The sequence below is a fragment of the Bacteroides faecis MAJ27 genome, assembly GCF_900106755.1.
In the GTDB taxonomy this organism is placed as follows: Bacteria; Bacteroidota; Bacteroidia; order Bacteroidales; family Bacteroidaceae; genus Bacteroides; species Bacteroides faecis.
The window spans coordinates 57,672-115,342 of sequence record NZ_FNNN01000016.1 but is presented as its reverse complement, the minus strand read 5'-3'; the positions used below and the strand labels follow the sequence as shown (position 1 = coordinate 115,342).

51 protein-coding genes, 1 tRNA gene and 1 pseudogene (2 of these 53 cut by a window edge) are annotated in these 57,671 nt (G+C 43.0%); 28 read left to right on the top strand and 25 right to left on the bottom strand.

Annotated elements, in window-relative coordinates; translation table 11 throughout:
- The 10 genes from BLW31_RS14840 to BLW31_RS14795 form a co-directional block, all read left to right on the top strand.
- Positions 1-172, top strand: partial view of a cell division protein FtsQ/DivIB gene (locus BLW31_RS14840; protein ID WP_022301427.1) — the 3' portion only. The gene continues 566 nt to the left of window position 1, outside the view; only the last 172 of its 738 coding nucleotides appear in the window; the start codon falls outside the window, past its left edge; its stop codon occupies positions 170-172.
- A 92-nt stretch (positions 173-264) separates the two neighbouring features.
- On the top strand, positions 265-1,716 hold the full coding sequence (ftsA, locus tag BLW31_RS14835; protein ID WP_010536177.1) for a cell division protein FtsA: 1,452 nt from the start codon (positions 265-267) through the stop codon (positions 1,714-1,716).
- A 17-nt stretch (positions 1,717-1,733) separates the two neighbouring features.
- Positions 1,734-3,041, top strand: a complete 1,308-nt coding sequence (ftsZ, locus tag BLW31_RS14830; protein WP_008763706.1) for a cell division protein FtsZ — start codon at positions 1,734-1,736, stop codon at positions 3,039-3,041.
- 100 nt (positions 3,042-3,141) lie between these two features.
- The gene (locus tag BLW31_RS14825; protein ID WP_010536176.1) at positions 3,142-3,591 is read left to right on the top strand and encodes a GatB/YqeY domain-containing protein; all 450 of its coding nucleotides are present in this window, start codon (positions 3,142-3,144) and stop codon (positions 3,589-3,591) included.
- Positions 3,592-4,355: 764 nt separating this feature from the next.
- Positions 4,356-6,047: a BT3442 family protein gene (locus tag BLW31_RS14820; RefSeq protein WP_029425213.1), complete on the top strand. Its 1,692-nt coding sequence runs from the start codon at positions 4,356-4,358 to the stop codon at positions 6,045-6,047.
- Between the two features lie 157 nt (positions 6,048-6,204).
- Complete coding sequence (locus tag BLW31_RS14815; RefSeq protein ID WP_010536174.1) at positions 6,205-6,579, top strand: BT3441 family protein; 375 nt, start codon at positions 6,205-6,207, stop codon at positions 6,577-6,579.
- Positions 6,580-6,624: 45 nt separating this feature from the next.
- A complete protein-coding gene (locus BLW31_RS14810) occupies positions 6,625-7,908 on the top strand; it encodes a C10 family peptidase (RefSeq protein ID WP_010536173.1) in 1,284 nt (427 codons plus the stop codon).
- A gap of 1 nt (position 7,909) precedes the next feature.
- A complete protein-coding gene (locus tag BLW31_RS14805; RefSeq protein WP_022301429.1) occupies positions 7,910-8,332 on the top strand; it encodes a hypothetical protein in 423 nt (140 codons plus the stop codon).
- Between the two features lie 228 nt (positions 8,333-8,560).
- Positions 8,561-8,827 carry a DUF4377 domain-containing protein gene (locus BLW31_RS14800; RefSeq protein ID WP_224207262.1) on the top strand — a complete coding sequence of 89 codons (267 nt, stop codon included), beginning with the start codon at positions 8,561-8,563 and terminating at the stop codon, positions 8,825-8,827.
- 181 nt (positions 8,828-9,008) lie between these two features.
- The gene (locus BLW31_RS14795; RefSeq protein WP_010536170.1) at positions 9,009-9,485 is read left to right on the top strand and encodes a hypothetical protein; all 477 of its coding nucleotides are present in this window, start codon (positions 9,009-9,011) and stop codon (positions 9,483-9,485) included.
- Positions 9,486-9,531: 46 nt separating this feature from the next.
- Here the strand turns inward: BLW31_RS14795 and BLW31_RS14790 are convergent, their stop codons facing one another.
- Both BLW31_RS14790 and BLW31_RS14785 read right to left on the bottom strand, forming a co-directional pair.
- Entirely contained in the window at positions 9,532-10,755 is a 1,224-nt protein-coding gene (locus BLW31_RS14790; RefSeq protein ID WP_010536169.1) for an acyloxyacyl hydrolase, read from the bottom strand.
- Between the two features lie 4 nt (positions 10,756-10,759).
- Positions 10,760-11,701 carry a hypothetical protein gene (locus BLW31_RS14785; RefSeq protein WP_010536168.1) on the bottom strand — a complete coding sequence of 314 codons (942 nt, stop codon included), beginning with the start codon at positions 11,699-11,701 and terminating at the stop codon, positions 10,760-10,762.
- A 138-nt stretch (positions 11,702-11,839) separates the two neighbouring features.
- On the opposite strand from BLW31_RS14785, the gene BLW31_RS14780 reads away from it, so the two are divergent.
- Entirely contained in the window at positions 11,840-13,579 is a 1,740-nt protein-coding gene (locus tag BLW31_RS14780) for an ATP-binding protein (protein WP_010536167.1), read from the top strand.
- 14 nt (positions 13,580-13,593) lie between these two features.
- Here the strand turns inward: BLW31_RS14780 and recO are convergent, their stop codons facing one another.
- Positions 13,594-14,322, bottom strand: a complete 729-nt coding sequence (gene recO, locus BLW31_RS14775; RefSeq protein WP_010536166.1) for a DNA repair protein RecO — start codon at positions 14,320-14,322, stop codon at positions 13,594-13,596.
- Positions 14,323-14,463: 141 nt separating this feature from the next.
- Here recO and BLW31_RS14770 point away from each other — a divergent pair, with 141 nt between their 5' ends.
- The 12 genes from BLW31_RS14770 (at position 14,464) to BLW31_RS14715 (ending at position 25,854) form a co-directional block, all read left to right on the top strand.
- The gene (locus tag BLW31_RS14770; protein ID WP_010536165.1) at positions 14,464-15,420 is read left to right on the top strand and encodes a tyrosine-type DNA invertase cluster 3b; all 957 of its coding nucleotides are present in this window, start codon (positions 14,464-14,466) and stop codon (positions 15,418-15,420) included.
- 405 nt (positions 15,421-15,825) lie between these two features.
- Positions 15,826-16,443, top strand: a complete 618-nt coding sequence (locus tag BLW31_RS14765; protein ID WP_010536164.1) for a DUF3575 domain-containing protein — start codon at positions 15,826-15,828, stop codon at positions 16,441-16,443.
- Positions 16,444-16,465: 22 nt separating this feature from the next.
- On the top strand, positions 16,466-17,521 hold the full coding sequence (locus BLW31_RS14760; RefSeq protein WP_010536163.1) for a DUF3868 domain-containing protein: 1,056 nt from the start codon (positions 16,466-16,468) through the stop codon (positions 17,519-17,521).
- Positions 17,522-17,533: 12 nt separating this feature from the next.
- The gene (locus BLW31_RS14755; RefSeq protein ID WP_010536162.1) at positions 17,534-18,097 is read left to right on the top strand and encodes a DUF3575 domain-containing protein; all 564 of its coding nucleotides are present in this window, start codon (positions 17,534-17,536) and stop codon (positions 18,095-18,097) included.
- 13 nt (positions 18,098-18,110) lie between these two features.
- Positions 18,111-18,302 (top strand): hypothetical protein, encoded by a 192-nt coding sequence (locus BLW31_RS14750; RefSeq protein ID WP_010536161.1) that lies wholly within the window; start codon positions 18,111-18,113, stop codon positions 18,300-18,302.
- Positions 18,303-18,343: 41 nt separating this feature from the next.
- On the top strand, positions 18,344-19,759 hold the full coding sequence (locus BLW31_RS14745; protein ID WP_010536160.1) for a DUF3868 domain-containing protein: 1,416 nt from the start codon (positions 18,344-18,346) through the stop codon (positions 19,757-19,759).
- Positions 19,760-19,784: 25 nt separating this feature from the next.
- A complete protein-coding gene (locus BLW31_RS14740) occupies positions 19,785-21,281 on the top strand; it encodes an Mfa1 family fimbria major subunit (protein WP_029425209.1) in 1,497 nt (498 codons plus the stop codon).
- Positions 21,282-21,313: 32 nt separating this feature from the next.
- Positions 21,314-22,291, top strand: a complete 978-nt coding sequence (locus BLW31_RS14735) for a FimB/Mfa2 family fimbrial subunit (RefSeq protein ID WP_010536158.1) — start codon at positions 21,314-21,316, stop codon at positions 22,289-22,291.
- A 665-nt stretch (positions 22,292-22,956) separates the two neighbouring features.
- A tRNA-Glu gene (locus tag BLW31_RS14730) sits at positions 22,957-23,028 on the top strand.
- A 41-nt stretch (positions 23,029-23,069) separates the two neighbouring features.
- Positions 23,070-23,324, top strand: coding sequence for a 30S ribosomal protein S20 (gene rpsT, locus BLW31_RS14725; protein ID WP_008763686.1), 255 nt, complete (start codon positions 23,070-23,072; stop codon positions 23,322-23,324).
- A gap of 199 nt (positions 23,325-23,523) precedes the next feature.
- The gene (gene gyrB / locus BLW31_RS14720; protein WP_010536157.1) at positions 23,524-25,485 is read left to right on the top strand and encodes a DNA topoisomerase (ATP-hydrolyzing) subunit B; all 1,962 of its coding nucleotides are present in this window, start codon (positions 23,524-23,526) and stop codon (positions 25,483-25,485) included.
- 168 nt (positions 25,486-25,653) lie between these two features.
- On the top strand, positions 25,654-25,854 hold the full coding sequence (locus BLW31_RS14715; RefSeq protein ID WP_010536156.1) for a hypothetical protein: 201 nt from the start codon (positions 25,654-25,656) through the stop codon (positions 25,852-25,854).
- A gap of 8 nt (positions 25,855-25,862) precedes the next feature.
- Here the strand turns inward: BLW31_RS14715 and BLW31_RS14710 are convergent, their stop codons facing one another.
- On the bottom strand, positions 25,863-26,444 hold the full coding sequence (locus BLW31_RS14710; protein ID WP_010536155.1) for a DUF3109 family protein: 582 nt from the start codon (positions 26,442-26,444) through the stop codon (positions 25,863-25,865).
- 63 nt (positions 26,445-26,507) lie between these two features.
- Positions 26,508-28,022 (bottom strand): 2,3-bisphosphoglycerate-independent phosphoglycerate mutase, encoded by a 1,515-nt coding sequence (gene gpmI, locus BLW31_RS14705; RefSeq protein WP_010536154.1) that lies wholly within the window; start codon positions 28,020-28,022, stop codon positions 26,508-26,510.
- 174 nt (positions 28,023-28,196) lie between these two features.
- On the opposite strand from gpmI, the pseudogene BLW31_RS14700 reads away from it, so the two are divergent.
- Positions 28,197-30,681, top strand: a pseudogene (locus BLW31_RS14700) (TlpA family protein disulfide reductase).
- A gap of 395 nt (positions 30,682-31,076) precedes the next feature.
- Here BLW31_RS14700 and BLW31_RS24105 read toward each other — a convergent pair.
- Positions 31,077-31,427 (bottom strand): hypothetical protein, encoded by a 351-nt coding sequence (locus BLW31_RS24105; RefSeq protein WP_130061711.1) that lies wholly within the window; start codon positions 31,425-31,427, stop codon positions 31,077-31,079.
- A 464-nt stretch (positions 31,428-31,891) separates the two neighbouring features.
- Here BLW31_RS24105 and BLW31_RS14695 point away from each other — a divergent pair, with 464 nt between their 5' ends.
- Positions 31,892-32,821, top strand: a complete 930-nt coding sequence (locus BLW31_RS14695) for a magnesium transporter CorA family protein (RefSeq protein WP_010536153.1) — start codon at positions 31,892-31,894, stop codon at positions 32,819-32,821.
- 169 nt (positions 32,822-32,990) lie between these two features.
- Here BLW31_RS14695 and BLW31_RS14690 read toward each other — a convergent pair whose 3' ends face one another.
- From BLW31_RS14690 to rimP, 12 genes are all read right to left on the bottom strand, one after another.
- Positions 32,991-34,532, bottom strand: coding sequence for a DUF5723 family protein (locus BLW31_RS14690; protein WP_010536152.1), 1,542 nt, complete (start codon positions 34,530-34,532; stop codon positions 32,991-32,993).
- Between the two features lie 172 nt (positions 34,533-34,704).
- Complete coding sequence (rnhB, locus tag BLW31_RS14685; RefSeq protein ID WP_010536151.1) at positions 34,705-35,307, bottom strand: ribonuclease HII; 603 nt, start codon at positions 35,305-35,307, stop codon at positions 34,705-34,707.
- 460 nt (positions 35,308-35,767) lie between these two features.
- Entirely contained in the window at positions 35,768-37,972 is a 2,205-nt protein-coding gene (locus BLW31_RS14680) for a sodium-translocating pyrophosphatase (RefSeq protein ID WP_010536150.1), read from the bottom strand.
- 488 nt (positions 37,973-38,460) lie between these two features.
- Complete coding sequence (locus BLW31_RS14675; protein ID WP_010536149.1) at positions 38,461-38,784, bottom strand: heavy metal-binding domain-containing protein; 324 nt, start codon at positions 38,782-38,784, stop codon at positions 38,461-38,463.
- 306 nt (positions 38,785-39,090) lie between these two features.
- Entirely contained in the window at positions 39,091-40,302 is a 1,212-nt protein-coding gene (locus tag BLW31_RS14670; RefSeq protein ID WP_010536148.1) for an aminotransferase class V-fold PLP-dependent enzyme, read from the bottom strand.
- A 14-nt stretch (positions 40,303-40,316) separates the two neighbouring features.
- Positions 40,317-41,660, bottom strand: coding sequence for a Fe-S cluster assembly protein SufD (gene sufD, locus BLW31_RS14665; protein WP_010536147.1), 1,344 nt, complete (start codon positions 41,658-41,660; stop codon positions 40,317-40,319).
- A 2-nt stretch (positions 41,661-41,662) separates the two neighbouring features.
- A complete protein-coding gene (gene sufC, locus BLW31_RS14660) occupies positions 41,663-42,415 on the bottom strand; it encodes a Fe-S cluster assembly ATPase SufC (RefSeq protein WP_010536146.1) in 753 nt (250 codons plus the stop codon).
- 15 nt (positions 42,416-42,430) lie between these two features.
- Positions 42,431-43,885 carry a Fe-S cluster assembly protein SufB gene (gene sufB, locus BLW31_RS14655; RefSeq protein WP_010536145.1) on the bottom strand — a complete coding sequence of 485 codons (1,455 nt, stop codon included), beginning with the start codon at positions 43,883-43,885 and terminating at the stop codon, positions 42,431-42,433.
- Entirely contained in the window at positions 43,863-44,393 is a 531-nt protein-coding gene (locus tag BLW31_RS14650) for a CvpA family protein (RefSeq protein WP_010536143.1), read from the bottom strand. Before BLW31_RS14650 ends, sufB begins: the two co-directional genes overlap by 23 nt.
- Before the next feature lie 133 nt (positions 44,394-44,526).
- Positions 44,527-47,655: a translation initiation factor IF-2 gene (gene infB / locus BLW31_RS14645; RefSeq protein WP_010536142.1), complete on the bottom strand. Its 3,129-nt coding sequence runs from the start codon at positions 47,653-47,655 to the stop codon at positions 44,527-44,529.
- Between the two features lie 52 nt (positions 47,656-47,707).
- Positions 47,708-49,027 (bottom strand): transcription termination factor NusA, encoded by a 1,320-nt coding sequence (gene nusA / locus BLW31_RS14640; protein WP_010536141.1) that lies wholly within the window; start codon positions 49,025-49,027, stop codon positions 47,708-47,710.
- A gap of 2 nt (positions 49,028-49,029) precedes the next feature.
- On the bottom strand, positions 49,030-49,497 hold the full coding sequence (rimP, locus tag BLW31_RS14635) for a ribosome assembly cofactor RimP (protein WP_010536140.1): 468 nt from the start codon (positions 49,495-49,497) through the stop codon (positions 49,030-49,032).
- Between the two features lie 172 nt (positions 49,498-49,669).
- Between rimP and BLW31_RS14630 the strand changes: the two genes are divergently transcribed.
- Positions 49,670-50,065: a hypothetical protein gene (locus tag BLW31_RS14630; RefSeq protein ID WP_010536139.1), complete on the top strand. Its 396-nt coding sequence runs from the start codon at positions 49,670-49,672 to the stop codon at positions 50,063-50,065.
- Positions 50,066-50,114: 49 nt separating this feature from the next.
- Here BLW31_RS14630 and BLW31_RS14625 read toward each other — a convergent pair whose 3' ends face one another.
- Positions 50,115-50,813, bottom strand: a complete 699-nt coding sequence (locus BLW31_RS14625; protein WP_010536138.1) for a YgjP family zinc-dependent metalloprotease — start codon at positions 50,811-50,813, stop codon at positions 50,115-50,117.
- Positions 50,814-50,948: 135 nt separating this feature from the next.
- Here BLW31_RS14625 and BLW31_RS14620 point away from each other — a divergent pair, with 135 nt between their 5' ends.
- Entirely contained in the window at positions 50,949-51,734 is a 786-nt protein-coding gene (locus BLW31_RS14620; protein ID WP_010536137.1) for a head GIN domain-containing protein, read from the top strand.
- A 378-nt stretch (positions 51,735-52,112) separates the two neighbouring features.
- Here BLW31_RS14620 and BLW31_RS14615 read toward each other — a convergent pair whose 3' ends face one another.
- From BLW31_RS14615 to BLW31_RS14590, 6 genes are all read right to left on the bottom strand, one after another.
- Positions 52,113-52,589, bottom strand: a complete 477-nt coding sequence (locus tag BLW31_RS14615) for a PG0215 family putative anti-sigma factor (RefSeq protein ID WP_010536136.1) — start codon at positions 52,587-52,589, stop codon at positions 52,113-52,115.
- The gene (locus BLW31_RS14610; protein ID WP_010536135.1) at positions 52,579-53,088 is read right to left on the bottom strand and encodes a GFO_1088 family ECF-type sigma factor; all 510 of its coding nucleotides are present in this window, start codon (positions 53,086-53,088) and stop codon (positions 52,579-52,581) included. Before BLW31_RS14610 ends, BLW31_RS14615 begins: the two co-directional genes overlap by 11 nt.
- Positions 53,089-53,149: 61 nt before the next feature.
- Positions 53,150-53,923, bottom strand: coding sequence for an acetylglutamate kinase (gene argB, locus BLW31_RS14605; protein ID WP_010536134.1), 774 nt, complete (start codon positions 53,921-53,923; stop codon positions 53,150-53,152).
- Between the two features lie 122 nt (positions 53,924-54,045).
- Complete coding sequence (speA, locus tag BLW31_RS14600; protein WP_010536133.1) at positions 54,046-55,938, bottom strand: biosynthetic arginine decarboxylase; 1,893 nt, start codon at positions 55,936-55,938, stop codon at positions 54,046-54,048.
- Positions 55,939-56,054: 116 nt separating this feature from the next.
- Complete coding sequence (locus BLW31_RS14595) at positions 56,055-56,582, bottom strand: shikimate kinase (protein ID WP_010536132.1); 528 nt, start codon at positions 56,580-56,582, stop codon at positions 56,055-56,057.
- 114 nt (positions 56,583-56,696) lie between these two features.
- On the bottom strand, positions 56,697-57,299 hold the full coding sequence (locus BLW31_RS14590; protein WP_010536131.1) for a nitroreductase family protein: 603 nt from the start codon (positions 57,297-57,299) through the stop codon (positions 56,697-56,699).
- A 138-nt stretch (positions 57,300-57,437) separates the two neighbouring features.
- On the opposite strand from BLW31_RS14590, the gene BLW31_RS14585 reads away from it, so the two are divergent.
- Positions 57,438-57,671, top strand: partial view of a ribonuclease H1 domain-containing protein gene (locus BLW31_RS14585; protein WP_010536130.1) — the 5' portion only. It continues 402 nt past the right edge of the window; the window shows 234 of its 636 coding nt (coding positions 1-234); it begins with the start codon at positions 57,438-57,440; the stop codon falls past the right edge of the window.

The window sequence follows — 57,671 nt, the reverse complement described above, 5'->3', positions numbered from 1 at the left end:
ACCTCGTGTAGGCGACCACCTCGTCTATCTCGGCAAACTTGAAAACTTTGAAGACAAACTGGCACGCCTGAAAGAATTCTATCAGAAAGGACTCAATCAGGTAGGCTGGAACAAATATTCACGTATCAACCTTGAATTCAGCAACCAAATAATCTGCACGAAGAGAGAGTGATGAGATGTGAGTTCCGGGGGATGAGTGATGAGTTATGAGTGACAAGTCTCTCTAAATAGTAAATTGTAAATAATTAAATTGTAAATAAAGAGATGGCAACAACAGAATTTATCGCCGCTATTGAACTTGGTTCATCGAAGATAACCGGTGTGGCCGGAAGAAAGAACAGTGACGGAAGCATGCAAATACTGGCATATGCCCAGGAAGACTCCTCTACGTTTATCCGTAAAGGGGTAATCTTCAATCTGGACAAGACAGCGCAAAGCCTGACTTCTATCATCAACAGACTGGAAGGTGAGTTGAAAAACTCAATCGCCAAGGTATACGTAGGCATTGGCGGACAATCACTCCGCACAGTCCGCAACGTGGTAAGTCGCGACCTGGAAGAAGAAGCGATCATCTCAGAAGAGCTGGTAAGCGCTATCGGTGATGAGAACGTAGCTATTCCGGTAGTCGATATGGATATACTGGACGTAGCGCCGCAAGAATACAAAGTCGGCAATAATCTGCAAGCCAATCCGGTGGGACTGGTAGGAAGCCACATCGAAGGACGCTTCCTCAATATCGTCGCCCGCTCTTCCGTACGGAAGAATCTGGAACACTGCTTCCAGCAGGCAAAGATCGATATTGCCGACCAACTGATCGCGCCACTGGTAACAGCCAATGCCGTGCTGACAGAGAGCGAACGCCGTTCGGGCTGCGCACTCATCGACTTCGGTGCTGATACCACCACTATTTCGGTTTATAAGAACAACATTCTCCGCTTCCTGACCGTATTGCCGTTGGGAGGAAACAGCATCACCCGCGACATCACCACCCTGCAAATGGAAGAGGAAGAGGCGGAACGACTGAAGAGAACTTACGGAGACGCCCTATACGAAGAAGACGAAAGCGAAGAGCCCGCTACCTGCAAGCTCGAAGACGAAAGCCGCACGATTGAACTGAGCAAGCTCAACAACATCATCGAAGCGCGTACCGAAGAAATCATCGCTAACGTATGGAACCAGATTCAAATCTCCGGCTACGAAGATAAACTGCTGGCCGGCATCATCCTCACAGGAGGAGCCGCCAACCTGAAAAACCTGGAAGAAATGCTTCGCAGACGTTCGAAGATAGAAAAGATGAGAATGGCGAAACTGCCCCGCAACACAGTTCATGCTCCGAGCAACATACTGAAGAAGGACGGTTCGCAGAACACATTGTTCGGACTTCTGTTTGAAGGCAACCAGAACTGCTGCCTGATTGAAACCGCTCCGCAGATACCGGCTACTCCCGTAACTCCCAAACCGGAGCCGGAAGTTCACAAGACCGCAGACATGTTTGAGGACGATCAGGAACTGAAAGAGCAAGCCCGGCTGGCACGCCTCAAAAAAGACGAGGAGGAAAAAGAAGCCCGGGCAGCTGCCAAGGAAGCCGAAAGACTCCGCAAGCAGAAGGAAAAAGAAGAGAAAGAAAGACGGAAGAGAGAAGCCGGTCCCAGCTGGATTCAACGCAAGATCGACTCCCTGACAAAGGAAATCTTCTCTGACGACGATATGAAATAAATTCAAAATTCAATAATATGGACGAGATAGTACAATTCGATTTCCCGACCGACTCACCTAAGATCATCAAAGTGATTGGTGTAGGTGGCGGTGGCGGTAACGCTGTGAACCACATGTACCGGGAAGGCATACATGACGTAACGTTCGTTCTCTGCAACACGGACAACCAGGCATTAGCCGAGTCACCCGTTCCGGTGAAACTGCAACTGGGCCGTAGCATCACACAAGGACTTGGAGCCGGCAACCGTCCCGAACGGGCACGCGACGCCGCCGAAGAAAGTATTGACGATATCAAAGAACAGTTGAACGACGGCACCAAGATGGTATTCATCACTGCCGGAATGGGAGGAGGAACCGGAACCGGAGCCGCCCCTGTCATCGCCCGCATTGCGAAGGAGATGGATATTCTGACAGTAGGTATTGTCACCATTCCATTTATTTTCGAAGGAGAAAAGAAAATCATTCAGGCACTGGACGGCGTCGAACGTATCGCCCAGCACGTAGATGCCTTGCTGGTCATCAACAACGAACGCCTGCGCGAAATATATGCCGACCTTACCTTCATGAATGCTTTCGGCAAAGCTGATGACACGCTTTCCATCGCAGCAAAAAGTATCGCCGAGATTATCACCATGCGTGGTACGGTGAATCTGGACTTTGCCGATGTGAAGACCATCCTGAAAGATGGTGGTGTAGCCATTATGAGTACCGGATTCGGAGAAGGAGAAAACCGTGTCACTAAAGCAATCGACGATGCCCTGCACTCTCCGTTGCTGAACAACAACGACATCTTCAACGCCAAAAAGGTAATGTTGAATGTGTCCTTCTGCCCCACATCCGAACTGATGATGGAAGAGATGAACGAGATACACGAGTTCATGAGCAAGTTCCGCGAAGGAGTAGAAGTTATCTGGGGTGTCGCAGTAGACAATTCTCTGGATACCAAAGTGAAGATCACCGTACTGGCAACCGGTTTTGGTGTAGAAGACGTGCCGGGTATGGACACACTCCACGAAGCACGCAGCCAGGAGGAAGAAGAACGCCAGCTGCAGCTTGAAGAAGAGAAGGAGAAGAACAAAGAACGTATCCGCAAAGCATACGGTGAAAGCGCCGGTATCGGAAAGAAGAGCTTGCGCAGCCGCCGTCATATCTACATCTTCAATACCGAAGATTTGGACAACGACGACATCATCGCCATGATAGAGGAATCTCCTACTTACACGCGCGATAAAACGAAGCTGTTGAAGATTAAAACAAAAGCGGCTCTCGAAGAGGAAGTTGCCATGGAAGAGGCAACGGACAATGACGGTGTAATCACTTTTTAAATGAAGAATGAAGAACTAAGAATGAAGAATGTAAGATTCATACTGTTTGGTTCTTCCTCTGCTTTTGTAGATTGTAAATAATTAAATTGTAAATATCATTATGGATTTATTTGACAAAGTCAGCGAAGACATTAAAAACGCAATGAAGGCAAAAGATAAAGTTGCCTTGGAGACTTTAAGAAACGTAAAGAAATTCTTCATCGAAGCTAAAACAGCTCCGGGAGCTAACGATACACTGACAGACGAAGCAGCCTTGAAAATCATTCAGAAACTGGTGAAACAAGGTAAGGACTCTGCCGAAATCTATATCGGACAGGGACGTCAGGATTTGGCTGACGGAGAACTTGCACAGGTTGCCGTAATGGAAGCTTATTTGCCCAAACAAATGACTGCTGAAGAACTGGAAGCTGCATTGAAAGAAATCATTGCAGAGACAGGCGCAACCAGCGGAAAAGATATGGGTAAAGTGATGGGAGTAGCTTCCAAGAAGTTGGCAGGACTTGCAGAAGGCCGTGCTATTTCTGCGAAAGTAAAAGAGCTGTTGGGATAACCCTTCACCACTCCTCTGGAAACTAAAAATACTTTTTAGTCTCACGGTCTCATTCCTTTTGAGATAAGCCGTAGATAATCAGCAACATAAAGAGTGAGAGATCCTTTTCAAACAGGTATCTCTCACTCTTTTCTTCGTTAAAATAGTTATTTTTCACGTATCTCTCATTGTTTTTAGGGGTATCTCTCATTCAGTTTCAATTCATTTCTCACGGGTTTACGATTTATTCATTACCAACACTCCGGTTATGTACCGCTATTCTGAGTTTAATTGACTGGTTCTTTATATATTATACTGCCTATAGCCTTCTCTTTTGATACCTATATCTGCATGTTTTCTAACCGACATCTTCATCGTTCCACCCGGGTGGAATGAACTGTCTACTATTGTGACACGATCAGTTCACCCAAGTGCGATGATTACATCACCCGGGTTGGACGATGAAGATATCGGTTAGATAATATGATAATACCAGTTGAAAGACAAGAGAACATAGGATCATTTGCATCTAAAAGAATGGCAAACAATAACTTCTTTACCATAAAACAAGATAAGGACAACCAATCGTTGCCCTTATCTGAAGTTACTTAATTTATAAAACCACCAATTTTACATCAAATTACAGGAATAAAGACGTAATAAATAGCATTATATAAATTAAATACCTACTTTTGCAACAATATGAAGGTAATATACCTGCTTTGACAACAGGCAAAACATACTTTTTGAGGAGCATCTACAACGAACTAAATTACGACAAACAGATGAAAAGCAGTACATTGATAACTATCCTATCTACATTCTTATTAGTAGGATGCAGCAAACAGCAATCCGCTTTGGACAAACGACTCGATGAAGTAGAGAGAATTATAGAAGTAAACCCAGACAGTGCTTCAATCTTACTGGAAAATATACCATCTCCGGAAAAACTAGATGACAAGACTTTTGCACGCTGGTGCATGCTATCGGGTAAAGTCACTGACGAAATCTTTAATACCCTATTGCCATCTTATCAATTCGAGCGGGCTAATGCTTGGTATTCATCCTACGGCAAACCTGAAGAACAGGTACAAACCTTAATTTATTTGGGACGTTCCCATGCAAATGATGGGGATTATGACAAGGCGATGTCTATATATACTAATGCGTTAGAGATTGGTAATAAGAATAAGCTATATAATTTAGTTGGATATACATACAGCTATATGGGCGATTTATATAGAGAGAAAGCCATGCGGACAGAAGCTATCGAAAAATACGAAATGGCTGCCGACTATTTCAAAAAAGAAAATAACACTGATAGCTACGCTTGTGCCCTAAGAGATATAGGGCGCGAATACGCATGTATTGATTCGATACCCCGTGCCCTCGAAATTCTGTTTATGGCAAATTCTATAGCCGAGACTTCAGAGGATAAAGATGTAAAAGCTTCAATCGAAAACACCCTGGGCAACATCTATGTAATGCAAGACAAATACGACAAAGCCAAAAAGTTCTTTTATAAAGCACTGGAAGGAAGAGAAAAAATGCCAAATTACATAGCACTAATTGGCTTATATATCGCATCTGACTCTTTAAAGCAAGCCAAAGAACTTCTGCAAAGAATTCCACAAGATAATCTTGACTATACATATAGCATCAAAAATTTATATTATCAAATCTATAAGTCAGAAGGAAATTATAAAGAAGCACTTACAAATTTAGAAGAATACACAGAAATAGTAGATTCCTTAATGTATGCGGACAGTCAGTCCAAAATACTGGATATAGAAACCAAGTATAACAACCTAAAAATAAAGAAAGAAGTCATTGACCTAAAAAACAAAGAACAAAGTTATATCATCGTTTTAATCATCTGCACTTCAGCTCTGCTATTCACGATAATGGGATATCTGCTATTTCGAAAAAGAGCGAAAGAAAAAATACAAAATCAACAGGCTGAATTGAGTAACATAAAAACAGATTTATATAATCATAAGCTTAAACTGGAAAAGAAAAGAATTATATTAAACAACCTCAAAGAAAAAGATGAAAATTATGATCAGCTGCAAGAAGACATCATTCGTTTATCAGCCAATTATAGAAAACTACAGAATAAACTACTAGTAGATTCACCTCTATACAAAGAACTAACAAAATTGGGCAATCAAAACATACCGGGAAATGATAAATCGCTCATAACTGAAGAACGATGGAAAGCCATTACAAATGAAATAACGACCATATATCCTGAACTTTATAATTATATATATAGCTTAGGTCCGAACTTACCGGAAGAAGATTTTCAATATTGCTGTTTGTATCTTTTGGGATTCGATACCAATACAGAAGCAAAACTATTAAATATTGCCACCAATTCCGTAAGTAGAAAGCGTTCCAGACTTAAACAGAAACTAAATATCACACTACCAACTAATTTTTCATTATACGAATATTTGATTAAGAATATGCATTAATATCCATATTTTATAGAGATATTACCAATGTCATGTTCACAGTACAGATCAAAGCCGTAAGTCATTGATTATCAACATCCGCTTGTCCATATCAAAACTAGTATTTCTCAGATTTTGTCTCTCATTTTTCATAACTTTGCAGAAAACATTTAAAGATATGAGAAAGCTAAGTATCACATTATTATTAATTGCCCTTTCATTCATGACAATGGAGGCCAATTGTTTATCAAGCCACAGAGGCAAGTATATACAACTAAAAATATGGGAGCACCTTAAGAAAGATATTGCTTTCATACCCATAGAAGCCACTCTCGAAGGTAATAACATCGAAGTGCAGTTCTTTGAAAAATCGAACGAGCCAGTCACCTTCCAAGTTAAAGACAAGAATGGAAACATCGTATTTCAAGATATGGTGATTCCTGATAAGCAGGAAATCTATAAAATAGATTTAGATGGTTTCAAAGCCGATCAATATGAGCTATTTTATATAGAAAAAGATGTGACTTTCATTGGAGAGTTTGAAATCGAATAGATTACAATATCAACTCATAAAATAATATTAACTAAAAATTATGCCATGAGAAAACTATTAATTATCGTATCATTGTTTACAATGATGTCATGTCAAGAGAATTTTGATATGATTGACAGTGAAAGCCTACCTGAAACAAGTAGTACGAACCCTGAATTCAAAGTTAATGAAGAAGACATTCAATCAACTATTGATGAGTTTTATGGAGTCTCTTCTCTCTCTCCTACAAGGGTAGAGAATTTTGTTAGTATAAAAAAGATAACTTCATTGACTAAAAGCAAGACGCGGAGCATTGGTAATGACTCTGATATAGATGTAAATGACATTCTTTATATAGTAGAGTTATCTAATGGCAATACCGCTTTTGTTGCGGCTGACAAGCGTGCCAAATCGTTATATGGCATTGCAGATGGAACTGTAGAGCTTAACAATGCTGATCTAATAAACAGTAACATACCCGGTGGATTAGTAGCTATTCTAAGTAATGCAATAGCGGATATTAAGTATTCTATAAAATATAATACGTCAATAAATGAAGATTGGAAAACACTAAACGCATTAACTAGAGCAGATTCAGATATAGTCGGAGGAAAAGAAATGTTTACTATGGAACCTAGGTGTCCAGTTTGTTGGCATCAATTCGCTCCATTCAATAATGTTTGTCCTTTATACACCAACAGCAATGGAGACAAAGTACGCTCTGCAGCAGGATGCGTTGCAGTTGCAGCAGCACAAGCCCTATTATGCTTATGGGACCGTTCAAAAACTACCTTTTATTACTACACATTAATAACATCATGGGACCGGCTAAGCGAAATCAAACATGACAATCAGTTTATTGCCGGAAGCGATGAAGAAACCGATGTAGCAAACTTAATACATGAGATTGGACTAGCAGTAGGAATGAAATATGGTCCTAGTAGTAGCGCAAATACAGAAGATGCAGTAAAAGCCGTATGCCTTTTATCCCAAGGTTATCTTAAATATGAAAGATCCCCTTTTAATGAAACTATTGAAAATACTTTAGTACAGAAAAATGGTATAGTATGGTTATCTGCTAGAAATAGTAATGATGAAGGGCATTCAATGCTAATAGATGCATTACGCTTTATATTTACTACTGGGGCTTGTGGCACATGTATAGATGCAACTAAATATGTAAAGAGATATTTCCATATCAATTATGGATGGGGGGAAAGTTATAATGGCTATTATCTTTATATACCACAATCGGATAATTATGATCAGGATTTGAGATGGGAAGGCACATCTAGAACCTTTCCATATCAAATGAAAGCATTTAGTGTATGGCAAACAAAAAATGAATAAAATGAAATATAAATTAATCATAGCTGTCCTTTATATGATCATGAGCGCTTGTAATAATACCGATTCCAATGAATTCGCTTTCTCTAACTATAGTTGGGAATGCCCCAAAGAAGGAGGCAGGAAAATATTCACATCCAATAAAGATGAATGGAAGATTGATCAGTTAATACTTGATGGAATTATTATTAAAGAATATAGTCCAGAATATATTAAAGATAAAAATCAGAGCTTCCCACCTGATAAATTTGATTTTGATTTTTTTTCTTTTAAAATCGATGGAAAGAAAGTAACAATTTGCCTACTAGAGAATACAACAGGAAAAAAAAGAAACATAAAATTTATATGCAGATATGTAAATACATATCATGCTATAACTGTTATACAGCTACCTGATATCAATATCATGAAACATTCTAGATACTAAAAGTTTTGATGAATGAGTATTATACAGTTGTATACGAAGAGTATTCACTTAGAGGATAAAAGGAGTAAATAAACATATTCCCAATGAATTTGGAAATGATGATAGAATCTTTACCTTCATCTCAATATGACAAACAAGATATATAATGCTTTTGTACTTTTAATCATTATAGGTTTATGCTTTTATTCTTGTAATGACGATGAGAAGCAAAAAGAAGAATATAAAACCATGATCCTAAAAGTCGCAGCTTATAGAGATTATTATGTTGCACCGGGACATGGTATTACCACCGATATATTAGGCTATGTTGTTACGGATGAAAGCAACAAGACATACGTCATCGAAACAATCAAAGGTTTTGAAGATGAGTATGAAGAAGGATATGAGTTCGTGATTAAAGTCAAAGCTGTGAACAAGAATCAAGGCGAACCTGTACAAGATCTATTGGGATATTATTATTATCTATTGGAAGTCTTAAGTAAGGAGAAAGTTTAAGACGCTGATTAGAAAACTGGTTATATCAAAATAATTCCTCTATGAATGAACAGTAGGGAGTGATAGCTGTTTATCACTCCTTTATTAGATTATTCTTTTTTTATTGTAATATTGCATAATCATAAATAACAGAATGTCGACAGATATTCATCTACATAAAGAAACCATTAATTAGAAAGATATGAGACTGCATAAAACTAAACTATTATATGTTCTATTCACACTTTTCATTTTAATTGGCTGCAAAGAGAACACTGATACACCGCCATTTATTTTTAATTGTAAAGTGAAACTTATCAATGAAGACGGAAGTTCACCTTTGCAGGAAAACAAAGATAAAATAAATCAGATTACAGTGAACCTGCTAAGCCCCATTAACAAGGACACTCAAATTACTGACATATCCTATCTTACATATTACAACTGTCTCAATATACAAGTTAGAGAATGGGAAGCCTGTATCAAAAACAAGGGTAATTATGAACAAGAGTATATTTTAGAAATCCAATATCCTGAAGAAATCCGCAAAGAAAAAGATACAATCAAAATAAAGTATCAATTCAAGAATGCCCGTCCATCTATTGTTGAAGCTCATTATAATGATATAAGAGCAACAGATACAAGTGTGAACGATGTCACTTTTGAAATTGAGAATTAGAATTGGCATGAGAAACTATCCCATAATATATGAAATAGTTATCCATTCATCGTCTATCATGAAATCTATATCCAATTCCTAACATCAGATTATTGGGGTCTTTAAACTTGCTCAACTGATATCCCACATGTAGAAATAAATGACGGGTAACATAAGTTTTGAGAGCCAAAATCTGATAAAAACCTTCCGTATCATCGCCACTGTAGATCAGGTTTCGTCCGATACCGACATTGATTGAGAAAATGGGCATTACCAATTCTGCCCGAAGAGACACCCCCACTGCAAATTGTTCGCGGAAAGGGGGACGATGAAACTTTATATCATCCCCATAAGTTCCTACTAGTTTATAATCCTTAATATTGGCACTCTCGTCAAATTGCGCATCTGCGGAAAGCCCCGCCCGGAAGTAGTTATTGAAATTGTACATCGGAGCGAAGTTAAGCCCTACAATACCAAACGAACCGGGAACCAAAGTCGGTATACCTTCTTTCACGAACCCTCTTTTGCGAGTAGCTCCATATACCAACAAGTCATAGCTGACATGCGGCTTGATATAAAGGCGCTTGGGAGCAATTGCCCCGGATGCCTCATCTTCGGCACCAAAGGTACGTACAACACCGATTCTTCCTCCGATAGTATTAAGGCCTCCATTAGGATAATGTGTATTGCCATTGGAGAAATGCGTAAAGTCCACACCCGCCGCCAGCCTCCACTGCGGATGAAACTGCCAGTTCAGCATAAAACCCAGATTGATATATGCATTGATTTTAGAACCGATGGCATCATTGTACCAATTGCTGTGTTCGTCATATTGTTTCCAACCGAAAGAAGCACCGAAATTCCACTCATAATCCAACGATAAACGGGATGAAAGCCGTACAATAGGTGCCCCTTGAAAAGCATATACCGCCACCGGATTTCCCAGTTCTGCGGAATTATAAAATGTATTATGCGAAACACCGATCCCCTGATAAGCATGAGGATACAACCTCCCCAAATAGGAATCTTTGCTGAACTGGAAAGCATACTTCAAATGCAGGGAAAGTGACCGGTCAATTTTCTGCCGTTGTGCATTATCGCCTTCGAGGAAACTGTTTGTCGGAGCTACATAGCCCGGACGAACGTCAAAACCGATCTGATGGATGAGGGCATGTCTGGTACTTTCATTCTGCTGTCCGACAGGCTTCACTACTGTCTGAGCGTCTAATTCGTTGCCAACTGCCGAGAGCAGCAGCAAGCAGATTATATATAGAGACCATCTGGCATTCATATTTCTATTTTTTGATATTTTCGCGTTCTATAATCCAGTTGTCTGTAGGTATATTGCTTTGCAACGTACCGGTTATAATTCGTTGTTTCTTAGTCTTAGGGTGAAAAGTATAGAGAATGTATTCCGTTTCAAACCATTCATGCATCAGCATATAGGTAATACGCTGAGTAGTATAAGGTGGAATAAAAATCTCCTTCTCTATATTGGGAAAAGGCAATGCTTGTTCCCGAGAGGTATATTGTGCTTGTACACCGTTCATCACCAAAGTCCCATTCTCTATAGTTGGTATCTCTACTGTCAAATTGTCATCTCCCAATAGTCGAAAAGCCCCGGGCGTATCACTTTGGAACGTCACTTCATGACGGATCCCTTGTATTGATAGAAGGCATGGATAGGGAATATCCGAAAGGTTGGGTTGTACAAAACTCCCCCTTTCACCTTTTCTCTTCTCATACCTATACGCATTTAAAGAATAAGTGATATGATCTAACACATACCTGTCCGACGGGGAAATTTCAACGTATATCTCTTGCGATTCATAATCATTGCCCACTACAAGCATGAATCTAAAATGAGTGTTGCGGACGTTTTCGCCCACTGTGATCTTCAGCTCTTTGGGATCACTGCGCTCAATGACGAAATCGGTCAGTTTCTCATTGCATACGATCTTGCCTAATCCTTTTAAGTAGGCGTTCTGTTCTCGCATTATCAGGCGATTGTCAGCGTCATAGATTTCATATTGACAGGAAAACTCGCTGTCGTATGTATACATCCACATCAAATCCCAATTGGAGGATGCAAAACGAATGGTTACATCATCACCATTCCCGTCCAGAGTAAATTCGGAATCGGAAGACCGGAAATCGTCGACAAATACATCATCGTTGCACCCATACTGAACTAAAAAGATGAGAATATATGCTGCTAAGTTTACGAATGTTTTCATGTTGGTCGTTATCTAGTCATTTCGTTGGTGACAAAAGTAATATATATTTTTAGAAGAGTGTTATTATCACCCCTCTTTAGTTGCCATATAAAGGAAAATAAACTATTTTTGTTCTCAACATAAAAAAAAGAAGTGGTTATGGATGCTACAATAAAGAAGATACCTTATGGGATGACGAATTTTGAGTCTATCATCTGTGATAATTATTACTATGTGGACAAGACTCACTATATTACTAAAGTAGAAAACACAAGTCGTTTCTTCTTTTTTGTCCGTCCGCGCCGTTTCGGTAAGAGCCTTTTTTTAAGCATGCTTAGTCATTACTATGACATCAACCAGAAAGATAAGTTCGACAAAATATTTGGCGAACTTTACATAGGAAAGCATCCTACTCCTGATCGCAACAAATACTTAGTGTTGGCACTTAATTTCAGTAGTGTAGCCTCCAGTATGGAACGTTTAGAAGAATCATTCAACACCTATTGCAAGATAGTAATGACCGGATTCGCGGAACGAAATGCCCATCTGCTAGGAGAAGAAGCCGTCGAAAAACTACGCGAATTAAAAACGGGAGACGCTTTATTGGGATCACTGTGCCAAAGTGCTAATAGCAAAGGACAAAAGATATATCTCATCCTTGATGAATATGATAACTTTGCCAACAATATACTGGTTGATTATGGCAACGAACGTTATCGCAGCATCACTCACGGTAGCGGATTCTTCCGTGGCTTCCTGAAAGTGGTGAAAGACTATTCAAATTCAGTGATTGAACGGATCTTCCTTACAGGCGTAAGTCCCGTAACAATGGATGATCTCACCAGTGGGTTTAACATTGCGGCAAATTACAGCAATTCGCCCACCTTTAACAATATGATGGGATTTAATGAGCAAGAAGTACGTACGCTAATCGATTATTACAAAAGTTACCGGAAGCTACCGCACACCACAAATGAACTAATAGACATCATGAAACCATGGTATGACAATTATTGTTTTGCCCTAAAAGCACTAAAAGAGCCGTCGATGTATAACTCGGATATGGTACTTTATTTCATGAACCACTATATGCTGAATGAAGACATTCCCGAAAATATGCTCGATGCCAACATCCGCACCGACTACAACAAGCTGCGCCACCTCATCCACGTAGACAGAACTTTCGGCGAGAATGCAAGTATGGTACAGGAAATCGTAGAGAAAGGCTCTACTACCGGAATCATTGCTGACAGCTTCCCTGCTGAAGATATTATCAAACCGGAATACTTTAAGAGCCTGCTCTATTATTATGGTATGCTCACCATCAGCGGCATGGAAATGGGAGAGCCCAGACTGAGCGTCCCCAACTGGGCAGTACGCGAACAACTCTACGGCTACATGACAGATATCTACAAAGATTCTGCCGACCTCTATTTGGAAACAGATAAACTAGTGGATCGGATGAAACGAATGGCGTACAAAGGAGAATGGGAAAATTACTTCAAATACATTGCCGACCGTCTAAACGCTCAAAGCAGTATCCGCGACTTTATCGAAGGCGAGGCTTTCGTAAAGACCTTTATTCTGGCTTATCTGGGATTGACGCATTACTACATTGCCCGTCCCGAATATGAGAGCAACAAAGGATATGCGGATATCTTTCTGCAACCCCGCCTGTTGCAACTTCCCGACATGGTATACAGTTACTGTATCGAGGTAAAGTATGCTAAACGAGATGCTTCCGACACCGAGATAGAGAAACTGCTGACTGATGCAAAAACACAGTTGAAACAGTATGCCACAAGCGAATGGATTCAGCAAGACAAAGGAACTACAGAACTAAAAAGTATCGCACTAGTATTTCAAGGTTGGAAACTGACAAGAGTAGAAGAAGTCTAGACTGTTAAAAAAAACTAGTCAAACAATTCTTTCAGTACATCCAGAGACTTCAACGCTGGAAAATCCGGCAAATGCAGACGATAATAATCATTCATAATCGTCAGACAGCGAGTGCGTTCTGCGCGGCTCATGCCAAATAAGTGCATTGTCTCATAATTCATACGCATCAGCTGGCGAAGACGTCCTGCCTCTTCGGGATTAATATAAGAGGAATGCAACTGCGGACGACTGGAAGTGAAACAAGCATTCAACAAATCGAAGTAATCACCATTATGATAATCTTCCAGATTGGGATACAACCCCAGAAAACGGGAAAGACGCATCAGAAAAACCAGATGGAAATTGGCAAACCCTTCGCGACATTCGTCCAGCCAAATGACAGAATGCTGCAAATAAGCGAACAGCGGACGGTTTTCAGCCTCTTCACGAATAGCACGATAGAGAAATTCTGCCAAAAAAAGTGCCATCGAAGATTTGTACGGATCATAAGGAATAGAAGTGAAAGGATAAAAGGACTTCGCCTCTTTCACCCGATAGAGAGTAGCATTCGGACGGTAGTCTGCCTCAAACTCGATAAAAGACAAGGGCTGGAAAAGCACCGACTTGACTGCCGCCTTCCGCGAACGGGGCACGGGAACCAGAAAAGAAGTCCTGCCGGATAACTCCGTGTACATATCTACAATGATAGAAGTATCATTATATTTAAGCGTATGTAGAACTATTCCTTTCGTCTTTTGCAGCATAGTGCGCTCCTCTTTTTATCATTCCGGAACAAAACTACAAAAAAATGTCTGGCAATTGGGAGCTTTTTAGAGGCGTTAACAACAAAAAAGATTGCTATTTTTGTTATACTCCCTGAATAACAAGTAAATATAGACAAGAGTATGAAAAGAAAAAGTAATAAAAACAGCTTTACCGGATGCGCAAAAGCATACATCCGAAGTCTTCAAGAAGAAGGCCGTTACTCGACGGCACATGTATACAAAAACGCAATTCTTTCATTTACAAAGTTTTGTGATACTCCCGATGTGGCATTCGGGCAAGTCAACCGCGATAACCTGAGAAGGTATGGACAGTATCTTTATGACTGCGGATTGAAACCAAATACCGTATCGACTTATATGCGTATGCTGCGCAGTATCTACAACCGGGGCGTCGAAGCAGGCACTGCCCGTTTCATTCCCCGACTGTTTCGTGATGTATTCACCGGAGTAGATGTCCGCCAGAAGAAGGCGCTGCCCATCAACGAGCTGCACATGCTACTCTACAAAGCGCCCAAGTCCAGACATCTGTGTCGTACACAAGCAATAGCACGACTGATGTTTCAGCTCTGCGGCATGCCGTTTGCCGACTTTGCACATCTGGAGAAATCTGCATTGACACACGGAGTACTGAGATATAACCGTATAAAGACGGGCACTCCCATGAGCGTTGAAATACTGGAAGCAGCCCAAAAGACAATCAACGGACTGCGCAACAATGAATCTTCCGCCGGCGATTATCCGGATTATCTGTTCGACATAATGAAAGGAGATAAAAAAAGGAAAGAAGAGGCAGGATATAAGGAATATCAGTCGGCTCTCAGACGTTTCAACAATCAGTTGAAGAGCCTCTCCAGAGAATTGCGCATCAAATCGCCCGTCACTTCATACACCATCCGGCATTCCTGGGCAACAAGCGCCAAATATCAGGGAATCCCTATCGAAATGATCAGCGAATCATTGGGACATAAATCGATAAAAACCACGCAAACTTATCTGAAAGGCTTTGGACTGGAAAAACGGACAGAAGCGAATAAATTGAATTGTTTTTACGTAGAGAACTACCTTACAGGCAAATAGAGAGAGACAAGCTATTGAATATAAACAAATTACCTTATCTATTACTTCTTAGGTAACGGAAATAAATACAGCGCAAAGATATAGAAAAAGAACATCATACTCCAAATTAATTATACATTATTTTACTCCCTTTCTTTCAAAAAAAATAAAAAAGAATACAGGAGCATGAATTATATCTGTTTCATGTTCCAGACCGCTATTGTATCTGCCGGACTGTTTTTCAGCCGAAAACTCATATATACACTTTATAACTCAAAGACCGCTGCCTTTTTTACTTCTTTCCCCTCCACATACCGGTCACAAAACCGGATTTCCGTTACCTAAGAAGTAACAGAAACACATAAACAAAAGATTATGACACACAAACCCAATAGTAATAAAAAAAGGATATTGCCGATCAGCAGCATGAAGGGACTCACACCAGTCTTAAAATGCATGTTGGCAAGCATCCTCCTTTCCTGTCTTCTGCCCGCTTCCAGTCTATACGGGCAAAAGATAGCTGTCAAGAGCAATCTTCTCTACGACCTCACAACCACATTCAACATAGGGGGAGAGATAAGATGCGATGATACGCATACGCTCAGTCTCTCCGTCAACTACAATCCCTGGAACTTCGGAGGAAATAAAAAGATGAAGCATTTCATGCTCCAGCCGGAATACCGCAAATGGTTTAGCGGAACGTTTATGGGAAGTTATATCGGCTTTCAGGTTCATTATGCCCTGTTCAACTTTGGCGGTATGCTCCCCTGGGGATTCGGGAACGGTAAAATGCTGGGAATCGAAAACAAGCAGATTGCCAACAATCGGTATCAAGGCAATCTGGCAGGCTTCGGCATCTCCTACGGTTATCAATGGATGATCAGTCCGCAATGGAATCTGGAAGCAGGACTCTCACTGGGATATGCCCACCTCAACTACAAACGTTACGGACAACCCGAAGGCGCCGCCTTCATAGAAAAGTCCCACTGCAACTATTGGGGCCCCACGCAGATAGGAATATCACTCGTATATTTCATTCAGTAAATCAATTAAATCACAACATAACATGAAAACGAAAGCATTCATCTTTTTCAGTCTATTGATATGCAACTTGCTCCCGGCACAGAACGTTAAGCTGGATATCGTCCCTCACTTCTTCGGTGTCCGTACAGATTCATTGCTTCTGGCCATGGATATTTCAATCCATATAGACGACATGGATTCCAAAAGTGCCTTTATGCTGATACCCGTACTGACCAGCCAGGAGAAAAAAGTGCTGCTGCCACACATACAACTGAACGGCAAGCAGAAACAGAAGCTATATCTGCGCAATCAGATATTGCGCAAAAAGAATGACCGGAAAGAAGAGGATGCAAAAGCTTATCTCATTGCCGGCATTGACGAAAATCATTCACGTACCATTTCCTACCGGACTTCATTGCCGGCGGAGGACTGGATGAGCAACGCGACACTGACACTCAAAAGAACTATTGTACGTCCGGAAGGTGAACAATCTCTGAAAGATACGATCGTCATAACTCCTCAAAACATAGTGGCATCTTCCGGCACAATAGTTCCCTCCAGTACGGCTACCCAAGAAATAGTCTCCCTTCCTGCTGTCAATGAACGTTCGGTGACTCCGGCAGCCGGCAACAAGATGAAATACAAGGGTGCCTATGTTTCTCCCGAAACGGATGATGTGGATGCACGGAATCAGAAAGAACTGAATTTCAGCCTTGAAGAGGCAAAAATGATAGCGGAGATCAATCCGCAGATGTTATCGCTCCGCGAACTCTACACTGTCGCCCTGTCTTATACGGAAGATAAAGCCCGGTTTTACAAGATTATCAATATTAGTGTCAAACTGTATCCTGTACACCCGGTTGCCAACCTGAATGCAGCAGCTGCCGCCATCGAACAGGGAGACGTCAAATCGGCAGGTAAGTTCCTTTCAATGGCTCTCCATGACAGCCTTGCCTACAAAAACTGTCGCGGAGTATACGAACTTATGTCCGGAAATACCTATGAAGGTATCCGAATGCTGAAAGCCGCCAAAGCAGAAGGCTCCGAAGAGGCTGCATACAATCTGAATGCATTTTTTGAGAACAATAAACGCCCTTAATCAACGGATACAATGAAACGTTTCATATTCCTGCTCTTATTTCTTGGATGTCTGGACGCTTACTCGCAGAAAGTGGCCATCAGAGTGAATGCGCTTTCTGCCATAGACGGAGCCTTCGGAGGAGGAATCTCGTATGCCATAGGAAACAAGAACACCGTCGAACTCACCGGAAGCCTGCGACCCTGGAAGCGGAGCGAAGAATATGTCAACCGCTACTGGCTGCTGCAACCTGAATACAAATACTGGACTTGCCAGAAGTATAACGGCTTTTTCTTGGGGGCTTATCTGAACGGCGCACAATTCAACATCGGAGGCAAGAAACTGCCTTTCGGCGTATTCTCCCAACTGAAACGTCATCGGTACGAAGGCTGGCTGGCAGGCGGAGGTATCAGCTGTGGATATCACTGGATGCTGAACGACCACTGGAACATAGAAACAAGTGTGGGAGCAGGATACGAATATATCCATTACCGGCAATACAACTGCGTAGATAAATGCGCAAAGCTAAAGGAGGAAGGAAAGTATCATTACGCAGGACCTAATAAGGCCTCTATTAGTTTAATCTACCTATTTTAAGAAAAGAAGAAAAATGAAAAAATTATGGAAAGTCTGGTTCTCCAAAAGGAGGCATATTTACATGGAGATAGCACGCAAATACCGGTCTACACCGTGGAAAGTATATCACTTAGGACATGGCGGTAGAGGAAAAACACCGAAGGACATGAAGATTCTGGAAGAACTGCAACAACGCGGAATCATATCTTATATCTATCCTTGGTGAACAGGCTATTTCTACATATAGATTCATTGATTAGTATAATTATGAAACTGAGAGGATTTTTTATTATTGCGGTCATGGCATCGCTTTCCCTACAGGCACAGACGCCTGTAGAGAAAGATAACGGAACGATCCGCACCACCGCTTCCAGCCTCCACAAGGCAGGGGAAGAACTGGTGGTTTCTATTTCGGTAGAGATCACCCGGGACCTCTCGTCCAACGAATCGCTGGTTCTTGTTCCAGTTGTCACCGACAGTCTGGAGCACCGGATGGAACTGCCACCCATCTATATCAATAGCCGGAAACAACAAATCATATTTATGCGTGAGACGGGCAGAAAAGAGAAAGAAGCCCGGTCACTGCAAAGGAAAAACGGAAGTCAGCAAAGTATGCATTATCTGCAATCCGTTCCTTTTGAGAAATGGATGAACCATGCTACACTCTCACTGATAGAGAAAAGTTGCGGCTGCGGCATCCCCGGTGAAGAAGCTTTCACCTGTATCGCCCATCTGCACCCGCAGCCGGTACCTATTCCGCAACTCGTATTTCTCACTCCGCAAGTGGAAGCGCTGAAAACCAGAACCGAGAAAGGGTGTGCATTCATCGACTTCCCTGTAAACGATGTGATCATACACGAAACATACAGCAACAATGCAACAGAACTGAATAAGATCGTTCAAACAATAGATGCTATCAAAAATGATACGAATGTGACAATCACACATATCAGCATTCATGGTTATGCATCACCCGACGGACCTTATAAACTCAACGAGAGATTATCCCGCGAACGTACTCAGGCATTGAAGGAATATGTATGCCGGTTATATACATTCGACCAAACGGATATCCAGACCTCACATACTCCCGAAGATTGGGAAGGATTCGAAGCTCTTCTCACCGATACAGCCTTTCAGCAAAAAGAGACGGTCATGAGAATCGTGACAGGCAGTCTGCACCCCGACCGCAAGGAAGAGAAGTTGAAAAAACAATTTCCGGCATTCTATCGCTTTGTACTCGAACATTGGTTCACGCTGCTCAGGCATTCCGATTATACCATCGAATATCATGTACGTCCTTTCAGCGTAGAAGAATCACGAAATATTTTCGTGACCAACCCCAAGAATCTGAGCCTTGAAGAGATGTTCCGCCTCGCACTTACCCACACACCGGGGAGTGAAACATACAACAAGATATTTATGACTGCCGTGCAATTGTTTCCGGATAATCCCGTAGCCAATCTGAACGCAGCCTGCATCTCACTGATGCAAAGAGACGTGAAATCCGCCGGGCATTATCTGGAGAAAGCACCGGAAGTACCGGAAACGGCACTGGCAAAAGGCGTCCTGTACCTTCTGAAGAACCAGTATGAAGAAGCGGAATCATTCTTCAGACAGGCCAAAGCTGCCGGACTTTCACAAGCCGATGACAACCTGAAACGAATATTAGAACTTAAATAAATGTTTAATTAAAATCAATGGTAAGATGAAACAATTTACAAAACTAATGGCAATGCTCCTGTTTACAGCAGCCACACAGTACAGTTGCATCAACGATGCAGATGTAGCAATCCCCGACAAGACTCACTCGGATTCGAACGGCAACGTAGCCCTGTTTCTTGAAATTCCGAATGTTCCCGTCAGCCGAAGTGCCGAATCATCAGGCGTAACTGAAGAAGGTTCGAAAGAAGAATACGCAGTAAAAAGCCTTACTGTCTACTTCTTTGACTCGGTTACCAAAACTTTTGTTGAGTCGCAGCCTCTTGAAAACATCACACTGGCAGGAACAAGCGGACAAAAAATACAATACACCGCCAACAAAATCACAATGAAACCGGGAACCTACAATGTATTCGCCATCGCCAATGGTGAAGCAATCACAGGGGACATCGCAACACAGGACAAATTCCTCGGAGCCATCGACAAGGTGACTTACAGCACAGGAAAGATTCCAAGTGTACCCGAAGAAGGATTTGTAATGACCAACCGTGGTGCTGCCAACCTGAACGTTGAAGTCAGCAAGCCCACAGACTCTGACAAAGTAACCAACATCTCCATCAGCCTGGAACGTGTAGTTGCCAAAATTGAAGTGACACAGACACAGGAAACCTTCCCCCTGAAAGACCCGGCAGGAAAGACTTACTGTACTATCAAACTCAATAACTTCAGAATGCTGAACCTGGCAACTCAGTTCTACACCTTCCGCCATACAGCCGTACTGACCAGCCTTCAGGAACCGGACTCATACACTGATGAGAACTTCGGCAACATAAACGATAACGACGGTTATGTAATAGACCCTTACTTCTTCAAGAAAACCGTAGAAGGTGCCGAAGACTTTAAGAATGAGGACGGTTTCTTTGCACAGGCACTGGTGCAACTTAATATAAACGACAGCAACTGGGCAGGCATGGCTCCGGCAAATAGCTGGTCACGCATCTACTGTCTGGAGAACTGTATGTTCCGTCCGGCCCAGATGAATGCCTATACCACAGGAGTGATGTTCAAAGCAAGCCTCGACATTGCTACCGACCGTGTATTCGACGAAAGCGGAGAAACAGTCAGCAACCCGTCCAACTGGCCGACCAACCTGTTTTACTTCAACTACAATTTCTACACCAGTGTAAATGCAATCAGAAAACTGGTACTTAACAACCTGCCCGGAGACATTACCGACAACTCTGCAACGGAAGAGCTTGCCAAATACAGTATCAAGCGTTTCAAGAAAACCGAGAACTACGCATGCTACTACAACTACTGGATCAAGCATGAAGACAACAACAATGACACTGAAATGGGAGTAATGGAATTCGGTATCGTACGCAACAACATATACAGACTGTCAGTCAATAAGGTTGCAGGTCTGGGCAGCGGCGAGCCGTTTATCGAACCGGAACAACCGGATGAATACAAGGCAGAACTGAACATCAACATCGATGTTTTTCCGTGGGCCGTACGTAACCAAGATGTAGAACTTGAATAAGTATCGGCCACTTTGAACTAAATTTATTACCAATGCGTCCATTTTTACTACATATTATCTGCGTTATCACGCTGTTCTCATCCTGCAACTGGGTGAACGATGATCTGTCAGACTGCCCTACCGGGACCTGGTTGAAAATCTCGTATACCTATAATATACTGGATGTGGATGCCGCTTCCTCACAAGTAGGAGACATCACCATTTTTGCTTTCGACAAGAACAACAAGTATGTGGACAGACTGGACGTAGACAGTATCACATTACATCAAGGCTACTGCATGGTAAGAGTGCCGTTTCCCGAAGGGAGCTATCATCTGCTTTTGTGGGGAGGAGCTTCCGACCGTCAATACCGGTTCCCTTATCTCAAAACCGGTCAGACGGAACGGGAATCATTGCTCCTGTCATTGATATGTGACAATGACAAACAGATGAACGGGAAATTGAACGGCCTCTTTTACGGTAGCCTTGAAAATATGACGGTCAGCAGTGATTATCAGGTATGGGACGCCCCTTTAGTCAAGAACACCAATTATTTCTCATGTATCCTTCAGGATGAAAACAATAACCTTCTGAACCGGGAAGATTTTACTTTCACGCTGGAAGCTGCTAATGGGGTAATGGATTATACAAATACTCCATCGGATACAGAGCCCGTTTACTATCGCCCATACCGGCAGGAGGTCAGTGTACTCTCTGATGATATTCCTGTCATTCATGCGCGATTGAACACATTGCGCATCATGAAAGGAGATCAGACCACATTGTCCATAAAGCATATACCCAGCGGACAGGAAATTCTGCGTCTTCCGCTCACCCAGTATTTATTGTTATCTAAAATCTACAGTTATACCGGTGATGAGATGGACGACCAGGAATATCTTGACAGGCAGGATTCATATACACTTTTATTTTTCATCCAATCATCGGATATGGGGATTCCGAAGATATGCCCGAAAATAATGGTAAACGGATGGACTGTGCGGCTGAATGATTCAGAACTGGAGTCTTAAGAATACATGGCTGATTGTATGTATACGGAATTTAGGTGAGATGTTCTACAGAAAAGGCTACTGTGAAGTATCCGAGTGGTATGATATACCCTTTTTTTCGCATGTTTTGTTTCCCACAACATGCCAAATTTCCTTATAAAACGGCACTTCATTGAAGGACTGTTTTATTAATTGTTTGTTTTGTTTGTGTTGGTGCACTTGTCCGAGCGAGGACAAGTGCACTTTCGTTATCTATTAAAACAATCAGAATCACGCACTCTATCCGTCACAATGAAAAAGTTGCCATTTTCTATACTGCAATTTATATAGGGAGCAGTAAGAAGGATACCATTGAACAGAAACCCGACCTGCGTTCTTATCGTTTTTTCGAAAACGATGTAACAACCAAGAGCTAAGTACGTAAAGTCTATTATATATAATAAGGTGTAAACATAGGCTATTATCCATAGCACTATGGAAAGAGATTTTTTTTTCGACAAATCGCAACTTCATATTTAGCTGAAAATCAAGTAGCATAAGCCTACCACAAGAAAAAAAAGAAGGAAAAACAGATATTTTTTTCAAGAATTGTTTGTCAGTTTCAAAAAAGTTCCTACCTTTGCATCCGCAATCGAGAAACAAACACTGATTCGAGAGAGCAAAAAGCAGAAATGCAACAATAGGATGGCCCGTTCGTCTATCGGTTAGGACGCAAGATTTTCATTCTTGAAAGGGGGGTTCGATTCCCCCACGGGCTACAAGTAAAAAGAATAAAGAACTAAAAAATAGATTAGTCGAAATGGCAAATCACAAATCATCACTGAAGAGAATCAGACAAGAAGAGACAAGAAGACTTCATAACAGATATTATGGTAAGACCATGAGAAACGCTGTTAGAAAACTTCGTGCAACTACTGACAAGACAGAAGCTGTTGCAATGTATCCTGGCATCACCAAGATGTTGGATAAGTTAGCTAAAACAAATGTTATTCACAAGAATAAGGCTAACAATCTGAAATCTAAGCTGGCTCTTTACATCAACAAGCTCGCTTAATAATAGAAAAATAACAATTCTATATAGCATTCAGGCTGAACTTTTAAGTTCGGCCTTTTGTGTTTATAATCCACTGAATATCAGACCGCTTTCCCAACCGCTAATTCCACTTTTATTCTGTATTTTTCACCTCTTAAACTTCGCCAAGTCGACAATTTTCACTATATTTGCTCTGTTATTATAACTTAGAAAGGCAATTATGAGCGAAGAACAAATCACTCCCAATAACGGGTCTTATTCTGCGGATAGTATCCAGGTATTGGAAGGTCTTGAAGCAGTGAGAAAACGCCCTGCGATGTACATCGGTGACATCAGCGTAAAGGGACTTCACCACTTGGTATACGAAATCGTTGATAACTCCATTGACGAGGCACTGGCCGGGTATTGCGACCACATCGAAGTGACAATCAACGAAGATAATTCAATCACCGTACAGGATAATGGACGTGGTATTCCGGTCGACTATCATGAAAAAGAAAAGAAGTCGGCGCTGGAAGTAGCAATGACCGTACTGCACGCCGGAGGTAAGTTCGACAAAGGTTCGTACAAGGTTTCCGGAGGTTTGCACGGTGTAGGTATGTCTTGCGTAAATGCACTGTCAACACACATGACTACACAGGTATTCCGTGATGGTAAAATCTATCAGCAGGAATATGAAATTGGTAAGCCGCTTTATTCTGTAAAAGAAGTAGGGGTATCGGATATTACAGGAACCCGCCAACAATTCTGGCCGGATGATACCATCTTTACCGAAACAGTATATGATTATAAAATCCTGGCTGCCCGTTTGCGCGAATTGGCATACCTGAACGCGGGTCTGCGTATCTCTCTGACCGACCGCCGGGTAGTGAATGAAGAAGACGGCAGTTTCAAGAGCGAAGTGTTCTATTCAGAAGAAGGTCTGAGAGAATTCGTACGCTTTATCGAGTCCTCACGTGAGCACTTGATTAACGATGTCATCTATCTGAACTCCGAAAAGCAGGGAATTCCTATTGAAATCGCAATCATGTACAATACAGGATTCTCTGAAAATGTACATTCTTACGTCAATAATATCAATACAATCGAAGGAGGTACGCACCTTGCAGGTTTCCGTCGTGCACTGACTCGTACACTGAAGAAATATGCCGAAGACAGCAAGATGCTGGAAAAGGTAAAAGTTGAAATCTCGGGAGACGACTTCCGTGAAGGTTTGACTGCCGTTATTTCCGTAAAAGTTGCCGAACCACAGTTCGAAGGACAGACCAAAACGAAGTTGGGTAACAACGAAGTGATGGGTGCTGTAGACCAGGCTGTCGGCGAAGTACTAGCTTATTATCTGGAAGAACATCCGAAAGAAGCAAAAACGATTGTAGACAAGGTAATTTTGGCTGCTACCGCACGCCACGCAGCAAGAAAAGCCCGCGAAATGGTACAGCGCAAATCTCCGATGTCCGGAGGTGGACTGCCTGGTAAGTTGGCCGATTGTTCGGATAAGGACCCTTCAAAATGTGAATTATTCCTCGTCGAGGGAGATTCGGCAGGTGGTACTGCCAAGCAGGGACGTAACCGTATGTTCCAGGCAATCCTCCCGCTACGCGGTAAGATTCTGAACGTAGAAAAAGCAATGTACCACAAAGCGCTGGAAAGCGATGAAATCCGCAATATATATACAGCGCTAGGCGTCACTATCGGAACAGAAGACGACAGCAAAGAGGCTAACATTGAAAAGTTGCGTTATCACAAGATTATCATCATGACCGATGCCGACGTCGATGGTTCTCACATCGACACACTGATCATGACGTTCTTCTTCCGTTATATGCCGCAGATTATTCAGAACGGCTATCTGTATATTGCTACTCCCCCACTCTACCTCTGCAAAAAGGGTAAGGTAGAAGAGTATTGCTGGACAGATGCACAACGCCAGAAATTCATTGATACGTACGGCGGCGGTCTGGAGAATGCAGTCCATACACAACGCTACAAAGGTTTGGGTGAAATGAACGCCCAGCAGTTGTGGGAAACGACCATGGACCCCGAAAACCGTATGTTGAAACAAGTTAACATCGATAATGCCGCAGAGGCCGATTATATATTCTCCATGTTAATGGGTGAAGACGTAGGTCCGCGCCGCGAATTTATCGAAGAGAATGCAACTTATGCAAATATCGATACATAATTTTAATATTACGTTTTTATAAACCAACCTCACATCTTACAACGAAGAAGCGTCGGCAAGCGAAGGAAAATCCTCCGTGCCGGCGCTTTTCTATGTCTTAATAAAACCTAACAGTTAAATTACTTCTCGACCAAAATCACTATCTTGCCAAAAAGAAGGAGGACACTTATGAAAACTACTACCCAAAATCCTGTATTTGCCAAGATCAGGCTGTATCTCAAAATTCTGGCATCCTGTGTGATTGTCACTTGCCTGTTCCTGATCATTATCCATCCGGAGGCATGGATCACTCCGTCCTGCATTATTGTAGCTATGATCTGCCTGCTATTTCTTCTGATACGAGCCAAACGCAAAGAATCAAAAAAATGAGAGAAATATCAGATCATATCATGCGCCTTTAATTCCTCCACTGCGATTTCCAGTTCTTGATACCACTTTTCACCGAATTTACGGATCAGCGGTTCTTTCAAGAATTGGTAGACAGCTACATTTTCTTTTTTTCCCAGCAGCACAGCCGCCTTGCATACATCCCATCGATGATAATTTACTGCTTTATATGGCCCGTAATCCCCAATCCGGATGGGATAAAGGTGACATGATACCGGTTTATAAAAGTCAGTCTTGCCATCCCGATAAGCCTTTTCAATGGCACAATAACAGCATCCTTTCTCGTCATAGCAAGTAAAGACGCAGTCCTTATTATTAACAATAGAAGTCACCAGATCACCTTCCTGATCCGTATATACCACTCCTTGCTTTTCAATGACAGCACGCGCTTCCGGAGACAGTTCCTCCCAAATAACCGGCAGCACTTCTTCCAACTTTTCTACTTCCTCCAACTCCACAGGTGCCCCCGCATCCCCTTCAATACAACATTCGCCCTTGCAGGCATCCAGGTTACAGAGGAATTTTTCCCGAAGGACATCGAAGCTCACTACTACATCTTCTATCTGAATCATAAAACTTATGTGAGACAAAAAGGGCGGAGTTTACCCCCGCCCTTCTGGTTATAGAATTCTAAATTACTTAATCAAAATCTGACCATTCATATCTGCCGGAGCTTCCAGACCCATGATTTTCAAAATAGTCGGAGCAACATCAGCCAAACGACCGTCCTCCACTTTCGCAGCCTTGTTTTCTGTTACGTAAACACAAGGAACCGGATTCAGAGAGTGAGCCGTATTCGGAGTGCCGTCTTCGTTCAAGGCGTGGTCAGCATTACCGTGGTCGGCAATGATGATTGCTTCGTAGCCCTGTGCTTTGGCAGCTTCGATGACATCTTTCACGCAAGCGTCTACAGCCACAACAGCCTTCTCGATTGCTTCGTAGATACCGGTATGGCCTACCATATCACCGTTAGCGAAGTTCACCACAATAAAGTCATATTTATTTTCGTTGATAGCGTCTACCAGTTTATCCTTCACTTCGTAAGCGCTCATTTCCGGTTTCAGGTCATAAGTAGCTACTTTCGGAGATGGAACGAGGATACGGTCTTCGTTGTCGAACGGAGTTTCACGGCCACCGTTGAAGAAGAAAGTAACATGGGCATATTTCTCTGTTTCGGCAATATGAAGCTGGTTCAAGCCTTTTGAAGCAATGTATTCGCCCAGTGTATTGGCAACATTTTCTTTATCGAACAGGATGTGAACACCTTTGAAAGATGCATCATACGGAGTCATACAGTAATACTGCAATCCCGGAATGGTATGCATACCTGCTTCCGGCATATCCTGCTGAGTCAGTACGACTGTCAGTTCTTTAGCACGGTCGTTACGGTAGTTGAAGAAAATAACCACATCACCTTCTTTGATTGTTCCGTCGCAGTTAGCGTTTACAATCGGTTTGATGAATTCATCCGTTACACCTTCATCGTAAGATTCCTGCATTGCCTGAACCATGTCAGTAGCTTTCTTTCCTTCGCCGTTTACCAGGAGGTCATAAGCTTCTTTCACACGTTCCCAACGTTTATCACGGTCCATAGCATAATAACGACCGATGATAGAAGCAATCTTGCCGGCAGATTTCTCGCAGTGTGCAGAAAGTTCTTCGATAAATCCTTTACCGCTCTTCGGGTCAGTATCACGACCGTCCATAAAGCAGTGGATAAATGTATTGTTGATGTTATATTCTTTGGCGATGTCGCAAAGTTTGAAAAGATGAACCATTGAGCTGTGCACACCACCGTTAGAAGTCAATCCCATGAAATGAACGTTCTTTCCATTTTCTTTTGCGTAAGAGAAAGCAGAAACGATTTCGGGGTTCTGAAGGATGCTGTTGTCGGCACATGCACGATTGATTTTCACCAAATCCTGATAAACCACACGTCCGGCACCAATGTTAAGGTGACCTACTTCGGAGTTACCCATCTGTCCGTCGGGCAAACCTACGTTCTCACCACTTGCCTGAAGTTGGGAATGAGGATAATTGTTCATCAGATAATCCCAGTAAGGAGTGGGAGTGTTGAAGATTACGTCGTCTTTCTTTTGGTCGCCTAATCCCCAACCATCGAGGATCATTAAAAGGGCTTTCTTGCTCATACTATTTCAATATTTAAATTATCACTCTGATTTTCGGGTGCAAAGGTACAAAAAAGATGATTACGTAAACGCTTAATCTATGTTAAGTTAAAAGGGGAAAAGAGGGGAAGCCATGAATATTTTTCTTTCTTTGTACAGAGAACTATTAAACACATTTATTCAAAATTTAATATTATGAAAACGATTCTACTCTGCATGATGCTCATGCTATCGGGTATGCTCACTGCGCAAACCATCGACAATCCGCCATTTAAAGCCCGTTCGGGGAGCATTGGCAACATCACACGTATAGAACGCACGCCCGAAGGTACGCGTGTTTATATTCACGCCATCTTCCGCCCGCACTGGTGGATAAAAGAGGAAGGAGACAGCTACCTGGAAGATGCGGCTACCGGAAAAAAATATCAGTTCAAGAGTGCAGAAGGCATTGAGCTCAACAAGGAAGTGTACATGCCCGACTCGGGCGAGATGGACTATGTACTCACTTTCGAAGCTCTGCCGGAAGAAACACAGGTCATCCATCTTCTCAGCCCCAGTGATACCGAAGGGAACACGTATGATATCTCTTTAGTGCCGCAAACCGATAAGACTGTTTCACCATTGGTTGCAATCAAAGGAAACTGGTTCAAGACTGATGATTTGAACGCATGGGAATATGGTATCTACGATTCTGTAACAATCATGAACAACCGGATATTCACCAATGAAAATGTCCGTAAGAAAGGGAAACGGATCGAGATAACTGTCAAGGACAAGCAGAATGGGGAGACACGCACTTTACTGGTAACTCCACAAAAAGACGGAAACTGTAAAATACAAGCGAACGGAGAGAAGGAACAACTGTACACCCGGCAAAAGGGAACGACCAAGACCATCGCCGCCGATACAGGTTTTCAGCAGTTCTTCCACACAGACACTACCTGTCTGCAAGGGTATATCGACGGCTACGACCGACGCCTGGGATTTGATACCGGACTTATCTATCTATCGAATATCATCACCCGCGAAGACTATCCGACTGTGATTCAGATAGACGAAGACGGCAGTTTCCTGTGCAAATTTGTCATCAAGCATCCTGTGGAACAATCGGTTACACTTGGCAACAACTGGATTCCATTCTATATCGAACCCGGGCAAACACTGACCATGTATATCGACTGGGAAGCATTACTGGCACGTAGCCGGGCACGCGATTATTATTTTCCTATCAAGAATATAGCTTACATGGGACCGTCGGCTCCTCTCTCCTATCTGCTGAAAGAATTCAGTTCACTTATCCCCTACCGTTACGAGGATTTATCCAATTCCCGTAATAGGCTGACTCCCAGCCAATACAAGGAACATATGAAGCCGTTTATCGCCCAATGGGAACATACAGCCGATTCAGTGATTCAGATTTGCCAACCATCGGCAAAGGCTGTCCGCCTGATAAAGAACAAGACAAACCTGCAGGCAGGTGGCTTATTCTTCGATTTCCTGATGAGCAGAGATTATTTACGCGAAACAGGATACAGCCAACCAAGCCTTGAAAGTGCAAGAAGATGATTCCTATTACGATTTCCTGAATAAGATGCCGCTAAATGATGAAGCGGTGCTTGCCGATGCCAATGCAAGTACTTTCATCAACCGGTTTGAATATATGAATGCTTTCAGAAAAGCTTATGGGCAACAGTATGCAACAGCGCCGACAGATACCATCACTTATACGTATCCGGAAAAGCCGCTTCTGACTTTCTTTAAAGAGAAAGGGGTAAAGATGAATGCAGAGCAGGAAGCAATCAGACTGAAACACGAAAAACTGGCCGGAACAACAGTAAAGATCACTTTGAAAGAACTTCAGGAGGAGAATGAGAAGGTAAAAGACTTATTCGAAAAAGAAGAAAAGCTAATTTCGGAATATGTAGAGAAACATGTCAAAAACGAGCAATCAGAGGAATCAAAGGAAGAAATAGACAGGAATTTTATCTCAATGAAAGTAAAAAGTGAACATATAAAAGACAGCATTCTTGCCGGACTATATAATGTACCCAATCCTTTGCTTTGGCAAATAGCTAAAGTACGCGACATGAAATTCTATCTGGAGAATATCAAGACACGTTCAATCGCCCGTGAGTATGCAGACAACACCAAAGAAAAACTTACTTTTCCAATATTGGCAGAAGAAGCCGAATATCTGTTTACCAAAATACATCCGAAAGAAGAAGCTAAGTCCTACCAGCTTCCGGAAGGTAAAGCCACTGAGGTTTTCCGCAATATCATCAAGAATCACCCGGATAAAGTATTGTTCGTTGACTTCTGGGCGACGACTTGCGGACCTTGCCGGGGAGGGATAGAGGCGACGGCAGACCTGCGCAAAAAATATAAGGATCATCCGGAGTTCCAGTTCATCTATATCACCGGACAGAAGGATTCTCCTGCCGGTGCATACAAGCAATATGTAGAAAACAACCTGAAAGGAGAAGCCAGTTATTATGTGACCGAATCGGAATTTAACTATCTGCGCCAACTCTTCCACTTCAACGGTATTCCGCACTATGAACTTGTACTAAAGGATGGTAGTATCTCCAAAGAGGGACTGGGAACTCATAAAATCAGAAAGTACTTGGAAGAGAATTTCCCCGTTTCCGAACCTGCCCAACTTAATTTGAATGAAGAATGATGAATGAAGAATGATGAATGAAGAATGAAGAATTACTCTGCAGCGTGATAGCGTAGCTAATTCTTCATTTAAAACTTCTTCATAATGATTAAAACAGATGTTTTATTGTCATCTGTCAGCTTTTCATATATAATATTCTAATAATAAACAGATTACCACATGACAATAAGCCCTGACAATAAGCTGACAATAGCAAAAGTTCCATTTTACTGTCAGCTTATGGAGTGAGGGAAGTTTCCGATATATCTCACATTAGAGTGTATTAATACATTTTTTGCCATCATTTGATTCCGTCATTCAGACGAATACCAATGAGAAACGATCGGCTATGTCATTCAAACGACTGCAAGGAGGAAGACTCTCCTCTTTTGCGTGCACAGGAAAAGAGCCTTCATTCACACTGTCACCAACACTTTTCCTTTCGTTGTTTCCCGTTCAAGTATCCATACGGTTTGTGACAAGCTATGAGAACGGTTGTGCCACCTACGGAAACGATTATGCCAAACCTCTGAAACGATTGTGCAGAGTGCTTGGCACAGTTGTGCCACTGCGATGGCACAGTCGTGCCAAAGGCGTGGCACAAGCATGCCAAAGGGGTGGCACGAGCAAAGCATACCTTCTACTCCTCGTCCGCTATGCTTTCTCTGCCCTCCAAGCATACTTACAAAGGGACTCTTTATCAAATAGTCAAGCTGGAATAACAGTATGATACGGCTGACAATAGAATGGACGATTGCTATTGTCATCCGTATTATCAGGGGGTATTGTCAGGAGCTAATTATCTTATTATAAACAGTTTGCCTACTAAAAGCTGACAGATGACAATAAAACATCGGTTTTAATCATTATGAATGAGTTTTAAATGAAGAATTACTGGATCAGTCCGAAAACCCGGTTTGAGCTCTATACTGTACGGATTTGAATGAAGAATTGGCTGCGCTATCACGCTGCAGCTGCAAAGTAATTCTTCATTCTCCATTCATCATTCTTCATTTCTGTACGGTTTGAGACCATTATTCCATCAAAAAAAACAAAGCAAAAGGCGGAAGCCCGGCTAATTTTCCGTATCTTTGCACCGCTTTAAAATTAAATCATAGAAATATGGACGATTCAAACCCGCGAACGTGCACTAATAGTATTAATTAAAGCGAACAGAGCCATTGAAAACTGATGCCTCTGCTCGTGTAAACAAACGAAAGGAGGCAATAAGATGAGAACATATCTTTATTGTGAAGCTGGCTTTGTGGAAAAACCGCAATGGCTTCCTAACTGCTGGGTAAACGTGGTATGCCCAAACAACGATGATTTTGAATTTCTGACTAAAACCCTGAACGTACCCGAATCATTCTTGAACGATATAGCCGATACGGACGAACGTCCGCGTACCGACACAGAAGGCAACTGGCTGTTGACGATTCTACGTATCCCGATGCAAAACAAACAGAATGAAAGTCTTCCCTTCGGCACTGTACCCATCGGTATCATCACCAACAATGAAATCATTGTATCAGTCTGCTATCACAACACAGATCTGCTGCCTGACTTCATCGAACACACCCGCAGAAAGGGAATCGAAGTCCGCAACAAGCTCGATCTGATCCTACGGCTGATTTATTCGTCTGCCGTATGGTTCCTGAAATATCTGAAGCAGATAAATCTGGATATCAGCGCCGCCGAAAAAGAATTGGAACGTAGTATCCGCAACGAGGACCTGCTCCGTCTGATGAGATTACAGAAAACACTGGTTTACTTCAACACCTCCATCCGGGGAAATGAAGTGATGATCGGTAAGCTGCAAAGTATCTTTCAGGACACCGACTTTCTGGATAAGGAACTGGTAGAAGACGTTATCATTGAGTTGAAACAGGCGTTTAATACGGTGAATATCTATAGTGATATCCTCACCGGAACGATGGATGCCTTCGCCTCCATCATCTCCAACAACGTGAATGCCATCATGAAACGTATGACCAGCCTTTCCATAACTCTGATGATTCCGACGTTGATAGCCAGCTTCTACGGAATGAATGTGGACATCCATCTGGAAGAGGTACCGTATGCCTTTGCATTGATTATTCTCTGTTCTGTGGTACTGTCGACATTGGCGTTTATCATATTCAGGAAGATCAAGTGGTTCTGATTCTGACAGCCCCACTCCACTCCCTCTTTATTTCAGACACATAAAAAAGCAGCCTGTCACTCTTAAAACCTAAATGAAAGGTCAGAGATGACAGGCTGCACACAATACGTTTTTTATTCGATAGAGAATATTAAAAAGAGAATGTTTAAGAGAGAGAAATTATTTTATCTTATCCTTCTTTATTGGATTTCTTTCCGCCCAATGGCACAGAAATACCAACAAATCCACTTACAGAATTAGTGTTCTTGCCTAAGAACATATAGTCAGTTCCGAGGAACACCGGTCCTAGCTTCAGACCCAGACCAAATGACTTTCCGGCAGACTGAATAGCCGAATAGCTAAGTGCTACATTCAGCCAGCTCTTCGGACGGTAGTTTGCAGAGAATGTGATCTCCGTAAGAGTTTTCGGTTGTACGAAACGGGTCGTAGACAATACACCTACTCCGAGCTTGTTCTCAAAGAAGCCGTATTCAGCTCCTACCACAACTGTAGATGCCAGACTAGACTTACGTGATTTATGTGCTTCCTCTGTCTGAAGTTGCAACATTTCGTAGTCGAGTACATCACCACCGTTTACACGGTTCATGTATCCGTCAGCATCAGCCTGCAACTGAGTAATATTGTTTTGAATCGCAATAACAGAATTAGGTATATTATTCGGATCGATACCGTTGACATAGCTAGTTCCTTTCATATTGATTGATTCCGGATTAGCAGAAGCTATCTTAGTAGCGCCTTTCGTCCACGAAATAAATCCCAGGTCGAGAACAGAAGCAGATACTGTCAAGTTATCCATAATTTTATAAGAAGCACCCAAATCAATGCCAAAACCGTAACCTGCGATACCCAGTTTTCCACTATCAAAGTCAAAGTCACTGATATAGTCCTGTCCATCTTCTTGTACCAGTTCCAATCCTTTGAAAGAACTTTCCAGATGAGCGTCAACATTCAGATTCGCATGGTAGCTTTCAATTTCAGCTTTCAACTTTGTTATACCAGCAGCATCCAATCCGGACAGATAATTGGGGTCCTGCAACTGGTTAATACGAGCATCACTTGGAAGTTTGGCATTCATCATCACGTTATTGATCTTCAAATTCATATTGCCAATACCCAGCAACACTTTCACTTTACCACCAACCGTCAAACGGTTATTGATCTGACGCGCATATCCCAAACCAACTTCACCATAAGCATTAATATCCAGTTTCTGACCACTGATATCGTAGTTGCTGTTTCTCCAGTTATCTTCAAGCGCATCCATCTCATTCAGGAAGGTAAACATAGAACGGGTAAGGCTTGCACCTATATCCGCACGAACACCAACGTTGAACGACCAGAAGTTCTTTCCTTTATACCATCCGGCAGAAAGAATCTCCGTGCTTACGTTCACATTCAAATCATTCTTATCTTTCAGACGTTTCAGAAAATCCGGATTAGAGTAGAAATTGTCGCTATCATCAATAATGTCGATAATGTCCTGATATCCCAATGAAGTAGAACCCACAGTAGCATTAACCGATCCCAGTACAGGAATATTAAAATATCCTTGTGTCGGAATCAAAGCCGGATTCAATTGTTGACGATAATGCGTACCTTCCATAAAATAAGAGGTACGTAAAAACTGCGCATTGGCAGGTAAAACACAAACCATCATAAGAAGAAATGCCCCAATAAACTTCTTTGATGAATACAGTCTGCTTGTTGTCATGATTTTATCTTTTTTTAATTCTTGTTATCGTTTGCAAATATATAGCATTTGGGTAACAAATAAAAGCACATGGCAACACTTTTTTAGCATAAACAGAACATTTTCATGGCTATTTAGAGAAAAATCGTGCTTATTCTGCAAAAATATGTAGAAAGTGAAACGATACGTAAAATCAGAAGTTTAGGTTCAACTGCCCGTCACCAAGCAGATTGAAGGTCATCCGGTGGTATGGAGTCGTTCCGTGTTCGGCAATGGCGGCACGATGTTTTTTAGTCGGATAGCCTTTATTATTATTCCAGTCATAAAAAGGATATTCTTCGTGAAGACGATTCATATAATCATCTCTATAGGTTTTAGCCAGTATGGAAGCGGCAGCTATCGAAAGATACTTCCCGTCTCCTTTGATCACTGTCGTATGGGAGATATCGGGATATTTATTGAAACGGTTGCCGTCAATGAGCAGATGTTGAGGCCGGACAGAGAGCTGGCCAACAGCCCGATGCATGGCCAGAAAAGAGGCACGGAGAATATTTATCTCATCAATCTCTTGGGGCGACACCACTCCTACCGCCCATGCTATCGCCTCTTTCTCTATCACTTCCCGGAGTGCATAGCGCTGCTTTTCTGTCAGTTGCTTCGAGTCATTCAGCAACTCATTCTTAAAATCTTTAGGAAGAATGACGGCAGCAGCATACACAGAACCTGCCAGACAGCCGCGCCCAGCCTCATCACAGCCGGCTTCTATCAAATCTTTATTTAAATAAGGTAATAGCATACTTATTCTTTTTTCTTACAGGATACAAAGATAAAGGAAATAAAAAAGGAGACCTCATTCAAGACCTCCTTTTTCTGTCATTCATTCACACAAACAAGCAATTGTTCCCCAAATATACTCCAGGTTCACAGTCCTGCTGACCGGAACCATCACCCTACCATTCGTTTTACAGATTTTGTTCTTTTCTAACATCAGCCTTTCCCCTTAGCCATTATGACATATTTCTTCTATTTACCCCTTTCCGATTATATTATATCGTCTTGCAAAAGTATCCAAATAATAAGAAACAAGAAAATGACTTTTCCGGAGTATTTGCATGAAATGCCCTTAAACAGGATCATTTACCGAAAAAGAGTGATTAAGCATGCAAAAAAAGTGTTTACGCAGTTCTATACCATAAAAAAGCGATAGCCGAACCTATTCCGGCCATCGCCCTCTTCAATAAACAAACCTTTTTTAGTTAAAACAAACTCCAGGCAACAGTAAGCCCTGCCATCACAATGGCTACCATGCTCATGAGCTTTATCAAAATATTCAGGCTCGGACCGGAAGTGTCTTTAAACGGATCACCCACAGTATCACCTACTACGGTTGCCTTATGCACTTCACCGCCTTTACCTCCAAAATTCCCTTCTTCTACGTACTTCTTCGCATTATCCCAGGCACCGCCTGCATTCGCCATAAAGATAGCCAACACAAAGCCTGAACTCAAACCACCAATCAACAGTCCTAATACTCCGGTCACTCCGAAGATTAATCCGGTCGCAATAGGGGCAATAATAGCAATCAGAGACGGAATGACCATTTCACGCTGTGCACCTTTGGTTGAGATAGCCACACAACGCTCATAATCCGGCTCAGCCTCTCCGGTCAGGATGCCTTTAATTTCACGGAACTGACGACGTACCTCGTCCACCATGTGTCCGGCTGCGCGACCGACGGCATTCATCGTCAATCCGCAGAACAGAAAGGCCATCATCGAGCCGAGGAACATACCGGAAAGAACTTTCGGATTCATCAGCGTCACATCATAATAGTTCATGAAATCGACAAAGGTAGCATTGGCGGTAGAAACAACATCTCCGTTGGGCATACTCAGGTCCATCGTTCCCAAACGAGTCAGACCGATACGGATCTCTTCTATATAAGATGCCAGCAAAGCCAGTCCGGTCAATGCAGCGGAACCGATAGCAAAACCTTTCCCGGTTGCTGCTGTTGTATTTCCCAAAGAATCGAGCGCATCAGTACGTTTGCGTACTTCAGGACCCAGGCCTGCCATTTCCGCATTACCCCCTGCATTATCAGCAATCGGACCATAAGCATCCGTAGCCAACGTTATTCCTAAGGTAGACAGCATACCGACAGCAGCGATGCCAATGCCGTAAAGCCCCATACCCACATTAGAGAAATCGAACCCGGAAGCAAGCAGGAAGGAAGCAATGATACCCACTACTACCGCAATCACAGGAATAGCTGTAGAAAGCATTCCCAAACCAATACCGGAAATAATAACCGTAGCGGGACCGGTCTTTCCACTTTCACTCAACTTCTGAGTAGGGCGGTAAGACTGGGAAGTATAATATTCCGTAGAACGTCCGATCACAATACCGACCAGCAGGCCGACTACTACCGCACAGGAAATCCAAATCCAGTTGTCCAGCTGCAAAAGCCACAGGATTAAGAAGGTGGCGGCAACAATCAATACGGAACTCAGATTGGTTCCGAATGCCAGTGAGCCGAGCAAATCTTTCATCGTTGCATTTTCTTTAGTGCGTACGGAGAAGATACCGATAATAGAAAGCAAAATACCTACCGCTGCAATCAACATCGGAGCAATAACTGCCTTGAACTGCATGACCGTATCTGCCGAATGGATAAAGGCAGCAGCACCTAATGCGGCAGTCGCCAGGATAGAACCGCAATAAGATTCGTACAAGTCGGCACCCATTCCTGCCACGTCACCAACATTATCACCTACATTATCGGCAATGGTAGCAGGGTTGCGCGGATCGTCCTCGGGAATACCTGCTTCTACTTTACCTACAAGGTCGGCACCTACATCGGCAGCTTTTGTATATATACCACCACCCACGCGGGCAAACAATGCCTGTGTAGAAGCTCCCATACCGAAAGTAAGCATCGTGGTCGTGATAACGCAAAGTTTATGAGTCGGTGTCAGTGCGTCAGCAGGAATCACCGCATTCAACAGCAGATACCAGAAAGATATATCAAGCAACCCCAGTCCGACTACCACGAGTCCCATTACTGCACCACTGCGGAAAGCAATTCTCAGACCGGAATTCAGTGAGTTACGTGCCGCATTAGCAGTACGTGCCGAAGCATAGGTTGCTGTCTTCATACCCAGAAAACCGGAAAGACCGGAGAAGAAACCACCCGTCAGGAAAGCAATAGGAACCCACGCATTCTGAACATGAAAGCCATAAGCCATAATCGAAAACAAAATAACCAGCCCCAAAAACACACAACCTACAATTTTGTACTGTTGTTTCAGATAAGACATAGCCCCCTTGCGTACCGCAGCGGCTATTTTTATCATTTGAGGAGTACCTTCACTCTCTTTCATCATCTGCTTATGGAAGTAATAAGCAAAACAGAGGGCTAACACTGAAGCGACTGGAACCAGCCAGAAAAGAATGCTATCCATAGAATTAATTATTAAAGGGTTTTATGGTGGCTAAAAGTATGGAAATCAAACGAAAAAAGCAAGCAAAAGAGGAAAAAAATCCGGCTTGTCCATTTATATAGTATCTTACAATGAAGCGAATGAAAAGCTATTAGAAAAGGCCTTCGGGAATATCCCGGAGAAGACATCTCCCCATTAACGATTTAGTTAATTTTCAATCCAATTACGTTAATCGTTAACAAATCGGTTATTTCTATTAAACCATGTTATAAAAAGCCACGCTTTACCCCGAAAATTTGGAGATAGCCGAAAAGTCCCTATCTTTGTAGTGTGTTTTTCATAGTATTAGATTTAAGGTTAACAAAAGATTGGCTGTCTGGGATAGATAGCCTTTTTTTATGTCTTGTTTATACCTCCCATGATGAAGGTATGATAACGGACAAAGACATTTAAAAAGAGGAAGCACCGTTAACGGTGAATCCCCTTCTACATACAATAAAAACAATCAACTAATCTTCAATCGTTACGGCTGTTCCGTTAGCAGTCACCATCAGCATACTGCCGCTCCCGCCTACCGTTTCATAATCCAGATCCACACCGATCACGGCATTAGCTCCCATTTGAGCAGCTTGTGCCTGCATTTCCTGCAAAGCCGTATCTTTCGCCATGCGCAGTACCTCTTCGTACGCGCCGGAACGTCCGCCGACAATATCACGGATACTCGCGAATATGTCACGAAATACATTGGCACCGATAATCGTTTCTCCGGAAACTATTCCATAATACTTCACAATTCGTTTTCCTTCAATAATAGGGGTTGTGGTCACTAACATACTCTTTCTGTCTTTTAATAAGTTATTTGCTATTCTATTAGACGCTGTGTCCCCCTGAAAGGTTGCAATCGCAGCCATAAAAAATTGCAGCTATACCACAAACAAATGCGATATAGCTGCCAATTAGAGTTAAAGAGAGAGAGAATTTATAGAAAGCGTGGTCTCACGACCAACTTAATATACCTAAAATGATTTTTATTCTTTCTTATTAGACGCAGGAAACTTCAAATCACTGCACTTTAAAGAGACTTTTTTAGTTAAAGAATAAAAAAAATCGCCTTCCCACAGGAAAGGCGACCTATTTTATCAGAACATCCGGCTGACGCGCTCGATACCCGCCACCAGTGCATCCACTTCTGCTTTTGTATTGTACATGGCAAACGAAGCCCTGACTGTTCCCTCTATCCCCAGACGCTGCATCAATGGTTGCGCGCAGTGATGTCCGGTACGGACGGCAATACCCAAACGATCTAAGAGAGTTCCGAGATCAAAATGGTGAATATCACCTACGAGGAATGAAATAACGGCTCCACGATCTGCCGCTTCACCAAAGATACGCATATGAGGGATTTCCTTCAAACGTTTCAAGGCATAGGTTGTCAGTTCATGTTCATGAGCTGCAATCCGGTCAAGTCCGATTCCATTCACATAGTCAAGAGCTTTTGCCAGTCCGGTCGTACCGATATAATCGGGCGTACCTGCTTCAAATTTGAAGGGAAGCTCATTAAAAGTCGTTTTCTCAAAAGAGACATGTTGAATCATTTCTCCTCCTCCCTGATAAGGCGGCAGGCGATCCAGCCATTCTTCTTTCCCATACAATACGCCAACACCTGTCGGTCCATATATCTTATGAGCCGAGAAGACCAGAAAATCGGCATCCAGGTCCTGTACATCTACTTTCATATGAGGAATGGACTGCGCAGCATCCACTATGAAAGGTACTCCATGCGCATGGGCGGTAGCAATCATTTCCTTTACAGGATTTACTGTGCCCAGCACATTCGATACCTGAACAACGCTGACAATCTTTGTACGTTCGGAGAAAAGCTTCTCGTATTCATCCAACAGCAGTTCCCCTTTATCATTCATCGGAATCACTTTGATTGCAATTCCTTTGCGGGCGGCCAGCAACTGCCAGGGAACGATGTTGCTGTGATGTTCCATTACCGAAACAATCACTTCATCACCTTCCTGCATAAACTCATCTCCAAAGCTGGAAACAAGCAGATTAATGCTTTCCGTCGTCCCCCGCGTAAAGATAACCTCATTCGTGCCGGCGGCATTGATAAACCGGCGTACCGTCTCACGGGAGGCCTCATGCAATTCTGTTGCCTGCTGGGAGAGATAATGTACCCCGCGATGCACATTGGCATTGACGGAATAATATTCATCTACAATCGAATCAATCACCAGACGGGGCTTTTGAGTCGTTGCACCGTTATCGAAATAAACCAAAGGCTTACCGTATACCGTACGGCTCAATATCGGAAAATCCTCACGTATCTTTTCTATATTCATTGTACTAACGATTATCATTTACAGATCGCACATCCCTGGCACTTGTTCAGTTCACCACGGAAGCGTTTCTCCACCAATAAATGCAGACGATCTTTCAATGCATCCAGACGAATGGTATCAATAACCTCATTAACGAAAGCAAACATCAGCAGCAAGCGTGCCTCTTTCTCTGCTATTCCGCGCGAACGCATATAAAACAAGGCATTTTCATCCAACTGGCCGACCGTCGCCCCATGTGAACACTTCACATCGTCCGCATAAATTTCGAGTTGCGGCTGAGTGTACATACGGGCATCGCGCGTAGCGCACAGGTTACGATTGGTTTGCTGGGAACTTGTATGCTGGGCATCGGGACGTACCAGTACCAATCCGGAGAAAGCACCGACAGACTGGTCATCAAGTACATACTTGAACAATTCATTGCTGGTACAATTCGGAACGGCATGATCAATTGACGTGTTATTGTCTACATGCTGGTTCTTATCGGCAATAGCCATACCGCAAAGGTTGATTTCCGCTCCTTCACCAGCCAGCAAAACTTCCGTCGTGTTGCGTGTAGTACCGTTATGCAGAGTCATGCCATTCAGCAAAACATTACTGTTAGCCTCCTGCTTCACATATAAATTGCTGATACGGACTGTACTCGTATGTGTCTCTTCCAGCTCGTACATATCAAATACAGCATTTTCACCGGCAAAGACTTCAATAACCTGTGTAGCAAGGAAGTTCACACTGTCCATCGCATGATCACAAATCAACAGGCGGGCTTGTGCACCATCTTCCAGAATAATCAGTACACGGCGGTTCACCATGAAGTTGACATCTGCGCGGAGGATGTTCACCAACTGAATCGGCTTCTCCACGACTACATTCTTCGGAACGTAGAAGACAACGCCATCCTGTGCAAAAGCTGTGTTGAAAGCTGTCACACCGTCTTTTGATGTATCCGCCAGTTTACCATAATATTTCTTCACCAGTTCAGGATGTTCCGCAGCAACCTCTTTCAGACTGCCGAAGATCACTCCTTCCGGCAAATGTCCTTTAGGAAGTGCCTTGTTATAGAATGCATCGTTCACCACAAAATACAAAGCAGTGCTCATATTCGGCACATCGCACTTAAATACTTCATACGGGTTGACCGGAATCTCAAGTCGATTCAGATTCAAGCCATAATCAGGTTCAAAATACTTGCTTATATCCGTATATTTGTACTTCTCCATCTTACGGGTCGGGAATCCGAGACGCTCAAAATCGGCAAAAGCAGTGGCACGAGGTGCATTCAGCACTTCGGCACTATGCTTGCAGATCATTGCTTCCGTTTGCGAGAAGAGATCTATGTATTGTTGCTCTACATTCATCATTATTCTCCTAGTTCTTTCTTAATCCAGTCGTACCCTTTTTCTTCCAGTTCCAAAGCAAGTTCCGGTCCGGCGGTCTTCACAATGCGACCTTTATAAAGTACATGCACTATATCCGGCTTGATATAGTCGAGCAGACGCTGATAGTGAGTGATGACAATCGTACTGGTTTCCGGTGTCTTCAACTTGTTCACTCCTTCCGCCACAATACGGAGAGCGTCAATATCCAGACCGGAGTCTGTTTCATCGAGAATGCTCAAGCGAGGCTCCAGCATCGCCATCTGGAAAATTTCGTTACGTTTCTTTTCCCCTCCCGAGAAACCTTCGTTTACCGAGCGATTGGCTAATTTATTATCCAGTTCGACTACAGCACGTTTCTCACGCATCAGTTTCAAGAACTCACTGGCTGTCAAGGCAGGCAATCCTTTGTATTTGCGCTGTTCGTTTACAGCCGCACGCATGAAGTTCACCATACTTACTCCCGGAATCTCCACCGGATACTGGAAGCTAAGGAAAATACCTTCATGACTACGATCCTCCGGACTCAGTTCCAACAGATTCTTACCATAAAAAGTAACCGAACCTTTTGTCACTTCAAACGCCGGATTCCCTACAAGGACAGAAGAAAGTGTACTCTTACCGGAACCGTTCGGTCCCATAATTGCATGTATCTCGCCCGGTTTCACCGTCAGGTTAATACCTTTCAATATCTCTTTGCCATTAATGCTGGCATGCAGGTCTTTTATCTCTAACATAATTTTGCTTATTTCTTATCCAACGCTTCCTTCCAACGAAATAGTAAGCAACTTCTGTGCTTCCACCGCAAACTCCATCGGAAGTTTATTTAATACTTCTTTTGCATATCCGTTTACAATCAGTCCGATAGCATCCTCTGTCGGTATACCGCGCTGATTACAATAGAATATCTGATCTTCACTGATCTTGCTCGTTGTAGCTTCATGCTCTACCACAGCTGTCTCATTACGAATATCCATATAGGGGAATGTATGTGCACCACACTTATCGCCCAGCAACAACGAGTCGCACTGGCTATAATTACGGGCATTATCCGCTTTCTCCGCTACACGGACCAGTCCACGGTAAGAGTTCTCACTGTGTCCGGCTGAGATACCTTTACTTACAATCGTACTACGGGTATTCTTGCCCAGATGAATCATCTTCGTACCGGTATCTGCCTGCTGATAATTATTAGTCACAGCCACAGAATAAAACTCTGCTGTCGAGTTATCGCCTGTCAATATACAGGAAGGATACTTCCACGTGATCGCCGAACCGGTTTCCACCTGTGTCCAGGACAGTTTGCTATCCACCCCTTTGCAGTTGCCGCGTTTCGTTACAAAGTTGTATACCCCGCCTTTGCCTTCGGCATCTCCCGGATACCAGTTCTGAACAGTACTGTATTTCACTTCCGCACGGTCATGTACCACAATCTCCACGATAGCCGCGTGCAACTGATTTTCATCGCGCATCGGTGCCGTACATCCCTCCAGATAAGACACATACGAGTCATCATCCGCTACAATCAGCGTACGTTCAAACTGGCCCGTATTACGGGCATTGATACGAAAATAGGTAGAAAGCTCCATCGGGCAGCGTACTCCCTTCGGGATATAAACGAAAGAACCGTCAGAGAACACAGCCGAGTTCAAAGCTGCAAAGAAGTTATCCCGATAACCAACTACCGAGCCCATATACTTCTTCACAAGATCCGGATGTTCCCGTACCGCCTCACTAAAGGAGCAGAATATAATGCCCTTCTCCATCAGTGTTTCTTTGAAAGTGGTCTTTACAGATACCGAGTCCATCACTGCATCCACAGCCATTCCACTCAATGCCATCTGTTCTTCCAAAGGAATACCCAGTTTATTAAATGTCTTTATCAGTTCCGGATCTACTTCATCCATACTCTTCGGTCCTTCTTTCTTCTTCGTCGGATCGGCATAGTAGGAAATTGCCTGATAATCGATTTCCGGAATACGGAGATGGGCCCATGTCGGCATCTCCAGCGTCAGCCAATGGCGGTACGCTTTCAGTCGGAACTCCAGCAACCATTCGGGTTCATCTTTCTTCGATGAAATCAGACGGACTACATCTTCGCTCAGTCCACGCTCAATAACATCGGTGTGCACCTCCGTGGTGAAGCCGTATTTGTACTTCTCCTGCGTCAGTTCCTTTACATATTTATTGGGTTCTTCTTGTTGCATCTTTATTATCTAATATATATTGTTGCGTTATATTCTTAGCAGCAGGGAAAAAGATTCCCGCAAACGTTTCCATAGGATAATATAACAATGATTCGCTCTTTTTTGTTGCACTAATTAACTTATTATCGCTATCGACAAACTCTATCACACAAATCACAAGGCTTGTCAGCAACAGGAACTTGAGTGCTCCCAACCCACTTCCCAGCCAGCGGTTCAGCCATCCCAACGAAATAGCTTCCAGCGCTTTCGTCAGCAAGGACGCCACTAACGTGAATATCAACGGAACGGCAATCCAGATAACAATAAAAGCCAATACCTGTGCTACTGTCATCGAGTCCGTCACAGTCGGACAAAGCTTCTCTGCCAACGTTGCATACAAAGCCTTTGCTGCCAACAAACCGACGACTAATCCCAGAATAGAAGCCAGCTGGCGGATAAAGCCTTTCATAAAGCCTGTCACCACACCGGCACCTACTATAATAAGGATGATTATATCAATCGTTGTCATAATATTAAAATTGACAATTGACGATTGACAATTGACAATTAAAACCATTATCAACCATCAATCATCAATTGTCAACTTTTAAGTTTTCCAACCAACTATCAATTGTCAATTGTCAACTGTCAATTGTCAATTATTATAAAGTTTGTTTCACTTCTATTTCTTCGAATGTCTCGATCATATCGCCTACCTTCATGTCGTTGCAGTTCACCAGACTGATACCACACTCGAAGTTCGTACCAACTTCTTTCACATCATCCTTGAAGCGTTTCAGTGCATTGATATTTCCGGTGAAGATAACGATACCATCGCGGATCAAACGAGCCTTGTCGCTTCGTTTTACCTTTCCGGTCTTCACTACCGCACCCGCTACAAGTCCCACTTTCGTGATATTGAATACTTCGCGAATTTCGATCGTTGCCGTAATCTGTTCTTTCAATTCCGGAGCCAACATACCTTCCATAGCAGCCTTCACCTCTTCAATTGCATCATAGATGACAGAGTACTTACGGATATCGACACCTTCCTGTTCAGCCATCTTAGCAGCAGCACCCGAAGGACGTACCTGGAATCCGACGATAATTGCATCCGAAGCGGCAGCCAGTGATACATCCGATTCGGAGATAGCACCCACACCTTTATGGATCACATTTACCTGAATCTGTTCAGTAGACAGCTTGATCAACGAGTCGCTCAATGCTTCCACAGAACCATCCACGTCACCCTTAACGATGATATTCAATTCCTGGAAGTTACCCAATGCAATACGACGACCCAGTTCATCCAGTGTAAGAATCTTCTGTGTACGCAAGCCTTGTTCACGAGCCAACTGTTCACGCTTGTTCGTAATCTCACGAGCTTCCTGATCGCTTTCAACAACATGGAATGTGTCACCTGCGGCAGGAGCACCGTTCAATCCCAGAATCAATGCCGGTTCGGCAGGTCCTGCCTCTTTCACCCGCTGATTACGTTCATTGAACATAGCCTTCACACGTCCATAGCTGGTTCCTGCCAGTACGATGTCTCCGACTTTCAAAGTACCGTTGGACACCAGTACCGTAGCTACATAACCACGTCCTTTATCCAGCGAAGATTCAATGATAGATCCTGTTGCATTACGGTTCGGATTCGCTTTCAAATCAAGCATCTCAGCTTCCAGCAATACTTTCTCCATCAGATCTTCCACACCTATACCTTTCTTGGCAGAGATATCTTGTGACTGATATTTACCACCCCATTCTTCCACGAGATAGTTCATTGCAGCCAGTTCTTCCTTAATCTTGTCCGGATTGGCAGTCGGCTTATCTACCTTATTAATAGCAAACACAATAGGTACACCTGCTGCCATCGCATGATTGATCGCTTCTTTCGTCTGTGGCATTACGTTGTCATCGGCTGCCACAATAATGATCGCGATATCCGTAACTTTCGCACCACGGGCACGCATAGCTGTAAACGCCTCATGCCCCGGAGTATCCAGGAATGTAATGCGACGTCCGTCTTCCAGCTGTACGTTGTAAGCACCGATGTGCTGTGTAATACCTCCGGCCTCACCGGCAATTACATTCGCCTTACGGATGTAGTCGAGCAACGAAGTCTTACCGTGGTCGACGTGTCCCATCACTGTTACGATCGGAGCACGCGGCTGCAAGTCTTCCGGAGCATCTTCTTCCTCTACGATAGCTTGCGCTACTTCCGCACTTACATATTCGGTCTTGAAACCAAACTCTTCGGCCACCAGATTGATTGTTTCCGCATCCAGACGCTGGTTAATAGAAACCATCATACCGATACTCATACAAGTTGCAATAACCTGATTGACTGATACGTCCATCATCGTTGCCAACTCGTTAGCCGTTACGAATTCAGTCAGCTTCAGTACCTTGCTTTCTGCCATTTCCTGATCTTCCAGTTCCTGCATACGGTTGGAAGCCATTTCACGTTTTTCCTTACGGTACTTAGAAGTCTTGTTCTTGCCCTTGGTTGTCAGACGTGCCAAGGTTTCTTTTACCTGCTTTGCTACGTCTTCTTCGCTAACCTCCTGCTTGATAACCGGCTTCTTGAAGCGATCTTTATTATTATTCTTCTTGTTGTTATTATTGCCCTGTCCCTGGCCTTGACCTTGAGGACGGGGGTGATTGCCACCACCTTTACCGGTCTGAGTGTTCGGTCTCGGTGCAGCAAAGTTGGAAGTTGCCACATTGTTGACATCCACCTTTTCTTTGTTGATACGATTCCGTTTCTTTCTGGCAGCATCGGCATTATTGTCTTTTGCTCCCGGTTTCGCCTGTTTACTATCCTCTTTACGGATTTCCTTGATGATAGCTTCCTTCATCAGTTTCTTCTGATCCTGACGAACCTTTTCTTTTTCTTCGCGTTCGCGGCGTTTTTCTTCCTTCGATTTCTTCTTAGGACGAGTAGACTGGTTCAATGCAGCCAGGTCAATCTGACCGATGACATTGATCTTCGCTCCCAGTTCCGGTTGACGGATTTTAAACACCTCATTGTCTTTTGACGTATTTTCTTCAGTCGGAGTTGCCGCTGTTGCAGCTACTTCTGCCGTTCTTTCTACTTTACGTTCTTCCGCCTTCACAGGTGCAGCTTCTACCACCTTCGGCTCTTCTTTCTTTACTTCTTCCACTACTGCTTTCTCAACTTCTACCGGTTTTGTCTCCACTGCGGGTTTCGATGCTACTACAGGCTGTTCTACCGGAGCAGGTGCCGGTGCAGGTTTCGGTGCAATGACTTCCACCTTTTCTACTTTCGGCTCTTCCTTTTTCACTTCGGGTTCAACCGCAGGCTTCTCAACGACTGTTTTTTCGGCAACTGGTTGCGCTGCCACAGGCTGTTCCACTACAGGTTCTACTTTCTTTTCCGGCGCTTTTTCTACTTTATCTGTTCTCCGACCGTTCAATTTATCCAAATCTATTTTTCCGACAGGTTTAAACTTAGGACGTGCATCCTCCGGTACGACTGTCTTAATCACATCTTCCGACTTCGGTTTCTCCTGCTGCTTCTCGAAGCCTTCGATAGATACCGATGCCTTATTACGTTCCTTATTCTGACGTTCCTGGATGAAACGCTCCGATTCAAGTCTAAGGTTCTTATCTGTACTAAACTCTTTAACGAGCACAGCGTACTGCTCCTCACTAATTTTGGTATTAGGATTAGCCTCAACGGTATACCCTTTCTTTTGCAGGAACTCAACTACCGTCGCGATTCCTACATTCAAATCTCTTGTAACTTTGTTTAACCTTATCGTCATATTTAAAATTTAATGAATAAATGGAGCGAAGAAAATTCAATCGTAATGCATATTACTCTTGTGTTGGTTCAGCCTCTGGCTCTGCCTCTATCTCAGGCTCCACCTCTGCTGCCGGTTCTTCTTCAAACTCCGATTTCAAAATACGTATTACCTCGTCCACTGTCTCTTCTTCCAGGTCCGTCTTTTCAATCAACATCTCGCGAGGTGCATTCAATACAGCCTTCGCCGTATCAATACCGATAGCCTTGATTGCATCAATCACCCATCCGTCAATTTCATCTCTGAACTCATCGAGATAGATATCTTCATCAGCTACATTCTCATCCAATTCGCGGAACACGTCGATAGTGTACTCGGTCAACATACTGGCCAGCTTGATATTCAAACCGCCTTTACCAATAGCCAGCGATACCTCTTCCGGTTTAAGGAACACCTCGGCTTTTTTCTCTTCCTCGTTCAGACGGATAGAAGAAATCTTAGCCGGGCTCAAGGCGCGCTGAATAAACAATGAAATGTTCGATGTATAATTGATTACGTCGATATTTTCATTGCGTAACTCACGAACAATCCCATGAATACGACTCCCTTTTACACCTACACAGGCACCTACGGGATCGATTCTGTCATCATAAGACTCCACTGCGATCTTGGCACGTTCGCCAGGAATACGGGCAATCTTTTTAATGGTAATCAAACCATCATTGATTTCAGGCACTTCCATTTCGAACAGACGTTGCAGGAAAACGGGAGAAGTACGAGACAAAATAATCTTCGGATTATTGTTCTTGTTGTCTACGCGGGCAACTACTGCACGGGCCGTTTCACCTTTGCGATAAAAGTCGCTCGGGATCTGTTCCGTCTTAGGCAGCAGCAGTTCGTTTCCTTCATCGTCCAGAAGCAGCATTTCTTTCTTCCAGATCTGATATACCTCTGCGTTGATGATTGTACCTACTTTATCAATATATTTATTATAAATACTGTCCTTTTCAAGTTCCAGAATCTTTGAAGCCAGTGTCTGGCGGAGATTCAGGATAGCACGACGTCCGAACTTGGCAAAAATCACCTCATCAGTCACTTCTTCGCCTTCTTCGTATGAAGCATCGATCTTCTGTGCTTCCGACAGCGAAATCTGCATGTTGGGGTTTGTCAAATCTTCATCGGCCACAACTTCACGGTTACGCCATATCTCAAAGTCACCCTTGTCCGGGTTCACGATCACGTCGTAATTTTCATCGGTGCCAAACATTTTCGCGATTACGCTACGGAACGACTCTTCGAGTACGCTAACCATGGTCGTTCTATCGATATTCTTCAGTTCCTTAAATTCCGAAAATGTATCAATCAAGCTGATTGTTTCTTCTTTTTTGGCCATAACTATTTAAAGCTAATTAAGTATTTAGTATATTTTATTTGCTCATAAGTGAAGGTTTCGTCCTCTTCAATCAGTTTCGGACGCTTGGAGCCTTCGGGTTTTACCTTCTTCTGTACGCCTACCGTAAACTTCTCTTCATCGGCATCTTTCAGGACACCTGCCAGTTTACGTCCGTCCCTGGTCACTACTTCCACTTCCTGTCCGATGTGGATGTAATACTGTTGCAGCACTTTAAAGGGTTGTCCGATACCGGCAGAACCCACTTCCAGTTCATAATCTTCCTCTTCACGGTTCAGTTTCGACTCGATAAAGCGGCTAAGCTCTACGCAATCTTCGATCCAAACTCCCTCTGCGTGGTCTATTTCGACCACAATCTTGTCATCCGGGCTCACGGTCACCTCTACCAGAAAGTAGTCTTTTCCTTCCAGCCACTCTTCAACAATCTGACAAACAGTTTTCTTTTCTATCATTTATTAACTATATAAGAACAAAAAAAGGAGCTTAATCGCCCCTCCACCTTTCATCCATTTCGGTTGCAAAGATATAAATAATCTATTCGACTACAAAACATTAAAGAAAAAAAGTATGAATTAACAGTCGTATATCCGTATCTTTACACCGCAAATTAAAAAAACAGGAACCATGGCACATCGTCTCAACACCAACAAACAGTTTATGGTAGGCAACGGAATACTGGCTTTTGCCGTTATTTTTGTTGTAGTTATCTTTATTTATATGAGTATGCGTTTGCAACGCGACAAGCAGGAGCAGCGACATTTTATCGAAACATATTCTATCAGTCTGGTAAAAGGATTTGCCGGAGACTCTGTTTCTTTATATGTCAATGACAGCCTCATCCTTAACAAAACGATATCCGAGGAGCCTTATACGGTTGAAGTAGGTCGGTTTGCAGAGCAAAGCGCACTGCTGGTAGTGGACAACAAAACCGAACTGGTTTCCACTTTCGACCTCAGTGAGCGGGGCGGTACTTATCAGTTCGAGAAAGAAGCGGATGGAATTAAGCAATTAGCCCGATAGCTGGATAATGCGCAGCTGATGCCAAGAGTTTGGTACGGACATTTCTGTTTTATATCTCTGTACGGTATCCCCGAAGTTCTTTCCGCAGAGCCAGTGCTTTACCTTCTGTAAACTGATTCAACAGGTTCCAGAACCGATCGCTATGATTCATTTCACGGGTATGGCACAATTCGTGCAGAAGCACATAGTCTATCAAGTGGGAAGGCAGTAACACAAGATAATAGGACAGATTTATATTTTTTCGTGCCGAGCAGCTCCCCCAACGCCCCTGACTGGAATTTATTTTCACCCCGGCATAGGTTAATCCCCATTGTCGGGACAATCGTTCCAGCCGTGGAGGAAGAATACTTTTGGCATTCCGTCTCAAAGATTCTTCAATTACTTTACGCAACCAATTCTGTAGATTTTCATCTTCGAAAACAGCCTGGGGCGGGCATATAATCTGCATATTTCCCAATCGGGAGTTAGCCAGAAACTGTTCTTTTTCACCTGCAACCAGAGACAATTTGAAAAACTCCGTATCAATCTTGTAATTCAAGTCGATCAGCGGGCGGGTAGCCTTTCGGCGGGAAGTCAGCAACTTGTTACGCAGATTCTCAATAGCACGCTTCACCTCATTCATCGTAGTACCGGGAGGCACCGATACATAGACCGCATCGCTTTTCGTACGAAATACCAGACTGCGGGCACGTGGATTGACACGCACTATCAAACATCCTAATTCATCATCTTCTATCACTGTATCCATTTTCTCTTCCTTAACCGATGCTGCAAAAATAATAAAAAAAGAAGCCTGTGACGAAAAAAGTTACGTTCAATGCAACTTTATGTAAACTCACCACGTCTAATCTATACATACTCATATTAAAATCAGATATAAATTATGAAAAGAAACACACTAGTTGCATGGTTACTCGGGATATTCCTGATATTCTCCGCCACTTCCTGTATGAATGGTCCTATTGTAAAAGGCAGCAAAAACTACATCACCAAAAAAGAAAATCTGGAAAACTTCAATGACATCAGCATGTCAGGCAGTGCCAATATCATCTATCAGCAAGACTCCTGCTCTCATATTGAAGTTTACGGTTCGGACAACATCGTAGAACTTCTGGAGATAACAGTTAATGGAGAAACCTTGAATATAAAGTTCAAAAAGAATGTCAATATCATCGACAGAGGCAAGCTGGAGATCAAAGTCTTTTCACCCGACCTGAACAGACTGACACTCAACGGATCAGGTGGTATTCTCTTCGCAAACGGGATTCACACAAAGGGAGATCTCAAGGTAACGATTAATGGTTCGGGCAACTTAGACGGAAGTACATTCGACACCAACCATCTGGCAATTGCAATTCATGGTTCGGGCAATGTCAGACTCAAAAAAATAGACAGCAGCACCTGTTCTGCAAGCATTTCCGGTTCAGGCAACATCACCCTTGACGGTATGGCAAGCGCAGCAAAGTACAACATATCAGGGTCCGGCAATATCAAAGCCGCTGACCTGGAAGCTACGGACGTATATGCGGGTATCTCAGGTTCGGGCAACATTAGCTGTTTCGTCAACGGCAAACTAGGCGGACATGTCAGCGGAAGCGGTAGTGTTGCTTACAAAGGGAACCCTCAGACTATTGACTTCCCCCGCAAAAAGCTCCGCAAACTGAATTAAATGGGTCAGAGCTCCATACTGTACCGAAATGAACTAAATTATAAATTAAGGATTAGGCACGGATTACACGGATTTCACGGTTGTTTTACGTAATCATAACACTAAAACCGTGAAATCCGTGTAATCCGTGCCTAAATATATTCTTTTCCGCACAAAAAGAAACAAACTGAAAAACAGCCGGTTTTTCGGATTGATCCAATTAAATCCAAGAAATATCCCCAAAACATAAAAGGGCTACTGCATCTCGCGGTAGCCCATTTATTTAGTTAGTTTCATTATAAAAATTTGAGAGAATTGAAAACTTCACAGTTTCGCTTTCGATGTTGTTTTAATTAAAGCACACTAACTATATTATATGTTTAAAGCAAATGAAAATGTCTATTCTTCCATAACCTGCACCTTATTGATCTTCGCGAGGCTATCAGCCAGTGCCTGATCTGCCTTCAGCTCATTTGACAGAGCTACCGACGGTGCGGTCACTTGTTTACCAATGGTATCCGTTGCCAAGACTCTTCCTTCATCTCCGGAAAATGAATGTTGTGCCACATTTCCTAAAGAAAGGATAATTGCAATCACGGCAGCAGCTTTGAACAGAGGAATAAATCTGCCTGTCAGTGTCAGACGCTTTGCCTTCACTACCGGAGTCTCCACCTGTGCCAGAATACGTGCGTCAAAGTCTTCGCCCAGTCCTACTTCCTGCTGAACCTGCTGATATACAAACAAGTTCTTATAGCGGAGCAAATGAGCAGGTACGTCTTCCCTGGAGAAGAAGTCACGCAACACAGATTCCTCCTCAACAGAAGTTTCGCATTGCCAGTATCGCTCAAGGAGCTGTTCTATATCCTTATAATCCATATTCGTCAATTTCTAAATACCTTTGTTTTACCTTTTGTCTGGCCCTGAAAAGATTCACTTTAACTTGTTCCTCTGTCAGATTCAGAAGGGTTGCAATCTTCTTATAGCTTTCACCTTCAATGTCCCTCAGTTGCATGATAAGCCGCTGTTTTTCGGGAAGCTCGTTCACCAGTCTGTTGATAATGTTCATTTTTTCATCATGAACCAACTGGTCATACGGACTATTTGCATCAGGTTCTTCCTCCATTTCAGGAGTGATTTCCACGTTCTGAGCTTCTTTCTTTTGGCTCCGGTCTATTGCCAGATTCTTTGTTACAATCAGGCAGTAGGCTTCAACCGATTCAAATTGCGACCACTCATCACGCTTGTTCCACACTCTTATCATGGTGTCCTGAACGACATCCTCGGCTTCTGCCCTATCCAGGGTTATTCTGAGCGCCAGTCGAAAGAGTTTGTCCTTCAATGGCAAAATATCGTTTCGGAAGCTGATTTCTTGCATCTCTATAATAATGACGGGCTAGGATACGAAAAGTTACAGATGCCCATTACTTTTTTTTGAATTATTTTTTTATCCGCGTTCCTTCGTTGTTCTTAATTGCTGATGCTAAGGTAATTACAACTTCCGTAACTCCTGCATTAATTGCTTCAAAAGAGTTCTCCAACTTCGGAATCATACCGCCTTGAATAACGCCGTCAGCAACGTATTGTTCGAATTCGGCACGGGTAATCTCAGGAATCACGCTATCATCGTCATTCTCGTCACGCAGTACCCCTTTCTTCTCAAAACAGTACACCAACGTCACGTCAAACAGCGCCGACAAAGCCTTTGCCGTCTCTCCGGCAATGGTATCCGCATTTGTATTCAGCATATTACCTTGACCATCGTGTGTCAACGGTGCCATCACGGGCACCACTCCTTTATGAATCAGATCAGCCAGCAAAGAAGCATCTACCTTCTCCACATCGCCCACGAAACCATAATCAACCTCTTTCACCGGACGCTTCACCGATCGGATCACATTCATATCCGCCCCGGTCAGTCCAAGAGCGTTCACTCCACGGGCCTGCAGCCCGGCAACGATATTCTTGTTTACCAGACCGCCATACACCATCGTTACCACTTTCAATGTTTCCGCATCGGTAATACGACGGCCATTTACCATTTTGCTTTCAATACCTAGTTGTGCGGCAATCTTTGTTGCCGAGCGACCGCCGCCGTGAACCAGCACTTTATGTCCGCTGATCGCGGCAAAGTCATTCAACAACTGAAGAAGGGTGGCTTCCTCTTCTACGATTTTTCCACCCACCTTAATTACAGTTAGTTTTTCTCTCATTTTTTATTCTTATTTTAGGCACGGATTACACGGATTTCACGGTTTTAGTTGTGTAAAAACACAAAGCAACTATACAATCATGCGAAGCTACCGTGAAATCCGTGCAATCCGTGCCTAATTATCTATTCCAAATAAGTATATCCGTAAAGTCCCGAACGATAATTGGACAAGAACTCTTTGCCTTCTTCCAATGATATCTTTCCTTCTTTTACAGATTTTGTCACCCATGTTTCAAGGGTACGTACCAGTTTCTTCGGATTATACTGCACGTAGTCCAACACTTCCGCTACAGTTTCACCGTCAATGATCTGTTCGATACTGTATCCTTTTTCATTCACAGAGACATGAACGGCATTCGTATCACCAAACAGATTATGCATATCTCCCAAAATCTCCTGATAAGCTCCGACTAAGAAAACAGCCAGATAATAAGGCTCGTTTTTTTTCAGGCTATGAACAGGCAGATAATGAGCCACATTACGGGTAGAAATGAAGTTTGCAATCTTACCGTCCGAATCGCAGGTGATATCCTGCAAGGTAGCCGAACGCTCCGGTTTCTCATCCAGCCGCTGAATAGGCATAATCGGAAATATCTGATCAATCGCCCAGGAGTCGGGCAATGACTGAAACAATGAGAAGTTACAGAAATATTTATCCGCCAGCAGTTTAGACAATCCGCGGAATTCATCCGGGGCATGTTTCAAACCTCCGGCAATCTGATTAATCTCCCGTGTAATTGACCAATACAGACGTTCAATCTGAGCACGTGTCTTTAAATCTACAATACCATGACTGAACAAGTCGAGAGCTTCTTCCCGAATCTGTTGTGCATCATGCCATGCTTCCAACATCTTGTTCTGGTTCAAAGTATCCCAAATACCATATAGTTCCTGCACAAGTTCATGCGCATCCGGAGCGATTTCTTCCTCATCATCCCATTCCGGCAGGGTCGCTGTTTCGAGCACCTCGAAAATCAGCACAGAGTGATGTGCCGTCAATGCCCGTCCACTTTCGGTAATAATATTCGGATGTGGGATACCATTCTTGTCACTGACATCTACCAACGTAGAAATAGAGTCATTCACATATTCCTGAATGGAATAGTTCACACTCCCTTCACTATTGGATGAACGGGTTCCGTCATAGTCGACACCCAGTCCGCCGCCAATGTCCACAAACTCCACATTGAAGCCCATAGAATGAAGTTGCACGTAAAATTGAGAGGCCTCACGCAAGGCAGTTTTAATACGACGAATCTTCGTCACCTGACTGCCGATATGAAAATGAATCAGTTTCAGACAATCTTTCAAGCCTTTGCTTTCCATGAAGTCAAGTGCTTCGAGCAATTCGCTGGAAGTCAATCCGAACTTGCTGGCATCACCTCCCGACTCTTCCCATTTTCCGCTACCGGAAGAAGCCAGTTTGATACGAATACCGATATTGGGCTGCACATTCAGCTGTTTCGCCATTTTGGCTATCAGTTTCAGCTCATTCATCTTCTCTACTACAAGGAAGATTCGTTTGCCCATCTTCTGGGCAAGCAATGCCAGTTCAATATAACTTTCGTCTTTATATCCGTTGCACACAATCAATGAGTCAGAATCCGTATTAACGGCAATCACAGCATGAAGCTCCGGTTTGGAACCGGCTTCCAGTCCGAGATTGAACTTCTTTCCGTGGCTGATAATCTCTTCGACCACAGGCCGCATCTGATTAACCTTAATCGGGTAGATGATAAAGTTCTCAGCTTTATAACCGTACTCTTCCGCCGCCTGCTTAAAACAGGAAGACATCTTTTCAATACGGTTGTCCAGAATATCCGGGAAACGCAACAACATGGGAGACGCTACATCCCGCAATTGTAACTCGTCAACCAGCTCCTTCAGGTCGACGGTCACTCCATCTCTCCGCGGTGTAACAACAACATGACCTGCGTCATTGATACTAAAGTACGAAGTACCCCAACCAGTAATGTTGTAGAGTTCTTCAGAATCTTCAATACGCCACTTTCTCATTTTCTATTATTCAGTGTTTTTAGTAAATAATTGGATGGCAAAAATACAGATTTATCTACAGGCTGCCAATTAATTGGATATTATTTCTTTCAATCGGTCTATATAACCGGTCTCTTTTATATTTTCAGCAGTTCTTGCAGGCGTTGTACAGATGTCTCAATCTGCCGGCGATCTTCCAGTTCGTCCGCATCAAAGATATATTGTGCCTGCCTATAAAAAGGTGCACGTTTTTCAAGTGCCTGAATAATGAAATCCATCAGTTCATCGTCTTGTCTCCCCTGAAGAATGGGACGTTGCTGTTTGGCAATACGCAAACGCCTGAACAGCACATCGGGATGAACATTCAGGAAAACGGTTTTTCCTGTCCGGTTCATAAACTCCATATTATCAAAAAAGCAAGGAGCTCCCCCGCCTGTAGAGATAACGACATTCTCAAACTCAGCCACCTCGTGAAGCATATTTCTTTCTATTTCACGAAATCCGGCCTCCCCCCGTTCTGTAAACAGTTCTCCGACGGTCTTATGAAAACGTTCTTCGATATACCAGTCCAGGTCAATGAACGGAATATTCAATTTGCGGGCGAAAGCCTTGCCTAATGTTGTTTTTCCGGCACCCATATAGCCGGTAAGGAAGATACGAACCATAAATGATTAATTTTGCTCACAAAATTAATCATTTAATGAAGAATGAAGAATGAAGAATGAAGAATTTTGGTTGCCATCACTCTAAATTCTTCATTCTTCATTCATCGTTCTTCATTATTTAAAGACTTTTATCCGTTCTTCCAGTGGTTGAAATTCTTTTTCTCCCGGCTGATTGACAGGTACTCCAAATGGCATTTCTGCTATCAGGTGCCAATGTGCGGGCAAATTCCATGCACGGCGCACTTCATCATCAATCAACGGGTTATAATGTTGCAGTGAGGCACCGAAGCCTACATCTTCAAGCATCACCCAAACAGCCAGCTGATGCATCGCTGAAGTCTGCAATGACCATCCCGGGAAATTTTCCTGATAAGACGGGAAAGCTTCCTGAAGTCCCTTCACTACCGTCTGATCTTCAAAGAACAGCACAGTGCCATATCCACAGGCAAAGGAATTGTCTATCTTTTCTTCTGTTTTTGCAAAAGCAGCTTCGGGTACAATCTTCCTCAACGCATCTTTTACGATATTCCATAACTTTTTATGAGCTTTGCCAAGAAGAAGCACCACACGGGTAGATTGTGAATTGAATGCCGACGGCACATGTCTGACTGCCAGATTGACAATGCATTCAATTTCCTGATCCGTAACAGGTGACTGGCCGGTAATTGAATAATAACTCCGACGATTCTTCAAAGCTTCACTAAAAGTTCTTTCCATAATAGCTCCTTTCTTAATTTTATTTTCTTAAACTCCTTATAAATTAGAACAAGCATCTCCGCCAACTTGTTCGATTCCGGAATATATTTGTACCTTCGCGCCGTCAATGCTATTGACATAATCATTCATTATCAGAAAATGGCTAAAGAAAAGTTCTACGTAGTATGGGAAGGAGTGACACCGGGAGTATATACTTCCTGGACAGATTGCCAGCTCCAGATCAAGGGTTATGAAGGTGCAAAATATAAATCGTTCGACACTCGCGAAGAGGCGGAACGTGCACTGACTTCCTCGCCTTACGCCTACATTGGTAAAAATGCGAAGAAGAAATCGGAAGCTGCCCGAACCGGTTCCGACACTCTGCCTGCTTCT

Bases quoted from the DNA above. Each gene is read 5' to 3' on its own strand.
- BLW31_RS14675 (WP_010536149.1), bottom strand. From the start codon at position 38,784: ATGTTAGTGACCACAACCCCTATTATTGAAGGAAAACGAATTGTGAAG.
- BLW31_RS14650 (WP_010536143.1), bottom strand. From the start codon at position 44,393: ATGACAACGATTGATATAATCATCCTTATTATAGTAGGTGCCGGTGTG.
- BLW31_RS14680 (WP_010536150.1), bottom strand. From the start codon at position 37,972: ATGGATAGCATTCTTTTCTGGCTGGTTCCAGTCGCTTCAGTGTTAGCC.
- BLW31_RS14695 (WP_010536153.1), top strand. From the start codon at position 31,892: ATGAGAACATATCTTTATTGTGAAGCTGGCTTTGTGGAAAAACCGCAA.
- BLW31_RS14620 (WP_010536137.1), top strand. From the start codon at position 50,949: ATGAAAAGAAACACACTAGTTGCATGGTTACTCGGGATATTCCTGATA.
- rpsT (WP_008763686.1), top strand. From the start codon at position 23,070: ATGGCAAATCACAAATCATCACTGAAGAGAATCAGACAAGAAGAGACA.
- BLW31_RS14825 (WP_010536176.1), top strand. From the start codon at position 3,142: ATGGATTTATTTGACAAAGTCAGCGAAGACATTAAAAACGCAATGAAG.
- sufC (WP_010536146.1), bottom strand. From the start codon at position 42,415: ATGTTAGAGATAAAAGACCTGCATGCCAGCATTAATGGCAAAGAGATA.
- BLW31_RS14740 (WP_029425209.1), top strand. From the start codon at position 19,785: ATGAAACAATTTACAAAACTAATGGCAATGCTCCTGTTTACAGCAGCC.
- BLW31_RS14690 (WP_010536152.1), bottom strand. From the start codon at position 34,532: ATGACAACAAGCAGACTGTATTCATCAAAGAAGTTTATTGGGGCATTT.
- BLW31_RS14630 (WP_010536139.1), top strand. From the start codon at position 49,670: ATGGCACATCGTCTCAACACCAACAAACAGTTTATGGTAGGCAACGGA.
- BLW31_RS14760 (WP_010536163.1), top strand. From the start codon at position 16,466: ATGAAAACGAAAGCATTCATCTTTTTCAGTCTATTGATATGCAACTTG.
- gpmI (WP_010536154.1), bottom strand. From the start codon at position 28,022: ATGAGCAAGAAAGCCCTTTTAATGATCCTCGATGGTTGGGGATTAGGC.
- BLW31_RS14780 (WP_010536167.1), top strand. From the start codon at position 11,840: ATGGATGCTACAATAAAGAAGATACCTTATGGGATGACGAATTTTGAG.
- BLW31_RS14590 (WP_010536131.1), bottom strand. From the start codon at position 57,299: ATGGAAAGAACTTTTAGTGAAGCTTTGAAGAATCGTCGGAGTTATTAT.
- ftsA (WP_010536177.1), top strand. From the start codon at position 265: ATGGCAACAACAGAATTTATCGCCGCTATTGAACTTGGTTCATCGAAG.
- BLW31_RS14595 (WP_010536132.1), bottom strand. From the start codon at position 56,582: ATGGTTCGTATCTTCCTTACCGGCTATATGGGTGCCGGAAAAACAACA.
- sufD (WP_010536147.1), bottom strand. From the start codon at position 41,660: ATGAATGTAGAGCAACAATACATAGATCTCTTCTCGCAAACGGAAGCA.
- rnhB (WP_010536151.1), bottom strand. From the start codon at position 35,307: ATGCTATTACCTTATTTAAATAAAGATTTGATAGAAGCCGGCTGTGAT.
- argB (WP_010536134.1), bottom strand. From the start codon at position 53,923: ATGAGAGAAAAACTAACTGTAATTAAGGTGGGTGGAAAAATCGTAGAA.
- BLW31_RS14755 (WP_010536162.1), top strand. From the start codon at position 17,534: ATGAAACGTTTCATATTCCTGCTCTTATTTCTTGGATGTCTGGACGCT.
- sufB (WP_010536145.1), bottom strand. From the start codon at position 43,885: ATGCAACAAGAAGAACCCAATAAATATGTAAAGGAACTGACGCAGGAG.
- BLW31_RS14745 (WP_010536160.1), top strand. From the start codon at position 18,344: ATGAAACTGAGAGGATTTTTTATTATTGCGGTCATGGCATCGCTTTCC.
- BLW31_RS14805 (WP_022301429.1), top strand. From the start codon at position 7,910: ATGAAATATAAATTAATCATAGCTGTCCTTTATATGATCATGAGCGCT.
- ftsZ (WP_008763706.1), top strand. From the start codon at position 1,734: ATGGACGAGATAGTACAATTCGATTTCCCGACCGACTCACCTAAGATC.
- rimP (WP_010536140.1), bottom strand. From the start codon at position 49,497: ATGATAGAAAAGAAAACTGTTTGTCAGATTGTTGAAGAGTGGCTGGAA.
- nusA (WP_010536141.1), bottom strand. From the start codon at position 49,027: ATGGCCAAAAAAGAAGAAACAATCAGCTTGATTGATACATTTTCGGAA.
- BLW31_RS14750 (WP_010536161.1), top strand. From the start codon at position 18,111: ATGAAAAAATTATGGAAAGTCTGGTTCTCCAAAAGGAGGCATATTTAC.
- BLW31_RS14625 (WP_010536138.1), bottom strand. From the start codon at position 50,813: ATGGATACAGTGATAGAAGATGATGAATTAGGATGTTTGATAGTGCGT.
- BLW31_RS14800 (WP_224207262.1), top strand. From the start codon at position 8,561: ATGATCCTAAAAGTCGCAGCTTATAGAGATTATTATGTTGCACCGGGA.
- BLW31_RS14790 (WP_010536169.1), bottom strand. From the start codon at position 10,755: ATGAATGCCAGATGGTCTCTATATATAATCTGCTTGCTGCTGCTCTCG.
- BLW31_RS14765 (WP_010536164.1), top strand. From the start codon at position 15,826: ATGAAGGGACTCACACCAGTCTTAAAATGCATGTTGGCAAGCATCCTC.
- gyrB (WP_010536157.1), top strand. From the start codon at position 23,524: ATGAGCGAAGAACAAATCACTCCCAATAACGGGTCTTATTCTGCGGAT.
- BLW31_RS14820 (WP_029425213.1), top strand. From the start codon at position 4,356: ATGAAAAGCAGTACATTGATAACTATCCTATCTACATTCTTATTAGTA.
- BLW31_RS14615 (WP_010536136.1), bottom strand. From the start codon at position 52,589: ATGGATTATAAGGATATAGAACAGCTCCTTGAGCGATACTGGCAATGC.
- recO (WP_010536166.1), bottom strand. From the start codon at position 14,322: ATGCTGCAAAAGACGAAAGGAATAGTTCTACATACGCTTAAATATAAT.
- BLW31_RS14735 (WP_010536158.1), top strand. From the start codon at position 21,314: ATGCGTCCATTTTTACTACATATTATCTGCGTTATCACGCTGTTCTCA.
- speA (WP_010536133.1), bottom strand. From the start codon at position 55,938: ATGAGAAAGTGGCGTATTGAAGATTCTGAAGAACTCTACAACATTACT.
- BLW31_RS14815 (WP_010536174.1), top strand. From the start codon at position 6,205: ATGAGAAAGCTAAGTATCACATTATTATTAATTGCCCTTTCATTCATG.
- BLW31_RS14785 (WP_010536168.1), bottom strand. From the start codon at position 11,701: ATGAAAACATTCGTAAACTTAGCAGCATATATTCTCATCTTTTTAGTT.
- BLW31_RS14810 (WP_010536173.1), top strand. From the start codon at position 6,625: ATGAGAAAACTATTAATTATCGTATCATTGTTTACAATGATGTCATGT.
- BLW31_RS14710 (WP_010536155.1), bottom strand. From the start codon at position 26,444: ATGATTCAGATAGAAGATGTAGTAGTGAGCTTCGATGTCCTTCGGGAA.
- BLW31_RS14795 (WP_010536170.1), top strand. From the start codon at position 9,009: ATGAGACTGCATAAAACTAAACTATTATATGTTCTATTCACACTTTTC.
- BLW31_RS14770 (WP_010536165.1), top strand. From the start codon at position 14,464: ATGAAAAGAAAAAGTAATAAAAACAGCTTTACCGGATGCGCAAAAGCA.
- BLW31_RS14715 (WP_010536156.1), top strand. From the start codon at position 25,654: ATGAAAACTACTACCCAAAATCCTGTATTTGCCAAGATCAGGCTGTAT.
- infB (WP_010536142.1), bottom strand. From the start codon at position 47,655: ATGACGATAAGGTTAAACAAAGTTACAAGAGATTTGAATGTAGGAATC.
- BLW31_RS24105 (WP_130061711.1), bottom strand. From the start codon at position 31,427: ATGACAATAGCAATCGTCCATTCTATTGTCAGCCGTATCATACTGTTA.
- BLW31_RS14610 (WP_010536135.1), bottom strand. From the start codon at position 53,088: ATGCAAGAAATCAGCTTCCGAAACGATATTTTGCCATTGAAGGACAAA.
- BLW31_RS14670 (WP_010536148.1), bottom strand. From the start codon at position 40,302: ATGAATATAGAAAAGATACGTGAGGATTTTCCGATATTGAGCCGTACG.